Here is a 54,692-nt window from a genome sequence, read left to right as displayed (position 1 = left end):
AGGACGTCGCCGGCGCCGGTCGGGTGCGCGGTCGTGGTGAGCCCCACCCCGGCCAGCACGTCGGCGCGTGCCCGGAACCGCGAGCCGACCACGACGGCGTCGGCCTCGAGGACCCGGCCGTCACCGAGTTCGACGCCGGACACCCCGCCGTCCGGACCGGTGAGGACCCGGCCGGCTTCGGCGCGCTCGATGGTGACGCCGGAGGCGGCAAGGGCTTCGACAACTCCCTCGTCGAGCCCGGCCGGGTCGTGCAGTACGACGGTCAGCCGGTCGGTCAAGTGCCGGAACAGCGGGGTCGGGTGGAGGCCCAGGGGGTGGGTGACGATCTGCACCAGGCGCTGGTCGCGCACCTCGAAGCCGTGGCAGAACGGGCAGTGGATCACACCTCTCCCCCACCCCTCGGCGACACCGTCGATCGCGGGGAGCTCGTCCGACAGGCCGGTCGCGGCGAGGACGCGGCGGGCGACCAGCGTGTGCCCGCCCGTGAGGTCGAGCCGGAACCGGCCGTCGCCATGACGGTGCACTCCCAGGACCCGGCCGGACAGCACCTCCCCGCCGTACGCGCGTACCTCCTCGCGCCCGGCCTCCGTCAGCTCACCGGGCGCGACCCCTTCATGCCCCAGGTAGCCGTGCATGTGGGCGGCGGGGGCGTTGCGCGGGGTGCCGTCGTCGACCACGACGACGCCACGACGCTGGCGGGAGAGCTGCAGCGCGGCGGCGAGACCGGCGGCCGAACCACCGATCACGGCGACGTCGCAGTGCCGTTCCATCGTGGGGTGCTGGGGGTGACTCGCGTGCTCAGAGTGGGCTGACGGCCGGCTGTGTGTGGGATGGGTGCTCATGGACCCGACCGTACGACGTCCGGCGTTCTGCGCAAAGGTTCTTGCAGAATCAGCAAGGAATGCAAGGATGGGAGGGTGAACGGAGCAGCCGACATCGAAGCCCTGGCGCGGTCGCGCCTGCGCAGCCTGCGCACCACCCTGGGGTACTCCCTCGACGAGCTGGCCCAGCGGACCAACCTCAGTCCGTCGACCATCAGCCGGGTCGAGACGGGCAGACGCACGCTGAGCCTTGATGTGCTCGTACCGTTGGCCCATGCTCTCCAGGTGAGCCTCGACGTGCTCTTCGAGGTACCCACCGACGACGATGTCGTCATCCGCCCGGTCGCGCACAGCAGCGGCACCCGGACGACGTGGCCGCTGAGCCGTCCGGACGGCCGCATGGTCGCGGTGAAGATGCGCGTCGAGCCGTCCGAGGGGCGGCCCGGCCAACGGGTGCATCCGGGCCACGACTGGTTTCTCGTGCTCGAGGGACGCGTGCGGCTGTGGCTGGGCGAGCGGCAGATCGACGTCGACGCCGGAGAGGCGGCGGAGTTCGCGACGATGGTCCCGCACGCGATCACGGCGCTGGACGCTCCAGCCGAGCTGATCATGGTGTTCGACCGTGATGGGCAGCGGGCGCATGTGCACCAGTGAAGGAGGCGTGCGCCGCTTCGGGGGAGTTCGCGTCAGTCAGCGCACAGCCGGGGGCGCCTCGACGGAGACTGTTCCGTCGCGGTTCACCCCTGAAACGGCCACTTGGTTGTAGATGGTGCTGACCTTGCCAGCGAGGCACTCCAGGGGGAAGGAGACGTGGACGGGCCGCACGGCAACCTTCACGGTGCCCGCCCCTTGGCAGCGCACTGCGACGACCAGCGCGTCGCCCTTCTTGCCCCTGGCGAACCCGACCTCGGCGTTCCCCGTGGTCGCCTTCTGACGGCCGGCCAGCGTCTCGCCAGCGTCCAGCTCCGGCGGCTTCCGCACGGGAGGTTGCGTGGTGTTGGGCGCAGCGGCCGTCGCTGAGTGGGATGTCGTCGAAGCCCGGCCCGGATGTGGCCGCCAAGCCCAGCCGTTCAGCCGCACGAACTCGACGGTGTTCCGTCGATAGCCCGGAATCGGGCCGGCCGTTGGTGACGCTGCGCAGGTAACAGCCGGAGATGGGGCGCTGGGCGAAGTCGAACGTGGCACCCGGCTTCAGGTGCCAGATCTTGAAGTTCCTGTACGTCAGCGACTGGCCGGAGACCGCCCGCTCGGGCTGGTGGTCGGCGGGGACGACGTAGGCGTCGGCGCCGTAGAGCGTCGCCTTGCCCGCGCGTCGAGGTGGAGCGAGCCACTGCCTTCGTTCACGCCGACGCCCCACGCCTTGCCCCCTGCGGTCAGGCCCTCCTTGACCGCTCTCGCGGTGAAGGACATCAGGCGGCCCATCCGGTCGCGGGCGACGAAGTGGGAGTCGTCCGTGACCGCCGCCCGGTTCACCCGGATGGCAGTGCGTACATGCAGAGGCGGAGGGGCTGCACGAGTCTGAAGCCCTCCGGCTGCCACGAGGCGGCCTGCCGTCGAAGGAGCGTCATGCGAACATCTGGCAAGTCACGGCACCGCGCCCATGCGGTCCGCTGGGGTGCGGGCGCACTCGTCCTGGCGGGGACCGCCTCCGCCGTCGCGGTGATGGGGGCGTACGCGGGCGGACCGTCCGGCGGGGCCGGCGGAGAGAAGCCGACGATCGTGCTCGTGCACGGCGCCTTCGCTGACGCCTCGAGCTGGAACGGGGTGGTGGGCCCGCTCCAGAGAAGCGGCTACAAGGTGATCGCCGCGGCCAATCCGCTCCGCGGCATACCGCAGGACTCGACGTACGTCGCAAGCCTTCTGAAGAGCATCAAGGGGCCCATCGTCCTGGCCGGCCACTCCTACGGTGGCGAGGTCATCTCCCAGGCCGCCGCGGGGAACAGCAACGTCAAGGCGCTGGTGTACATCAACGCGATCATGCCTGACGTCGGCGAGTCCTCCAACAGTCTTTCGGCGAAGTTCCCGGCTCCGCCCCTCACGAAGGCCTTCAACCAGGTGCCCTTCCGCAACGGCGACGGGACCAGTGGCACGGACCTTTACGTGCAGACCGACAAGCTCCGCCAGGTCTTCGCCCAGGACCTGCCCGTCGCGCAGACGGATCTGCTGGGCGCCACCCAGCGGCCGATCGCGCTCTCCGCCTTCGCGGACAAGCTCACGGCAGCCGCCTGGCACGACAAGCCCGTCTACGTGCTGGTGGGCAAGCAGGACAGGTCCATCGACCCCGAGCTGGAGCGGTACGAGGCGAAGCGGGCGAAGGCCCGCAAGACGGTCGAGATCAACTCCTCACACGTCTCTCTGATTTCGCATCCGCAGGCGGTGAAGGACCTCATCGTCAACGCTGCCGAGGACTACGTCGGGAAGCGGTAGAGACCAGCCCCGCCTCGCCTTCGCACACCCGGGCCTGATCCCCGCGACGAGCCCGAGGAGTTGCCCGAGGCAGCGGCGCGTTCCGGGCCGCCCCCGAAGACCGGCGGCCCGGAGCACCTCGTCCGGCTGACAGGACTCGCATTGACGGTGTTGAGCACCCGTCGACGGTCGCTCCTCCCTCAAACCGGGTCAGCCACCGGGCATCAGCACGCTGTACGGAGCTTCGGTGTGTTCAACACCTTGCCCTGGCGGATTCGCTGCAGCCCTTTTCGGCGTCAACTCTTGACGACCCAGGTCTGGACCTTTAGGTTCCCGTTCGCCACAGCTTCATGAATGCACACGCAGTTCAGGTACTTGAACAACACTACCCCCCACCGACGGCCTCCCCTGAAAGGCTGTGAACCCCCATGCCCCCCATGCCCAGATCCGCCCTGCGCGGTGTGCTCGCTGCCGCGCTGCTCACCGCGTCGGCAGGCGCACTCACCGTGACCCCGGCCGCCGCGGCCACCGGCACCATCACCGGGCTCGGCGGCAAGTGCCTCGACGTGGCGGGAGCCAACTCCGCCAACGGCACGGCCGTCCAGCTCTACGACTGCAACGGCACCGCCGCCCAGCAGTGGACGGTCGGAAGCGACGGCACGGTCCGCGCGCTCGGCAAGTGCCTTGATGTGACCGGCAGTTCGACCGCCAACGGCGCAAGGCTCCAGCTGTGGGACTGCACCGGCGCCGCCAACCAGAAGTGGACCGTCTCCGCCGCCCGCGACCTCGTCGGTCAGCAGTCCGGCAAGTGCGCCGACGTCACCGGAAACACCTCGGCGAACGGCACGCCCGTTCAGATCTGGAGCTGCACCGGCGCCGCCAACCAGAAGTGGACCGCACCCACCGGCGGCGGCACGCCTCCCGCCGCGGCGCCGATGGCCGTCGCCCCGTACCTCTACAACGGCTGGGGCAGTCCGCCCAACCCGACCACCGTCATGAACGCCACCGGCGTCAAGTGGTTCACCCTCGCCTTCGTCCTCAGCAACGGCACCTGCAACCCGCAGTGGGACGGCGGCCGCCCGCTGACCGGTGGCGTCGACCAGCAGACGATCAACACCGTGCGGGGCGCGGGCGGCGACGTCATCCCCTCGTTCGGCGGTTACAGCGGCAACAAGCTGGAGAGCTCCTGCACCAGCGCCTCGGCACTGGCCGGCGCGTACCAGAAGGTCATCGACGCCTACCGGCTCAAGGCCATCGACATCGACATCGAGGCCGACGCGTACAGCAACGGCACCGTGCAGCAGCGCACCGTGGACGCGCTCAAGACGGTCAAGGCCAACAACCCGGGCATCAAGGTGTACGTCACCATTGGCACGGGTCAGTCCGGGCCCGACACGAGCCTGATCAACCGAGCCGCCAACTCCGGGCTCCAGGTGGACAGCTGGACCATCATGCCGTTCGACTTCGGCGGCGCGGGACAGAACATGGGGACGCTGACCACCAGGGCGGCCGAGGGCCTGAAGAACGCCCTCAAGAGCGCCTACGGCTACAACGACGACCAGGCATACCGGGGCATGGGCATCTCGTCCATGAACGGGATCACCGACGACAACGAGACCGTCACCCCAGCCGACTTCCAGACCATCCTCGGCTACGCGCAACAGCACCACCTCGCGCGCCTCACCTTCTGGTCGGCCAACCGCGACCGGCCCTGTTCCGGCGGTTACCCGAACGACGACACGTGCTCGGGCGTGGCCCAGAGCGCCTGGCAGTTCACCGGCATCTTCGCCAAGTACACCGGCTGACGACCCGCCTCAGGAGACTTCTGTGTTAAGAGCTCTCACCGTGGCCGTCCTCGTGGCCACGACCGCTGCCGGACTCCAGTCCGCCGCGCCGGCATCGGCGAGCGCGCGGACCGCGGCGGCCGCGGCGATCCCGACCGGTCCCACCACCGTGATCAACAAGGGCAGCGGCAAGTGCGCCGACGCCCGTGCGGCCGCGAGCGGCGACGGCACCGCCGTCCAGCAGTACGGCTGCAACGCCAGCCCCGCGCAGACCTGGCAGCTGGTTCCCACCAGCGGCGGCTACTACCGCGTCGACAGCGGCCTCGACGCCACCAAGGTCTGGGACGTCACCGACGTGTCCACCGCCGACTCGGCCGCGATCCAGCTGTGGACGTACTCCAGCGGCGCCAACCAGCAGTGGCTGCCGGTCGCCGAGGCGGACGGCTCGTACCACTTCGTCAACCGAAACAGCGGCAAATGCCTGGACGTGCCGGCCGCCTCCACCGCCGACAGCGTGCAGCTCGCCCAGTACACCTGCAACGGCACCGCCGCACAGTCCTTCACACTCGGCGGGGGCACGACCAACCCGCCCGGCACCCCGGACTTCGGCCCGAACGTGACGGTGTTCGACCCGTCGATGCCGGCCGCCGCCATCCAGGCGAAGCTGAACTCGGTCTTCGCCCAGCAGCAGACCAACCAGTTCGGCTCGGCCCGCCAGGCCCTGCTGTTCAAGCCGGGCACCTACAGCGCCGACGCCAACGTCGGCTTCTACACCCAGGTGGCCGGTCTCGGCCTCTCCCCGGACGACGTGACCATCAACGGCGCCGTGCACGCGGAGGCCGACTGGTTCCAGGGCAACGCCACGCAGAACTTCTGGCGCGCCGCCGAGAACCTGTCGGTCAACCCGGCCGGCGGCACGGACCGCTGGGCCGTCTCACAGGCCGCCCCGTACCGGCGCATGCACGTACGCGGCAACCTCGCGCTCGACGACGGCGGCTGGTCCAGCGGCGGTTTCATCTCCGACACCAAGGTGGACGGACAGATCCGTTCCGGCTCCCAGCAGCAGTTCCTCACCCGCAACTCCCAGATGGGCAGCTGGACGGGGTCCAACTGGAACATGGTCTTCGTCGGCGACCAGGGCGCGCCCGCCCAGTCCTTCCCGACGTACACCAATGTCGCGAGCAGCCCCACGATCCGCGAGAAGCCCTTCCTGTACGTGGACGCGGCCGGCGCCTACAAGGTGTTCGTGCCCGCGCTGCGCGCGAACGCGGTCGGCACGACCTGGAGCGGCAGGACGCCCGCGGGCACCTCACTGCCGCTCGATCAGTTCTTCATCGTCAAGCCCGGCGCCACCGCGGCCGACCTGAACGCGGCCCTGGCGGCCGGCAAGAACCTGCTGGTCACCCCCGGCGTCTACCATCTCGACCAGACGCTGAACATCACGCGCCCCGACACGGTCGTCCTCGGCATGGGCCTGGCCACCTTCGTCCCGGACGGCGGGATCACCGCGATCAGCACCGCCGACGTGGACGGCATCCAGCTGGCCGGCCTGCTGATCGACGCGGGCACCACCACCTCCCGGACGCTCGTGCGGATCGGCCCGGACGGCGCGGCCGCCGGCCACGCCGCCGACCCCGTCCAGCTGTCCGACTTCTTCATCCGGATCGGCGGCGCCACGGTCGGGAAGGCGACCGACTCCCTCGTCGTCAACAGCGCGAACACGATCATCGACCACACCTGGATCTGGCGTGCCGACCACGGCAACAGCGGCACGGTCGGCTGGACCACCAACACCGCGGACACCGGGCTCGTCGTCAACGGCGCCGATGTCACCGCGTACGGCCTGTTCGTCGAGCACTTCCAGAAGACCCAGGTCCTGTGGAACGGGAACGGCGGCAGAACGTACTTCTTCCAGAACGAGATGCCGTACGACCCGCCGAACCAGGCCTCCTGGATGAACGGCGGAGGCAAGGGCTATCCCGCGTACAAGGTCGCCACCTCCGTCACCCGTCATGAGGCGTGGGGGCTGGGCAGCTACTGCTACTTCAGCACCAACCCGGGCGTCGTCGCGGACCGGGCCTTCGAAGTGCCGAACACCTCCGGGGTCAGGTTCCACGACATGGTGACCGTCTCGCTGGGCGGCACCGGGACCATCAGCCACGTCATCAACAACGCCGGAGGGCCGTCCAACTCCGCGCACAACGTCGCCTACTTGACCAACTACCCGTAGACCGCAGGGAAGGACCGATCAGCGGATGCACACCATCAGCTCCCGATCCGGCAGCACCGGCCTGCGGGTTCTCCTCCTGCTCGCGGTCCTGCTCGGACTCGCCGCGCCACCTGCCGCGCACGCGCACACCGCGGCGGCGCCCTTCAAGGTGCTCGGTCTCTACAGCGGCACCTGGGACGCGGCACACATCGACTTCGAGAAGGAGGCGAACGACTGGCTGCCCAAGCAGGCCGCCGCGAACGGCTTCACCTACACCGCCAGCAACGACTGGAACCTGCTCGCCAACGGCGGCGTGCGCGCCTATCAGGTCGTCCTCTTCCTCGACGACCTCCCGCAGACCGCCGCCCAGCGCACCGGGTTCGAGCAGTACATGCGCGACGGCGGGGCCTGGATGGGATTCCACGTCTCCGCCTTCACCACGAACGCGGCCGGCTGGTCCTGGTACCACAACACCTTCCTGGGCAGCGGTGACTTCAAGTCCAACACCTGGGGTCCGACCTCCGCCGTCCTCAAGGTCGAAGACCGCTCCCACCCCTCCACCGTGAACCTGCCCGCCACCTTCACCTCGTCGGTCAGCGAGTGGTACAGCTGGTCCAACGATCTGCGGCAGAACCCGGACATCAAGGTCCTCGCCTCGGTCGACCCCAGCAGCTTCCCCCTGGGCACCGACCCCGGCCAGTCCTGGTACAGCGGCTATTACCCGATCCTGTGGACCAACACGAAGTACAGGATGCTGTACGCGAACTTCGGCCACAACGCGATGAACTACGCCACGAACACCCGTCTGTCGTCGACGTTCGCCAGCGCGACGCAGAACCGGTTCCTGCTGGACGGGCTGAAATGGCTCGGCGGCGCGGGCGGCACCACTCCGCCGGACGACACGCTCTCCGAGACATCCTGGTACTCGCTGCGCAACGTCGGCAACGGCACCTGCGTCGACGCCCGCGCGGCCGCCACGGCCAACGGGACCGCCATCCAGCAGTACGCCTGCAACGGCACCCAGGCGCAGCAGTTCCGGCTCGCCGGGACCGGCGACGGATACCGGCGCATCGGGGTGCGCCCCGCTCCGGACCAGGTCATCGACGTGACCGACGTCTCCACCGCCGACAACGCGCCGCTCCAGCTGTGGGCGTACGGGGGCGGGCTGAACCAGCAGTGGCTCCCTGTACGGGAGGCCGCCGGGCGGTACCACTTCACCGCCCGGCACAGCGGCAAGTGCCTCACAGCGGCGTCCGCCGCCACCAACAGCGCACAGCTCACCCAGCGCGCCTGCGACGGCTCCCCGGCTCAGAGCTTCGCGGCAGCCGCCGGCTGACCACACCGCATGCGGGACGGCCGACATGGGCGTCCCGCATGCGGTGCCTTCTTCTCACAGTCGGGGCGAAATAGTACGCGACTTCCGGTTCGCGCTTCATCCGGATGCTGTCGGCCGGGGCTCCGTTGTTGCCTCGCCGGACCATCCGGCCTGTTTGCGCCGCTCTCTTCGAGATGCACCCAACGCACCGAAATGCAACCGCTCCCCGGAGGCCATCTACCCAACGTTTACCGGGCAGTTGACCTCGGGTTTTCGTGGTAGCGTCCTTGTCCGAAGGGACAGAGCAAGCTGAAAGGGAAATCGTGAACACGGAGAAGATCGCCGCTCGCCGCCTCTCGCTGGAAGAGGTGACGCAGCTCGGCGTGAAGGACAAGCTCTTCGTTTCTGCCGACACGGCAGAACTCAAGCTTCCCGGCTGCTACGTCCCCGCTTTTCTGACCAAGTCCGGTGAGGATTTCGAGGGCGGTTCGATAAGGGCGAGAACCGTATTCCAGGAAGAGGTTTCCTGCCTTCCGGACGACGAGAACGAAGCCGGAATCTACGTGGCCGACGAGAACGGCTCGGAGACCATCGAGGTCCTCCAGTCCGCCGGCGTCGTGCTGGACCTGGCACTTTTCGTCCCCAGCGGGGACAAGGGGGCGCTTTCGGCCCTTTACGCCGCTGCCCGGCAGGCGTTCGGCGCCGACGTCGTGCAGATCTGGCGCCAGGGCCTCAAGGAGGTTCCCGACGTCAAGGTCGACATCTTCGAGGAGCAGATTCCCCGGGGACGCAAGGGGGGCGACAGCCCCAAGCGGGACCGTCGCGCCATCGACACCTACCCCACCCGTGCGGACTTCATCGAGTTCACTCCGGGGTGGAAGCCGGTCGTCGAGATTCACAAGCCGGTTGTCGACGACACCCCGACCATCTGAGGCGGCGTCACCTGGCGTTCCGGGCTTGAGAGAACGCCGATAACGCGTGCACCGAAAGCCCTCAGGGGCGGGGCGGGCCCCGGAGCATTTCCGGGGCCCGCGGGCCGTACTCGGTCAGACGACGGTGATGTTCTCCGCCTGGGGGCCCTTCTGGCCCTGGGTGACGTCGAACGTCACCTGCTGGCCCTCGAGGAGCTCGCGGAAGCCGGAAGAGTTGATGTTGGAGTAGTGCGCGAAGACGTCCGGGCCGCCGCCGTCCTGCGAGATGAAGCCGAAGCCCTTTTCGGCGTTGAACCACTTCACGGTACCGCTGGTCATGCTGAGCCTTCCGATCGAGACCGGGCCCGCACCGCGCGGACCCGAAGGTGATGCCCTGTTCCCGCAGCGCACAGCAGAACGCCCACGCCGGAGCGCGGGCGGGACACGGCATCTGTCGGCGACGCTACACGCCGGGACGGGCTCTCACCACTGGGCAACGACATACGCTCACCCGTCCGTCGGACTGTCGCTGGTGGCCGCGCGGATCGTCCTTGAGGGCCCGCCCGGTGGGCGGCCCCGGTCCGGCAGTCCTGCCGGCCGCAACCGCCCTTTCGGGCGGAGCACGTGTGCCCCGGGGCAGGTTCCTGAATCGCCCCTCGAATGAGGCCCCTTGGGGCCCGTCTCGTGGTGTCCCCCGGAGGACGGCACGGCGCGGGGGGCCCTGGGTCCGACACTCAGACGACCAGGACCCGGCGCCCACGTGTATGCCCCGCCCGGCTGTCGATGTGCGCCGCCGCGGCCTCCTCCAGCGGGTACGACTTCTCGACCGGGATGCGCAGTCTTCCCCGCGAAATCAGGTCGACGGCCTCCGCGAGCGCGTCCGGCATGCTCCCGGCCACCCCCGAGAACCGGACCCCGAGTTCCGGCGCGCCGAGGTCGGCAATGGAGAGCACCCTGCCCGGATCACCCGTCAGCTCGGTCAGTTCGCGGATCACGCCCGAACCGGCGAGGTCCAGCGCCGCGTCGACATGGCCGAGACTCCGCACCCGCTCCGTCCAGCCCTCGCCGTACGTGGTGGCGAGTGCGCCCAGGCTACGCAGGTAGTCCTGGTTCGCGGCCCCGGCCGTGCCGATCACCCTGATGCCTCGGTCGCGGGCGATCTGCAGCACCGCCGACCCCACTCCCCCGGACGCCCCGCTCACGAGCAGCATCTCCCCGGGCCGTACGCCGACCTCGCGCAGGACGCGCAGCGCGGTCTCCACCACGGAGGGGTACCCGGCCGCCTCCTCGAAGGTCAGCCCCTCGGGCATCCGGGCCCAGGCCGACAGCACGGCGAACTCGGCGTAGGTGTCGGCCCCTTCACCGAACACGCGGTCGCCGGCCTGGACCCCTTCGACGCCGTCGCCCACCTCGTCCACCACCCCGGCGGCGTCCAGCCCCACGCCGGAGGGCAGCTCGACCGGATGGGCCCCGAGGACCTGGCCCTCCCGGATCCTCCAGTCGACGGGGTTCACCCCGGCCGCCCGTACGGCTACGCGTACCTGTCCTGGGCCCGCGTGGGGCTCCTCGGCGTCCACGAGCCGCAGGACGTCCGGACCGCCGAACTCGGCAAAGCTCACTTTCCTCATGCCGCCGAACGTAACACTAACGGTTAGCTTTTTGGAACGGGTGTTATTTCGTAGCTGATAGCATTCAAGCCATGACCGTGCCGACCGGACGCCGCGAGCGCAAGAAGGCCGCGACTCGCCAGAAGATCGCCGACACCGCCCTGCGGCTCTTCCTGGCGCGCGGGTATGACGCGGTGGGCATCCGTGAGGTTGCCGCCGAGGCCGATGTGGCCGTGACCACGGTCTTCTCCCACTTCGCCGCCAAAGAGGCCCTGGTCTTCGAACTGGACGAGGACTTCGAGCAGCGCCTCGTACGGGCGGTCACCGACCGCGCCCCGCACGAGCCGCTCATCCCCGCGCTGCGCCAGGAGATCCACGCCCTGGTACGGCACTGCACGGGGGACGACGCCGCCCCGGTCTGGCGGATGATCGTCGCCTCGCCCGCCTTGCGGGAGTACGAGGAATCGATGCGGCTGCGCCACGCCGAGTCATTGGCGACCGCCATCGCCGCCGACCTCGGACTGCCTCCGGCGACGACGAGTTGCCGGACGATCGCGCGCTTCGTGATCGACGCCTACACGCTGGCCCGCGAAGCGGCCGAGCCGGAGGCCGCGGTGGACGAGATCTTCCAGATGATCGAGGCGGCATGGGCCGTAGCCCGCCCGGCCCAGGGCACCACGGGGCGCGGGACGGACCGCCGGTGAACCCGGACCTGTTCATCGCCGTCGGCGTCACCGTCGCCTGCCTCTCTCACCGATCGCTATGTTGAGGCCATGACCGGTGACTGGCGGATGGATCGGATCGGGGCCGCTCTCCGCGGTCGGAACCCGACCGTGCTGCGGCGGCTCGAGGCGGGGTTCGCGGTGATCGGCGACGTTCAGTTCTTGCCGGGTTACTCGGTTCTCCTCGTGGACGAGCCAGGTGTTCAGCGGCTGTCTGATCTGCCGAGGGCGAAGCGGCTGTCGTTTCTGTCCGACATGGACCGACTCGGCGAAGCCGTTGAGCGCGTCTGCCGACGCCTGGACCCCGACTTCCGCCGGGTCAACCTGGAGATTCTGGGAAACACGGACCCGTTCCTGCATGCCCACGTGTGGCCGAGGTTCGAGTGGGAGCCGGCCGAGTTGGTGGGGAAGCCCGTATGGCTGTATCCGCACGACCGGTGGAGTGATGCGGAGTTCAGGCTGGGGCCGCGGCATGACGTGTTGCGGGACACGCTCGGGAGCGAACTGGACTCGTTGCGTTCGACGGGCTGACGGCGGGGACGGCGGAGGCAGCTCAGGCCCCGACGGCAGACGGCACCGTCCTCCTCGTCGCGGGCGCCCTCACGAACGTCTGCGCGGCCAGGACCTCCCCCACCTGCGTCCAGCCGCCGCGGGCTGCTTGTCACGCACGACGGCGTCTCACCAGCCCTGCGGTACGTCCTCGCCGAGGTCGCGGCGGGGCCGGTGCTCGGAGGCGTCGGCGGGGGAGAAGCCGTGTTCGTCCGAAAAGCCGGCCTTCCCGGTGAACCGGCCCTCGCCGCCGTTGGGATTCCGCGCCTCGACGGTCGCGTACGGATCGTCCGTGCTCGCGCACGCGATGAGCTCGGCGGTCCCGTCCTTCAAGGCGTGGGCCTCACCGTCGGCGGACGGCGTCGTGGCGGTGGAACGGCTGCGTGGCCGCGCACGGTAGGCGCCCTCGTCGCCTGCACCGGTGCTCGCCCCCAGCTCGTACGGGTCGCCCATGCCCGGCACCGGCGAACTGTCGTGAGGCTGACCTGAAGCGCGGGCCATCGCCGACAGATAGTGGCCGAAGCCGCCGTGGGCGCGGGGGCGCAGGCGGGGGGAGGTCTGGACCGGGCAGGCGGCGGTGCGCAGGACACGGTGGCCGCATCGCTCCAGCGCGTGCACCAGGGCCCTGTCCTCTCCGGCGGTGAGCGGCGGGAAACCGCCGGCATCGAGGTAGGCGTCGGCGGCGAAGCCCAGGTTGGCGCCGTGCACATGGGGGTGGAGCCAGGGGATGCCCTTCGGCGGTCGCGTCTTCTCGTACAGCGCGAGGTGCGGCGCAGCCAGCGGCGAGGAGAGGGGGAGGGTCACGGTGCCCACGACGGCCTGCCAGCCTTCCCGCGCGTGGGCGAGCTGGTGGGCGAGCCAGCCGGACGGGACGACGCTGTCGGCGTCGGTCGTGGCGATCCACAGGGTGGAAGGTCTCGCGAAGCTCCGCTCGAGCGCGTGCCGGACCCCGGCCGCGCGGGCCCGGCCGGGGTTGCGGCAGTCGGTACGGACGACCAGGGCCCCGGCGTCCCGGGCCACTGCCTCCGTACGGTCGCGGCACGCGTCGGCCACCACCACCGTCAGCACCCTGACGGCGGCCAGACCGGGATGGCGTGCGGCGCGGGCGAGCGCCGCGAGGGCGGCCGGGAGCAGTCGCTCCTCGTCATGGGCGGGAATGACGACGGCGATGCTGTCCGCGCTCATGCGAGCCCTTCGCGAGCGGCGACACCGGGGGGCGTACGGCCGTCCGGGCCGGTGCGCTGGTGGACCTGGAGGACGAAGTCCTCCTCGCGGTGGTCGGCGAGCAGAGCGAGGCCCGGCTGCGCGTCGAGGCGGCGCGCGACACCGGTGCCGGTTCTCAGGTGCTCCGCCACCGGGTGGTTCCAGTGGACGGTGACCAGCGTGCCGGCCGGTTCCAGGGACTCCACCGCACGCTCCAGCAGCTGGTCCAGGGCGCTGTCGTCCAGGTAGTAGAGAAGCTCGGACAGCACGACGAGGTCGAACGAGCCGTCCGGCCACTCCTCGGGCACGAGCATCCGGCGCACCGAGACGTTGGGCAGGCCGGCGGTGCGCCGGCGGGCGGTCTCGACCGCCGACTCGACCCGGTCGCAGGCGAGTACGGCGTCGCAGCGTTCCGCCAGGCGGACGGTCAGCTCACCGACGGAGCAGCCCGGCTCGAACGCGCGCCGGTAGCGGGCCATCGGCAGGACGGCCACGGTGAGGTCGTACTTGCGCCGTTCGTACCACCGCTCGGCCAGCCGCCACGGGTCCCGGGCGGCTCGGTACATGCCGTCGAAGTACGCCTCGGGGGTACGGGGCCGGGTCATCCGAACACCACCTCCCAGCCGCGCAGATGGTGGGCCACCTCTTCCGGAGGCAGTACCGCGGCGTCCTGGGGGGCGTCACCGAGCGGCTGGATCTGGGTGACGAAGCGGTCGACCGCGGCCCGCTTGCGGGCCTGGACCTCGGGCGACAGGACGACTCGGGCGGCCCGCCGCCAGGGCACCCGGGCGTCTCCCGGCCGGGCCCAGTGCCACAGCCACACCGGGTACAGCCGGCACGGCACCGACGCCGCACGGGAGGCTGCCAGCGCGGCGCGCCCCGCCGCCTCGTGATCACCGTGCACGTCCCGCGTCCACGGCGCGAGGCAGAGCGCGGCGTCCGGCAGCAGGGCGGCCAGTTCGTCCGCCAGCCGGTGCTCGTGCCGGGCCACCTCGGTGTCGGGCAGCCGCAGCCGCACGACCTCCGCCTGTTCTGCCCCCAACTCCACCAGCGCATCGCGCAGTTCACGGGCTCGCAGCTCGGCGAGCCGGTCGGGGGTCACACGGGTGGAGCCGGGGTGCGATCCCTCTCCGTCGGTGACGGACACCACGGTCAACGCGACCCCGGCCGCCGCCAGCCGGGCGAGGGTTCCGCCCACGCCCAGCACCTCGTCGTCCGGGTGAGCCGCCACCACGACGACCCGCCCCTCGGTCGGCAGCGGGCATTCCGGCATCCGGTCCCAGCCGTCCCACGCGCGCCACTCCCGCTCGTCGGTGCCGGGGGCCTGGATCGGGTCGGCGTAGCCCTCGGCCGCGACGCTCATCGGTCGACTCCGTCACCGCGGCACACCAAGGCGCCCAGAGCGGCCAGATCCCGTTCGGCGTGGTGCTGGCGTACGTAGACGGCCAGGTCGGCCGCGGCCCGCGCGTGCCGCTCGTCATAGCACAGCGGCCCCGCGCCGGTCGCCCGGCCCACCCGGTCCAGCACCTCGGCGCACACCTCCGCCAGGAGTGCCCGTACCCGCAGGGCGCGCAGCCCGGCCGTACCGGCCTTGTCCTGTGGGTCGGCGTCGATCTCCTCGGCCGCCCGCGCCAGCGCCGCCCCGGCCGTGTGCAGCCGCAGGTCGACCGCGCCGGCGTGCGCGTCGGTGAACGGGTCGGCGCGCCGCCCGGCCCGCTCGAACAGGACGCGGGCCACGGCCTGGGCCCCGCCGTACCAGCAGGCCGCCACGCCCACGCCGCCGTGGTGGAAGCCGGGGCGGCGCAGGTACGCCTCCACACCGCCCACCGGGACGGCGGGAACCGCGGTGAAGCGCACGTCCGGGCTGTCGCTGCCGGCCATGCCGACCGCCTGCCACGTCCCGGGTACCGGCCGGCAACCGGGACCGTCCGCGGGCGCGGACCGCGCGTCACCGGGGATGCCGGTACGCACCGCGAAGAGCCGGCGCCCGTCGTCGGCGAGCGCGGTGACCAGGGCGTGCGTGCAGGTGTGCGCCCCGGAGCAGTACTGCTTGACCCCGTCGAGCACCCAGCCTTCCGCCGTACGGGTGGCGGTCAGTCCGGAACCGGGCGGTTCGGCCGCCCACACGCCCCAGTACTCGCCGGGGCGCACCGGCTCCCCCTCCAGGTCGGCGAGGATCGCCACGGCGTCCAGATGCCCTTCCGCCAGCCGGGCCGTGCACAGGTCCTCGCGCGCGAGCCCTGCCAGCGTGTCGAAGCGGGCGGCGGTACTGCCGCTGCCGGGCAGGGGACAGTCGGCCTTCCCGGCCGCCAGCGCGTCGGCGTAACAGACGAACGCCTCGGCGGGCGGGGGAAGCACATCGTGCATGAAGGGCACTCCTTGCTCGTTCGTCCTGTGCCGGAACCTTCGGGGACGACGATTTGATACTGCGTGGCGGCCGGTGAGGTCGCCAGTCGCGTCTCGGCGGGGCGAGGGGCGGGCCCGGCTGATGCGCGGACCCGCCCCTCGTCGCCGTCGATGCGGGCTCAGACCCGGCCGCGCCACTGGCCGGTCGCGGCGCCGCCCCGCTTCTCGATGAACTCCTTGAAGCGCTTCAGGTCACCGCTGGCCTGACGCTTGACGAAGCCCAGCTTGTCCCCGACCTTCTCGGTCAGGCTTTCCGGGGCGTAGTCGAGCTGGAGCATGACCTTGGTGGTGCCGTCGTCGATGCGGTGGAACGTGACGACTCCGGCCTGCCGGGCTTCCCCGCCGACGGTGGTCCAGGCGACCCGCTCATCGGGGATCTGCTCGGTGATCTCCGCGTCGAACTCCCGCTCCACTCCGTCGATGCGCGTCTTCCAGTGGGTGAGGGTGTCGGTGCGCTGCTCGATGCGCTCGACACCGTCCATGAACTGGGGAAAGTCCTCGAACTGGGTCCACTGGTTGTAGGCGTCCGTCACGGGGACGCGGACCTCGATGGACTCCTCCACCTTCGACATGCGCTCCTCCTTGGCGTGAGCTGGCCCTGGGGGCCGGTCGGGCTGACGTTGATCTCTTTCCTCTTGCCCGGATCGCGGCATGTAGTACTCGTAACATCGGTCCCGCCTCGCAGCGGCCGACCGGAATACCCCCAGGGGGTATGTTGTTCGTGTCGGTGACCTGACACGGCGAGAGGAGCCGGCGATGGACCACACCGCACACCAGCATCAGCAGGCGCACCCTGACTCGGGTGCCTCCTGGCGCACCGCCGCCCGCGCGACGCTGCACTGCCTGACGGGCTGCGCCATCGGCGAGGTCCTCGGCATGGTGATCGGCACCGCCGCGGGTCTGCACAACGCCGCCACGGTCGTCCTCTCCATCGCGCTGGCCTTCGTCTTCGGCTACGCGCTGACGATGCGGGGCGTGCTGCGCGCCGGCCTTCCGCTCCGCCAGGCCCTCAAGGTCGCCCTGGCCGCGGACACGGTGTCCATCGCCCTGATGGAACTGATCGACAACACCGTCATGGTGGGCGTCCCGGGGGCGATGGACGCAGGTCTGGCGCAGGCACTGTTCTGGGTCTCGCTGACGGCCTCACTGGCCGTCGCCTTCGTACTGACCACTCCCGTCAACCGCTGGATGATCACCCGCGGCAAAGGCCACGCCGTCGTACACCACCACCACTGACGAACGACCCTGGAGCCGAGCCGCAGAACTCGCTCCGACAGGGCCAACTCGACGGCGCCGGTGCGGTGGCGGACTAGGGTCGGCCGCGTGACTGAGCCCTCCTATCTGACCGCTGTCCGCGAGTCGTACGACACGGTCGCCGCCGATTACGTCGCACGCGTTCCGCCGCCCGCCGCGATGGACCCGCTGTCCCGAGCGATGCTGGCGGGGTTCGCCGAACTGGTGCGGGCGGCCGGTCCGGGGCCGGTCGCGGACCTGGGGTGCGGCCCCGGCCGGGTGACGGCGTATCTGGCCGGGCTGGGAGTGTCCGCCTTCGGCGTCGATCTGTCGCCGAGGATGGTCGAGTTGGCCCGGCACGCCTATCCGGACCTGCGGTTCAGCGAGGGCTCGATGACCGCGCTGGACACGGGGGACGACGAGCTGGGCGGCGTCCTGGCCTGGTACTCCACCCACCACACCCCTCCGCGGTGGCTGCCGGCGGTGTTCGCCGAGTTCCACCGCACGCTCGCGCCCGGCGGGTACCTGCTCTGGGGTGACTACGTCGGCGACGAGCGGCTGGCGCCGACCCGGGGTTACGGCCGTCCGGTGTCCTACGAGTCGTACCTCCTGCCCCTGGACCGCGTGGTCGGCCTGCTGGAGCAGGCCGGACTCGTCGTCACCGCGAGGGTGGAGCAGGAGCCCGGCGGACGAGTGAACCGACCGCACGCCTGCCTGCTGGCCCGCAAGCCGCCGAGGGCGGATGCCGCCACCTCAGTCGCCCGCCGTCAGGGAGCCGGGCCGCGATGACCGGCGGCCAACCGACCGCGAGTACGGCCGACTTCACGGTCGTCGCGTCGGCCAAGGGCACGTCATCCTCATCCGTTGCCGTCACTTGAGCGGGTCGTGTCCCCAGTTCATCAACGAGTAACGCCACTTGGTGTCGGAGACATCCCCGCTGGGACGCTGCTTGATGTGCCGGTGCACATAGCCGACGACCTTGCGCATGTGGGCGAGGTCGTCGTCGGAGAGGTCGCTCTTCCTGGTACGCAGCAGATCGACGATGCGGCGACCGGAGGCGTGCCCCACGCTCTCCCCGGCGTCGCCGCTGTGCTGCCCCGCCCCGTTCGACTCGTCGGTCCCCAGCCACTTCTCCAACTCGGCCGGCGTCATGTTCACCACCTCGTTGAACTCGGCGATGATGCTCTTCCTGTCGTCCTGCTCGTGGGCGGCCATGCCGGCATCCTTACGCGCGCCGAAAGGGGGCGCACGGCGGCGCCGCCGTACGTGCGACGCCACAAGCGCCCGGCGGCGGGCTCGACTGAGCCGGTCTTCGCCGCTTGGGCGCGGGCGGGTCTGATGGGGGCCACCGTGGAAGACATGGTGGCCGCCACCCTCGCGTGGGCCGCTTGCGCTCCGGCACTCAGAGCCACCCCGCTGCTGACTGATGCCGGTGCCAGGGTGTTCTTCAACGGGGGCACCCGAACGCGATACGCGCGGGGCCGGGACAGCCAGCCGGTCAGAGTCCGGATTCCGACGCTCCACAGGGGTCCGGGCGCGGCAGAGGCCGACGATCACGAGGTTCCCTCCCGTCCGTCCGGGGTGATCTTTCCCGGCACACGCGGTCACCTGGTGGAAATCGGGTACCCGGTGTGGATGCCGGGCCGGTGGCCGTCGCGAGCGGGTGCGGGCCGGGCAAAGTGGACAACAGGTGTGACGAGAGGATGTGCGTTCCATGCCCCCCACCGAAGCCCAAGACACGGCTCGTGCCGCCGTGTTCGATGTGGACGGCACTCTCGTGGACACCAACTACCTGCATGTGGCGGCGTGGTGGGAGGCGCTGCGGCAGGCGGGGCACGATGTGACGTCGCAGGCGATTCACCGGGCCATCGGTCTCGGTTCGAGTGATCTCGTGGCTCATCTGCTGGGCGCGGACCGGGCGCGTGAGGAGGCGGAGGCGCTCAGTGCCGCGCACCAGACGCTGTACGGGCAGTACTTCGGGCGGCTGACGGCGCTGCCGGAGGCCGGGCGGCTGCTGCGGCGGCTGGCGGACGACGGGTGGAAGGTCGTACTGGCCACGTCGGCGAGCGGTCAGGAGTTGTCCGCGCTGCGGACCGCGCTCGACGCCGACGAGGCGATCACCGGCATGGCGAGTGCCGACGACGTCTCCAAGGGCAAACCCGCCCCCGAGCCGGTCCAGCAGGCACTGGAGCTGGCCGGGGCGACACCGGAGCGATCGGTGTTCGTCGGGGACACCGTGTGGGACATGCAGGCGGGCACTCGGGCCGGGGTCACCTGCGTGGGGCTGCTGTGCGGCGGGATCCCCCGCGAGGACCTGGAGAAAGCCGGCGCGGACGTGCTGTACGACGCCCCGGACGCGCTGCTCGCCTCCCTCGCCCAGAGCCCGCTGGGGCGCTCCTGAAGCGCGTCACTCGTCGACCGCGCTCTCCGTACGTGCCACGGCCTGGCGGGCGGCGAGGTGGCCCGCGATCTTGAACGCCAGTTCGTGCGAGCCGAACGTATCGGCGCGGGCGCGGCGCAGAACCACCCGAGCGGCGACGACGACTCCGTGCTCGGGCAGGCGCAACTGCTCCTCGATCCCCAGGGCGGCAGCCGCGAAGAAGCGCGGCAGGGCATCGGCGGGCTCGTAGTCCACCGTGAGATCCCGGGCCACCTCGAAGACGAAACCCTCCTCCGCGGGTTCGAAGTCCACCTCGATCCCGGCGAACTGCGGCGCGCAGTTCTGCTTCTTGTGCAGTACCCGTACGCCACGGATCGGATACGGCGGGAAGCGGCGCGGCGCTGACGTCATGCCGGAACGCTACGCGCCCCCGGTGTGACGGCCGCCATCCGCATAACCGCCGTGCAGGGGGTATCCGGCCCACCTGGACGGATGTAGTGAGCAAGGGTTCGAGGCGAAGCGCATGGAGTGGTTGCGGAGCTGTACCGCGTGGGTGAAGCGGGCGTGGAGCACGCCGGGGCACGAGCGCAACACGGCGCTCCTGGTCGGCAAGAGCGCGCTGGCGGCGACGCTGGCGTGGTGGATCGCGTACGACCTGCTGAACGCGGCGTCGCCCGCCTTCGCACCCTTCTCCGCCGTGCTGATCATGAACGCCACGGTCTACAAGTCCGTCTGGCAGGCGCTTCGCTACACGGCCGCGGTCACCGTCGGCGTGGCCGTCCAGGCGGCCATCGGATTCCTCGCCGGGCCGGATCTGTTCGCCTTCGTCCTGGTCGCCGTGATCGCCCTGTGCATCGGCCGGTGGCCGGCCCTGGGCGAGCAACGCTCCCAGGTCGCCACCGCGGCCTTCTTCGCCTTCTCCACGTACGCCACCGCGACCACCACCGCCGACAAGGTGAACCAGCTCGGGCAGATCATCCTGCTCGTCCTCATCGGATGCGGGCTGGGCGTGCTCGTGAACCTGTGCGTCGCGCCCCCGCTGCGGTACCGCAGCGCCGAGCACGGCCTCCAGGTGCTGGCCGGGCGGATCGAGACCCTGCTGGACGACATGGCCGACGGCCTGGGCACCGGAGAGGTGGACTCGGACCGGGCCGCCAAGTGGCGCCGGGCCGGCGAGAGGGCGCAGCATGCGGTCGGGCAGGCCCGCGCGGGTCTGGACACGGCGGAGAGCAGCCTCCCCCTCAACCCCCGCCGCTTCCTGCCCGCCCACCGCGGCTACCTGGGCTTCGACCGCTACCGGCAGAGCGTCGACGCTCTGGAGCGGGCGGTCTACCAGCTCGGCTCACTGACCCGCAGCCTCGGCCGCTGGCGCGAGGCCGAGGACACGTACACCTACTCCCCCGCTCTCAAGGCGTACGCGGACTTCGCTGCCAGTCTGCGCGACATCGCGCACGTCATCGCCGAGCTCGACAGCGACGCCCTGGCCGAGCAGGCCCAGGAGATGTGCCGGCTCGCGACGATCGCCCACGAAGCCCTGCAGAAGGTGCTCGGCGCCGCCCGCGACAACGAGCTGCCGCTCTCGGACGCCTCGCGCCCCTACGGCGTCCTCGTCGTGGAGGCCACCCGGCTGATGGAGGAGTTCCAGAACACCTGCGACGCCCTCAAGGACACCGCTGCTGAGTCGTAGTTCTCACTCGGCCACGGCAGGCTCCCCGAAGGGGGCGGGGGTGTCGCGGACGCCCAGGCGCAGGTGCTCGACGTGGTAGAGGGCCTGGTCGAGGAGTTCGGCCACGTGGCTGTCGTAGAGCGAGTAGACGATGGAGCGGCCCTGGCGCTCGCCGGTGACCAGGCCGAGGTTGCGCAGCAGGCGGAGTTGGTGGGAGCAGGCCGAGGTCTCCATGCCGACGGCCTTGGCGAGGTCGCCGACCGCGCAGGGGCCCTCCTGGAGCCGGGCCAGGATGTGGAGCCGGGACGGGGTGGCGAGGGCCTGGAGGGTGGCGGCGACGTCGGCGGTGCCGACCGCGTCGAGGCGTTCGCGGGTGCTGGCACTGCTGCTGGTGACGCGTCCGTGGCCCATGCGTCCATCATAACGACGACACTTGAAGACATGTTCAATCGTTCCTGTACGGTGGGAGGGTAGTCCGTTCCGCCCGTGAAGGGTTGTTCTGTCGTGTCTTCTGTACTGGACCGTGCGTCCTCCGCTCCTGTCGCACCGGCAGCCGGCCGGCCCCGGCGCCGTACTCGTGTCCTGGCGTTGCCGGAGGCGCGCTGGGCTCTCGCGGCGCTGGTGCTGTTCCTCGTGGCGCTGCCGGTCCACCTGCTGCACGGCCCGGCGTGGCTGTGGGGGACGCTGTTCGCCGCGACCTATGTGACCGGGGGCTGGGAGCCGGGCTGGGCGGGGCTGAAGGCCCTCAAGGACCGGACGCTGGACGTGGACCTGCTGATGGTGGTGGCCGCTCTCGGGGCCGCCGCGATCGGGCAGGTCCTCGACGGTGCGCTGCTGATCGTCATCTTCGCCACCTCCGGAGCTCTGGAGGCGGTGGCCACGGCCCGCACCGCCGACTCGGTGCGTGGACTGCTCGATCTCGCCCCCGCCACCGCCACCCGGCTCCTGCCGGACGGCACGGAGGAGGCAGTCGACGCCGGGCACCTGACGGTCGGGGACACCGTCCTGGTCCGGCCCGGTGAGCGGGTCGGCGCGGACGGCCGGGTGATCGACGGTACGAGCGACGTGGACCAGGCGACCATCACCGGGGAACCGCTGCCGGTGGCGAAGCGGGTCGGGGACGAGGTGTTCGCCGGTACCGTCAACGGCACCGGCTCCCTGCGGGTCCGTGTCGAGCGGGACCCGTCGGACTCGGTGATCGCCCGGATCGTGAAGATGGTCGAGGAAGCCTCCGGGACCAAGGCGCCCACCCAGCTGTTCATCGAGAAGATCGAGCAGCGGTACTCGATCGGCATGGTGGCCGCGACCCTCGCCGTGTTCGCCGTGCCCCTCGCCTTCGGTGAGACCCTCCAGCCCGCGCTGCTGCGGGCGATGACCTTCATGATCGTCGCCTCACCGTGTGCGGTGGTCCTCTCCACCATGCCGCCGCTGCTGTCCGCGATCGCCAACGCCGGGCGCCACGGCGTGCTGGTCAAGTCGGCCGTGGTCATGGAACGCCTGGGCCAGATCGACGCCGTGGCGCTGGACAAGACCGGCACGCTGACCGAGGGCACCCCGCGCGTCACCGACATCCGCCCCCTGGCCGCCTCCGGGCTGACCGAGAAGGAACTGCTGCGGCTCGCGGCCGCCGCCGAACACCCCAGCGAGCATCCGCTGGCCCGCGCGATCGTGGACGCCGCCCGCGACCGACGGCTGCCGCTGCCGCCGGTGACGGACTTCGCCTCCACGCCCGGTACCGGGGTGCGCGCGAAGGTGGAGGGGCGCACGGTGGCGGTCGGCAGCCCGGCGCGCCTGCTCGACCGCACGAGCGCGACCGTGGCCGCACGCCTGGAGGAGCAGGGCCGTACGGCCGTACTGGTCACCGTCGACGGCACCCCCGTCGGCGTACTCGGTATCGCGGACCGGCTGCGGGATGAAGCCGGTGCCGCCGTCCACGCGCTGGTCCGACTGACCGCGTGTGCCCCCGTGTTGCTGACCGGCGACAACGAACCGGCCGCACGGGCCCTGGCCGCCGAGGTCGGCATCCCCGAGGTCCGCGCCGGGCTTCTCCCCCAGGAGAAGGCGGGCGCGGTGCAGGAGATGGCGCGGGCCGGCCGCAAGGTGCTGGTGGTCGGCGACGGCGTCAACGACGCTCCCGCGCTCGCCGCCGCCCATGCCGGCGTCGCCATGGGACGGGCCGGGTCCGACCTGGCGCTGGAGACCGCGGACGCCGTCGTCGTCCGCGACGAACTCGCCGCCATCCCCGCTGTCGTACGGCTCTCCCGCGCCGCCCGGCGCCTGGTGATCCAGAACTTGGTCATCGCCGCCGTGTTCATCACCGCCCTGGTGCTCTGGGACCTGGCCGGCACCCTTCCGCTCCCCCTCGGCGTGGCCGGACACGAAGGCTCCACCGTCATCGTCGGCCTCAACGGCCTGCGCCTGCTCCGCGAGGGGGCGTGGCCCCGGGACCACCCTGTGGATTCGGTCACTCGGGATCTTCGGTGAGGTCTATGCGCACGACATGGCGGGCACCGGTGATCCACCACCCGTGATCCTTGTGCGACTTGAGAAGAAGAGGGGTCGTCATGACCGGACAGCAGCAGCGTGACCACGCCGGGCAGGGCCAGGAGCACGAGTGGCCGGGCGTCACGGTCCACGAGGCGGACCCGGCGGCCGTGGAGGCCGACTTCTACCACGTACGCGAGACGGTCGGCCCCGAGGACCAGGAGCTGCTGGCGACGGTGCGGGACTGGGCGCGCAAGAACCTCGCTCCCATCGCGGACGACTACTGGGAGCGCGGCGAGTTCCCGCACGAGCTGATTCCGCAGTTGCCCGGACTCGGCATCGCGGGGCTCCAGTTCAAGGGTTACGGATCGCCCGGCCGGGGCGCCCTGGTGGCCGGGCTCGTGAGCATGGAGCTCTCCCGCGTCGACCCCTCGTTCGCCACGTTCCACGGCGTGCACAGCGGCCTCGGCATCGCCTCGGTCATGGAGTGCGGCTCCGAGGAGCAGAAGCAGCGGTGGATACCGGAGATGCTGCGCTGGGAGCGGCTGGCCGCGTTCGCCCTGACCGAGCCCGGCGTGGGCTCCGGCACCTCCCGCGGACTGACCACCACCGCCCGGCGCGAGGGCGACACCTGGGTGCTGAACGGGCGCAAGAAGTGGATCGGCAACGCCACCTTCGCCGACCTGGTGATCGTCTGGGCGAAGGACGAGGCCGACGGCGAGGTCAAGGGCTTCGTGGTGCAGCAGGGCGCGGAGGGCTTCACCCCGCACCGCATCGACGGCAAGGTCTCGCTGCGCACCGTGCAGAACGCCGAGATCGAGCTGCGCGACGTACGGGTGCCGGAGGCGGACCGGCTCCAGGAGGCGAACTCCTTCAGGGACACCGCGAAGGTGCTGCGCGCCACCCGGCTCGGGGTCTCCTGGAACGCGGTGGGCTGCGCCATGGGCGCGTACGAGGCCGCGCGCGCCTACACCCTGGAGCGCGAGCAGTTCGGCAAGCCGATCGCCGCCTTCCAACTGGTCCAGGACCAGCTCGCCCGCATGCTGGCCGACATCACCGCCTGCCAGACCATGAACGTACGGGCGGCGCAGCTCCAGGACGCCGGGCAGCTCACCGACCAGCAGGCGTCCATGGCGAAGATGTTCAGCACCACCCGCACCCGCGAGGTCGTCGCCCACGCCCGCGAACTCCTCGGCGGCAACGGCATCCTCCTGGACCACGAGGTCGCCCGCTTCTGGGCCGACGCCGAGGCCCTCTACTCCTACGAGGGCACCCGCGACATGAACTCCCTGATCGTGGGCCGGGCGGCGACGGGAATCAGCGCGTTCGTCTGACGCACCCCGCGGGCCGCAGCCTCCGCGGCCCGCGGAACAGACGGCGGCACATCCCGGGCCGATTCCCGCCAGCACATGGCCGTTGGCACTCCTACGCTGCGCCCATGTCACACCGCTTCGCCGACGTCATCGACCTCTACCTGCTGTCCGGCTCCGAGTTCACTCGCAGGCTACGCGCGGTACGGCCCGAGCAGTGGGCGGCACCGACGCCCTGCCCGGAATGGGACGTGCACAGCCTTGTCAACCCCATGACTCGGGGAAACCTCAGCTATGTCGCTCTGCTGAACGGCGGCTCGGCTGCCGAATTCCTCCGGCTCCGGGACAGGAATGCCCTGCACGGCGACCCGGTGTGTGCGTACGTCCGGTCGATGCGGGAGTGCGCTGCGGCGTTCGGGGCGCCGGGTGCCCTCGACCGGATACTTGACCATCCCCTCGGCCCGGTGACCGGAGAACAGGCCCTCGCCATTCGTACCACGGACGCGACCATTCACTCGTGGGACCTGGCAAGGGCGATCAATGCCCCGGAGCAACTCGATCCCGGCCTCGTCGCCTGGGTGGAGGACAACCTTGTCGATATCTATGCCGGCCTGGCGGAGTCGCCCGTGACCGTCGAAACCTCCCACCGTTTCTTCGCCGCTCCGACGGCACCGCCCCTCGCTGAGGAGTCGCGGCAGGCCAGGTTGTTGCGGCTGATGGGCCGCTGAGCGAAGAGGAACTCCGGCTCGCCCTCGATCGAACGACACAGGTGAGCAGCACGGCAGGAGGACAGGCGGGGGTGGAGAGCCTGCTGCAACGGGCTGGGCCGCTCGTCAGCAGCCGGTGCCCAGTGAGCTGAACTCCAGGCGGGTGTGGTCGTGCGCGGCGGAGGCGTCGCCGTAGGTCGTGCGGGTGACCCGGTACCAGAGGTCGTCGCGGGAGCGGTTGCCGCCGACGTCGTCCAGGCGTACGCACCAGCGCTCGGGCCTGGTCACGCGCCGGTACGTCTCGGTGCCCTGACGGACCTTTCGGCAGCGCTGGTAGTGCTCGGTGGTGTACCAGGTGCGTACGGAGCGCCGTTTGCCCGAGCCGGTGCGGCGGGTGTGGGTGACGCGGCGGGTCGCGTCGGTGCAGCGTCGTACCAGGTGCGGGCGGGTGGCCCTGGTGGTCACGGCGGAGACGTGCCGTACCTCGTCGCGCAGTCCGGACACGGTGTCCGGGGAGGGGGCGGGGGCGTCGTCCACGGTGCGGACGTGGTTCCCGGCGCTCGTGTGCGTTCCCCCGGCGCCGCCCGAGCAGCCGCCCACTCCCGCCATCACCAACGCGGTCACTCCGGCCACCGCAAGTCGCCTGCTGAACATCGTTCCCCCTTCGTGCACGGACGCGCAGCGTAGCCGACCGCCGTCCGCCCCCAGCGAGCGTCCCAGCCTGTCGGCGTACAACCAAAAGGACAGGTCAGCGGTCTCATGGGCGTCCGGCTGCCTGACCCCCCTTCTCCCCAGGAGCACCACGCGCCTCAAGCAGGTCTCGCTCGCGGCGGCGATATCCGTCGTCGCGGGGCTGACCACCGCCACCGTCGGTCTCACCGGTCCCCTCGCCCGGGCCGACGGCGCGAACGCGTTGCCCCTGTCGCACTACGCCCACATGGTGGTCGACGGTCCGGACCTGAGAGGGGCGGCGCTACTCCACCGCTCCGGTGCGGAACGGGTGGTCGCCGTCGTCGATCCGTAGCACGGTGGTCCCCGGCCAGCGACCGGGTGCGCCGTCTGGGCCGGGCGCTCCGTCCGGGGATACGTTCCGGGTGGGGCGCTCGGTCATGGGCCGGCCCTGTCCTACGCAGAGGGAGAAGGCAGCGTGGCGATTCAGCGGATGGACAATGTCGGCATCGTGGTGGCGGACATGGATGCCGCCGTCGCGTTCTTCATGGAACTCGGCATGGAACTGGAGGGCCGGGGGGAGGTGCGGGGCGGCTTCGCCGACCAGTGCACCGGACTCGACGGCGTCCACTGCGACATCGCGATGCTGCGGACCCCGGACGGCCACAGCCGGCTGGAGCTGGCGAAGTACCGCAGCCCCGAGGTGATCGAGGACGGCCCGCGCGACCGGCCGCACAACATCCTGGGCACGCACCGCGTCATGTTCGCCGTCGACGACATCGAGGACACCGTGGCCCGCCTGCGCCCGCACGGCGGCGAACTCGTGGGCGAGATCGCCCGGTTCGAGGACAGCTATCTGCTCTGCTACCTCCGGGGCCCGGAGGGGGTCATCGTCGGCCTGGCCGAGCAACTGGGCTGAGACCTCAGAACCTCGATGTCGCGGCAGAACCGGCGGTCCCGCTCGGCCAACGCCGTGCGTGGGCCGGCGGAGCGCAGGACGACGTCCAGGGCGCGGTCGGGGTCGGCGGCGTAGCAGTTGCTGAACCAGGCCATGTTGGCCTCGACCACAGCCCACTCGGCGCCGGACTCGGGGGCGGCCAGAAGGCCGACGTCCACCACCACCGCACTGGGCAGGCCGGCGCCGCACACCGAAAGGAGTTCGGCCGCGAACGCGCGGACGGCGGCTTCGTGCCGGTGGCCCTCCAGGGGCTCGGGGTCGAGGCGGCCGAAGGTGGTGTACTGCGAGCCCGTGCGGACCTCTCCGTCCAGGACGTACAGGCGGAACTCCGCCGCCCAGGTCACCACGTCGCTGATCAGCACGGGGGCGTCCGGGCCGGGCGGGAGGTCGGCGCCGGCGGGGTAGACGGCGGCCGGGAAGCTCTTCTCTCTCGGTGGCTTCACGAAGGCCGGCCGGGACAGGCGGCGCGCCTCGCTCAGAGTCGACATGGCGATGTGTCGTCCCGTGTACTCGTACGGCAAGGTCGCCAGCCAGGCGTCGGACGGTTCCAGGAGCGCGACCTCGAGGTCGTCCACGACGCGTGCCGCGAAGCCGGGGCCCCCGTAGTAGTGGGCGCCTCGCCTCCCCGTGGCGGCGCCCCCGAGTACCTCCACCTCCATCCCCCGCCGCCGCGCCGACGCCGAGAGCAGCTCCGACGTGGTGGTGTACTGCGGCGCCAACGCCAGAAACCCCTGCTTCTTCACGGTCGATGACGATGCCACCGACCCGGCCCGGCAGTCCACCGGCATATGGACGAGCGGGCGGGCGAGGGAGCACGCCCTCGCCCGCCCGGTGTCCGGTCAGCCGGTGTACGCCTCCACTTCGGAGAGCTGGGCCGCAGGCCAGCCCGTGTTGCCCGTGACGGTCACCCGGAGGTAGCGGGTCGCGGCGCCGCCGAGCGGGATGGTCGCCGTGTTCCCGCTGGACGGGTTGAAGGTGTAGCCCGCCGACGGCTTCAGCGTGGTGAAGGTGGAGTTGTCCGTGCTGCCGAGCACGCTCAGCGTCTGGGTGCGGGTGGCCCACGCCGTTGCCGGGGGCAGCTTGAGCACGACGCGCTTGACCGCTTGTGCCGCGCCGAGGTCGACGGTGAGGGACTGCGGGAAGGCGTTGTTGGCGCTCTCCCAGTAGGTGTTGGTGTCGCCGTCCACGGCCTTGGTCGCGGGGTAGACGTCGGTGTGGCTCGTCTCGGTGACCGGGCGGCCCTTGGCGAGGTTGAGGGTCGGGTCGGTCGGAGGATCGGTGGGCGGGGTGGTGGGGCCGCCGCCGGGCACTCCCCCGTTGGTCCACTTCGGGTCGGGCCAGGTGCCGGTGCAGGCGGGCGGGTCGGCGTACCAGCCGCTGTTGCCGGTGCCGCGGGTGATGACGAATCCGGAGCCCACGCAGTTGTGGATGGGATTGGACTGGGCGATGTGCGTGGCCGTGACGTTGGTGAACGAGGCGTTGCCGGGCGCCTGGATCTGGAGGGCGTAGGTGCCGGCGCCGTCGATCCGGACGTTCTCGAAGTGCAGCCCCTTCGTCGCGCCCTCGATGTTCATGATCGCGGCGTAGGAGCTGTCGAGGATCTCCGTGTCGGTGATGTTCACCGTGGCGTCCAGGGCTTCATTGAGCCCGCTGAACCAGACCGCGCCCACCCCGAACTGCCAGTTGTAGTCGTTGTTCCCGGCCCGGATCAGGGTGTTGCGGGCCGCTGTCGTGGTACCGGAGACGGCCGTACCCTGACCGGAGTTGACACCGGGATACCGGTTGGCCACGTGCAGACCGCCGCCGTTGGTGACGGTGTCGGCCATCACGTTGTCGGAGATGGTGATGTCCTTGCCGCCGTACGTGACGATGTTGTTGGCGAGGACGGGCAGGATCACCGTGTTGTAGGTGAACTTGTTCTTGACGTTCGGAATGTTCTCCGCCCACATGGCGAGTCCGTCGTCACCCGTGTTGCGGACGAACGTGTTGGTCACCGTGGAGTTGGTGACACCCATGTGGAAGTTCACGCCGTCCGCGGTCTGGTCCAGGATGCGGCTGTTCTTGATGGTGAGGTTGTCCATGGGGCCGTCCATCCAGGCCCCGCACTTGGTGTGCTGCAGCCACACGTTGTCGACGGTGGAGTTGGACAGCGCGCCCCCGATGGCGTTGACCTGGTCGTCGTCGACGCGCTCGCGGATGTCCCCGAGGATGGCGAAGTCCTTGAGCGTGACGTTCTTGCTGCCCCCCTGATTGGCGTACTTGCCGTACACGCCCACGGCCTTCGCCCGGTTCACCGGGTCGCGGCCGGTGAGGACGCTGTACCAGGGGCCGGCGCCCGCCAGGGTCACCTGGTCGACCACTATGTGGTCCCGCACCTGGAAAGTGCCCTGAGGTATGTAGACCGCCCTGCCCTGCGCCTTGCCCGCGTCGACCGCCGCCTGGATCTTGGCGGTGGAGTCGGCCGCGCCGGTCGGGTCGGCGCCGAAGTCGCTCACCACGTCCAGCGCGCCGGACGGCTTGCCGGTGGGCGCGGCCACCTGCTCGAAGTCGGCGAGGTCGATGGTGAACGTCGGCGAGGCGCTGGTGGACGACACCTGGAGGCGCACCTTGGTCCCGGCCGGCAGGGTCGAGCCGAGCAGGGTACGGGTCTCGTCGTAGAAGTGGTGGGGGTTGGAGTCGCCGGGGTTGTTGTTGAAGGGATAGCCCCCGTAGTACCAGCCGTACTTGGACGTCACCGGGACGGACTTGAGCTGAGTGCCGTCGATCTTCAGGTCGAGGCTCGCGTCGCGCCCGGTGCCGGCCGCGTTGTCGGGCAGCGAGTAGCGGAAGGACATCGCGTTGGCCGGCGCGGTCAGGGTGAACTCGACGTACTCGCCCGGCGCGTCCAGGGTCACCGCCTGCCGGCCGGACGCCTCGGAGGGGAGGTGGCCGTAGAGGCGGTCCGGTCCGATGAGGGTGCCGTTGGTCGCCGCGTACTCGGCCTCCTGTTCCTTGAACGGGACGGTCGCGCCCCGGCCGGATATGCCGACGGGGGACGGCGCGGGCACTCCGGCCGCGTGGGCTTCGGGCGCGAGCGCCACGGCGACGAGCGTGCCGGCCGCGGCCAGCGCCATGGACACGGTCGCCGCCAGGGCCCGGCGCAGGGATCTGCCGTTGGGGGGTGCAGTCATGGGTGTGCGTCCTCACGGCTCGTGGGGGTGAGCAGACGCAAGAAAGCTAGGAGCGCACGGAAATGAAGTCCATGAAGCTGCGCAAGATTGTTACAGGGCGATGCAGATTCTCGACTATCCACAGGCCGCCCAGGCCGTTGATCCACATGGCAGGATTGCCGAGCCGCGCGGGGCACGTCGTCCTGGCGCTGCTCAAGAGCGTCCTTGGAAGAAATCGGCTGGGTCCCAGGCATGACTGCTGAGTGGTACGTCCTCATCGAAGAGGACACGCGGGTGACGGAGTACGTCGATGGCAACCAACTGAAGCTGCACCGCTGGATGCTGACGGGCACCCATCACATCGAGGGCGACGAGGCGCAGGCCGTCGCCGCCGCCGAGGACGCGGCTCTGCACTACATACCTGACACCATCGCCCGGCACGCCAAGCCGGGGGACGAGCCGGCCCGGCACGCGCTGCTCGCCCAGGACGGGGCATGGGTGGTGATCGTGCGGCAGCGCCACCGCGAGGCCCGCATACGCGTGACGACGGCCCGTCTCATGCACTCACGGGAGGAGAAGGAGGCGCCGCCGAAAACCTTGAAGGAGTCCCTCCGAGGCGCTCTCCAGGCCCCGCCGCCCCTTCCGAAGCCGTGGGCGCCGCCCGGTCAGGCGTGAGGAGGCTCCTCACCTGAGCTGATCACCCGGTGATGCGCCGCGTGATCAGCTCAAGCAGCCGCAGGACCGCCGACCAGGTCCGGATGTCCGGCACCCCCGGCGCCTACCGCCAGCTCCTCGTCCCCCGCGGCTCCCAGCGGCCGGAGTGGCTCCCGGTCGCGTGACGGACCGCGCCGGGGCGGTATCCCCCGCCCCGGCGCGGTCGTCGGTGTGTCCCGGTCCTCGATGCTCAGCCGACGCCCACCGAGAAGTTGGTGACCGCCAGCCCCGCTCCGTTCTCCCAGGGTTCGAAGCCCGCCTGGACACTGGTGAGGTACCAGTCCCGGGTGGCCAGGCCCTGGGAGACGGTGTGGTCGATGAAGTGCTTGATGTCGAAGTCGAGGCGGGTCAGGGACGAGTGGGCGACGTACGAGATCACGTCGTTCTGGCCGTTGCTGCCCCGCCACACGTCCCAGGTCTGCCCGGCCAGGGACACGGTGCCGGTCGTGGAGCCGATCGGCTGGACAGGGCCGGTCCGGTTGAGCCAGATCATGATCTCGGTCTTGTTGACGCCGTCCCTCTTCGGCGTCGGGTCGAGCCAGATGTCGTAAGCGGCGTCGTACACCGCGTCGCCGACGTACTGGTAGGCGATGCGGGTCGGCACGCCGCCGATGTTCCCGATCCGCTTGGGGAGGTTCGTGCCTGGGGAACAGTTGGTGTAGTGGCAGCCCGCGAAGATCGAGGGGTACGACTTCGGGGCGCCGTTGGTGGGCACGGAGCCGTCGGCGCGGATGAGCCGGAAGCCGTCTCCGACCTGGGTCACGCACTGCGGGGCGGAGGTGCCCCAGGCGTTGTTCTGCACGACGTAGCCGCCGGGCGTGGTGACCGAGCCGAACTGGTCGCAGACCTGGGTGTCCGCGTAGGCGGAGCCGGTGGCGGTCGTGAGGGCGGTGACCGAACCGGCGGCCAGGAGGAGGGCGGCCGCGAGGGGGCGCGACTTGCGCGATTTGACGTGCACGGGAGATGTCCTTCCCTGCGTGCGTGCGGGTGGGGGGCGGCGGTCTACGGCTCGACGCCCCAGGCGAGCGTGCCGTTGACGTAGACGGTCACCTTGGGGGCGTCGGCGTAGGAAGTGCCGGTGCCCCGGCTGTAGTCGTCGGTCTCGTCGAAGTTCGACCAGTCCGCCTTGGCGAGCCTCAGTTGGAGATCACCGGTACTCGCGCCCGCGGCCAGCGAGCCGGAGGTGAAGGTGACGTCGAGGGTGTGGTCGGCCCCCGTGCGGGCCACCGGGAGCGTCGTGACAGCCGTCCTCACGGTGGAGCAGCCGGGCTGGGCGTAGTCGCACCACGTCTGGTAGCCGGCCGAGGCCGACTCGCCGGTGAACCAGTAGCGGACCGTCACCTTGTACAGATCGACGGCGCCGGAGCCAGAGTTGACGAGCTGGATGCCGGGCCTCATCTGGTTGTCGTTGGCCGAGGAGTCGTTGTTCTTGTACTGCGCCTTGAGCCCGGTCGACCCGCCTCCCCCGCCGGACGCCTTCGTGGTCGCGGAGACGGCCGCCGATGCCGCCGAGACGTTCCCGGCCGCGTCCCTGGCCTTGACGGTGTACGTGTAGGCGGTGGCGGCGGCCAGGCCCGTGTCGGTGTACGAGGTCCCGGTGACGCTGCCGGCCTTGGTGCCGGCACGGTAGACGTCGTACCCGGTCACCCCGGTGTTGTCGGTCGCCGCTCGCCAGGTGAGGGAGACGCTGTCGGCCGTGGTGGCGGAGACGGCGAGGCCGGTGGGCGCGGACGGCGCCTGCGTGTCGCTTCCGCCGCCCGAACCACCCACCGGGGGGTAGGCGTTGGCGAGCAACTGCCGGAACTCCGCCGAGAACCAGTGCCCGGCCAGCGGCGAGTCCGGCAGCGCCCCGGTCGGGTTGTTGCCGTTGCGTCCGTTCCCGGCGTAGGTCGGGTCGCACATCCGGTCGAAGCCCTTGCCCTCGTCGTTGTCGAGGGGCTGGCTGGCGCCGTCGGACTCGCCCGGCGGCTTGGCCCAGACATACGCGTCGATGCCCGTGTCGGGCGCGGTCGCCGGTCGTTCGCCCAGGCCCGCACCGCTCTGGTTGCACCAGTTCCCGGCATGGATGCGCCGGTCGATCCGGCCGCCGTCGACATAGGCGTCCACGCTGGTCGAGGGGCCGGGACCGGTCGGACGCGCGGAGCCGCCCCAGCCGTTGCGGGAGGTGTCGATCAGCATGCCGATGCCGTTGTCGAAGCCCTGGGCGACGAGCGCGGAACGCAGCCCCTGGGCGAACGTCGTCTCGTCGTCGTACTGGTTCCAGTCGATCCACTTCGACTGGCGCACGGTGGTGCCGTTGACCGTGTCGGTGATCTTGACGTAGGGCTCGCGGGTGGGCGAGTAATTGGCCGTGTTGACGATGAAGCCCGTCACGTCGCTCACCGTGGCGCCGCTGGTGGTGGCGGCCTTCTTGAACTCCTGCGCGGACGGGACCAGGTTGGAGTCCCAGCCGAGCCAGCCGTGGTGTCCGGCGTCGAGATAGTTGTAGGCGTTGGGCAGCGCCCCGAGCTTGTGCAGGGCGTAGCCGACGCCCTTCTCGTAGTTGCCGTTGGCCTTCATGGTGGCGCACTGGGGCGTGGAGCCCGCCGTACCGCCGGCGTTGGTGACCAGGTTGGGCAGCGAATCGGGTTCGATGAGGTTGACGATGCGCAGGCTCGCGTACGCCGGGTCGGCCAGGACGGCCGCGATCGGGTCGATGTAGTCGCTCTGGTAGCGGCCCAGGTCGTCGGGGCCCAGCTCACCGTTGGAGGCCAGGGCGGCGCAGTCCCGGCCCGGCAGGTCGTAGATCACGAGCTGAACGAGGTTGGCGCCCTGCGCCTTCGCCGCGTCGAGATGGGCCCTGAGGCCGCGGGCTTGCGAGGTGCCGCTGATCGCGGCGATGCGGTCCAGCCACACGAAGGTCGGCTGGTCCGACACCGCCGAACCACCGGGCTCCGCGGCGGCCTTGGCCGACCAGTCGGGGTTCACGTAGGGCTTGGCGCCCACGTAGGGATTGTCCAGCTTGGCGGCGGCGGAGGCGGGCTGGGGCACGGCGCTCAGGGAGAGCGCGCCGAGAAGTGCGGCGGCGGCCAGCACGGCCGCGCGTCTCGGCGCGTAAGGGTGTGCGGCTCTACGGGAGGACATGCGGGTCTCCTGAAGGTCACGGTGAGCGGGTGGGGGTACGGCATCGCGCTGACGGTGCACGGCCCTGGACCGTGCACCTACCTTGGGAGCGCTCCCACCGTGCGACCGTCACACACAGCTGTCAACACCTGGTGCTCGAACTCACCTCCAGAGAGGCTTACTTGGCGCTTTCTGCACACCCCCTTGAGAGGTGCGGATCAGGCGTCCAGATGGCCGAGCACCCGGCCCATCGCCTCCCGTACGGCGGCACGCGCCTCGGCGGTGTGGTCCAGCGTCTCGAAGCCGTGTCGGCAGTGCGGAGCGGCGATGACCTCCACCTCGGCGCCGCACTCACCGGCGGCGTCCAGGAAGCGCTCCACGGTCGCGTCGAGCATCGGGTCTTCCAGCCCGACGCGCGTGAGCACGACCGGCAGGTCCCCCGCACCGCGCACCGCTGCGACCGGACGGAACCGGTCGCCGTCCGTGCCGTGACCCGGAATCGGTTCCAGCAGTGGGTAGTTGGCCGCGAGGCACCGCAGCCACGGCGGCGGCGCGGACAGCCAGGGCGCCGCCAACGGGCCGCCGCCGGAGAAGAACCAGAGGGCCACCCGGTCACCGTCGACCCTGGGATGTGCGCGGACGAGATCGACCGCTGCGGCCACGTCCTCGGCGGCGCGTGCGAGGTCGTCCGGCGCGTGCAGCCGGTGGTCCAACGTGACGCCGACCGCTCCCAGCTGCGCGGCGAGTGCGGCGTACCCGGTGAAGGTCGGCCAGTCTCGCGGCGCCGGCCGGACACCGGGGGGCAGCGGGCCGCCGTGGACGAACACCACTGCGGGGCCGGCCTCGTGACCATCGGGCAGATACAGGTCGACGCACTCCCGGCGCTCCCGTGGCCGTTCCGGCACGTCCAGGACGAACGGCCGGAGATGGTGGGGTACATGGCCGGCAGGGAGTGCGAGGCTCTCCCCCTCACCCGCCGCCGCCTGCCGCAGGGCCTTGGCCAGCAGCTCCGGCTCGGACAGCATCGGCCAGTGGCCGGTGGGCACTTCGAGGAAGGTGTTGCCCGGCGCGGTGAGCAGGCTCAGACGCGGGACGCCCAGAGACGCCATCCAGCGCAGCCGGTCGATGGTCGAGCCGTCGGCCGCGCACAGGACGCCGGTCCTCGGGATGCGGGCGGCGCCCTCGGAGAGCCGTAGCGGCTGGGTGAGAGTGGCGGCGGCCTGCGGCAGGGCCCGCGCGGCGAGCTGGTCGAGCACGGCGGGGGTGAGCCCGTCGGTACTGCCCAGGCGGTGCCATTCCTCGCGTGCCGGCGGCGGCACCTCGGCAGCGCCGCTCGCGGGTCGGGGCAGGGCGGGGAGTACGTCGAGGGCGCTGTCGCCGTCCTCGGGCAGCCCGGCCGCGTCCAGGTGCACGACCCGGACCACCCGGTCCCGGCGCCGGTCGGCGGCGCCCAGAGCCGGGAGCAGTCCGTAGCCGTGCCCGACCAGCACCACGGGCTCACCCGCCGCGTCCACCTGGCGGATCACCTCCGCGATGTGCGCCTCCAGGTCGGCCGGGGCAACAGAACCGCCCCCGGAGAGCGTCGCGCAGAACACCCGCGCCCCCGCGCGCCGCAGCACCGCCGCCACCCGCGCCCACACCCAGTCCCCCGTGTGCGCCTCCGGCACCAGGACGAACGCGGCCTCGGCCCCTGTGTCCACTGTCATCCCCGACTCCTCCCACTGGAACGGCGCGACCCTGTCCCCGGCCGCGCGCCGCTACCGTAGGAACTCCCCCTGGAGGAGGTTCAAGGCGTGACCGGCAGTACTTCGTGGAGCATCGGGGAACTCGCCGCGCGGGCGGGCGTCACCGTGAAGACCGTCCGCTTCTACTCCGACCAGGGACTACTGCCCGAGACCGGCCGCAGCTCCGGAGGCCACCGCCGCTACGGTCCGGAAGCACTGGGCCGGCTGCGGATGATCCGCTCCCTGCGCACCCTCGACCTCCCCGTACCGGACGTGGGCCGGGCGCTGGAGCGGGACGACGCACTGGAGTCACTGGTCGCGGACCGCCTGCGCGAACTGCGGCCCCAGCTGACCTCGCTGCGCTGGCGGGAAGCCGCGCTCCACCTCCTCACGGACTGCTCGCCGGACGAGCGTGCCCGGCGGCTGGACCTCATCGGCGCCATGGGCCTCCCACCCGACACCGACGTCCTCGCCCGCTTCTGGCGCGGGTGGCTCTTCCCGGCCCGGCTGCCGGCCTCCCTGCTGGCCGGGATCGTCGACACCGCGGTACCCGCACCGTCCCACGACCCCACCCCGGCGCACGTACTGGCCTTCGGACGGTTGCGGGCGATCGTCACGGCGCCCTGCCCGCCGGGCCTCCTGGACCGGCCGCCCGCGCCGAAGCGGTTCGACGACGGCTTCCGTCCCGCCGTCCTCTACTCCGGGCTCAAGGAGGCGTACGACCTCGCCGCCCCCGAGCTGCGGGCCGGCCGGGCCCCGGCCGGGGGTGAGGCCCTGGACCGGTTCGTCGGGGCATGGGCGGAAGCCGGGGGCGCCCGTGACAGCGCGGCGTTCCGGCGACGCCTGACCGGCGTCCTGGCCGGCGAGCCCCGTCTCGACCACTACTGGGACGTCGTTTCCGAACTGGCGACCCCGCCCGGCGCCCCGCCGGAACCCACACCGGGCGCGGCCGAGGCGTGGCTGCGCGAGGCACTCGCCGGCACGGCCGGAGCCCCTGAAGAAGGCACCTGGATGCGATCGTGCTCGTATGAATGACCTCGGCGACGCCCACCTGCGCACCTGGGCGCTGCGCTTCATGACCCTCCTCGCGGCCGACCCCGAGGATCAGCTTGCGTGGCTGGGTGAGCAGGCGGTGGAGACGGGTTCCGTGGTCGAAGAGGCACTGCTGCTCTGCCGGACCTGGGAGGGGCTGGTGGAGCGCGGGGTGGGCGAGCCGGCAACCCTCCGCGACGCAGGGGCCATTGGGCGGCGGCTCGGTGACTTCGCGGACGCGCCCCACGCCGGGCTCTGGGCCGGTGAGCTGGCCGCGGAGCCGGTGTGGGGCGACGTACGTTCCCTTGCCCGCCAGTTCCTCGTCACGGAGCTGGGCGACTGGCGTCAGCCACTGCCACCCGCGGGTTCCTAGGGGCGCGGCTGGGGGGACGACGGGGCCTTGCGGTGCACGTCGCACTCCTTCTCCGTCAGGGGGCGCCGGTCCCCCGCGCGGCGGGAGCAGAGGACGGTGCGGTCGTAGTGGGCGCCGCCGGTGTTGGCGACGCGGACCAGGGAGATGGCGTAGTTGTCGCGGGTGCCGGGTTCGAGGCCCTGGTCGCGGGCGTTGTCCTGGGTGACGGCGGTGAAGTCGATGCGGCCGGTGGCGAGGTTGTCGATGTTGGTGCGCAGCAGGCCGGACCACGCCTCGGCCCGCCCGCGCGGCTGCCCGTCGCCGGTCGCGGCCCGGTAGAGCACCTCGGTGGCGTCGTGCATGAGCATCGTCTGTCCGTCGCTGAGCGCGCTGTCGGTCTGCGGGGTCGCCGCGCTCAGGCCGATGATCTTCTCCTGTTCGGGGCCGAGTTTGCGCAGGTTGTTGACGAAGATGGTGCCCTGGTTCTTGGTGCCGGGGGCGGTGAGGACCAGGTGGTAGAGGGTGACGTTGGCGGCGACGCTGCTGCGCTCGGAGTCGAAGCCCGCCTGGGAGAGGTCGTCCCCGGCGAGGACCGCGATCTGCTTGCCGTTGCAGCCGGGCTCGGAGGTGATGCCGTCCATCAGGGCGTTGACGTCCTCGGTGCGGCCCGCGAAGTAGACGACACGGGGTACCTCGCCTTCTTGGCAGATCTGGTCGACCTGGCGGCCGAGGACCGGGCGGCCGTTGCTCAGCTCGTACCGTTCGAGCCGGTCGACCCGGTAGCCGACGTCGGTCAGCATCCGGGCGCCGTGGTCCATCTGCTCACGGGTGTAGCGGTCATGGGTGACGGGACTGCGGCCGAGGACGACGGCGCGGCCGGCGGTGCCGTACCCGTGGGTGCCGGGGGCGCGCAACTGCTTGGCCAGCAGCCTGAGTTGCCGTACCTGCCACTGGTCCGTGGCGGCCAGGTTGAAGAAGTTGGGCTTGTCCAGCAGCCAGGTGCCGGAGTTGGTGCCGGAGACGACAGGGAGTTCGGCCTGGCGCAGGGTCTCCAGCACCTTGTCGGTGTCGGTCATGTCGCGGCCGATGCCGACCACGCCGACGATCGTACGGTCACGGCGTGCCACGTCCACGATCCGCTCGGCCATCGCGGCCTGACTGGCCATGTCCGTACCGCCGTTGGCGACCAGCAGGCGCAGTTTTACCGGCTGGGAGGCGTTGTTGGCGTGCTGGGCGATGTAGGCGCCGCGCAACTCCTCGAAGCCCTTGACCAGCTGGTCGTCGTTCTTGCCCTCCGGGTCGGGCCCGCTGAGTGGACCCGCGTAGACCAGCGTGACGTAACCGCTGTTGCCGATCGACTCGTTCTCCTCGCGGATCAGTTCCTGGAGCTGCCGCGCGACCGGGAAGGTGACCCCTCCCGTCGCCACGCCGACGCACTCGGGGCCCTTGCCACCCGGCGTCTCGACCCGGCGGGTGTCCTGGTTGGCGCCGCGCAGGTCGCTGGAGCAGTACTGGCTGGTCAGCCGGTGGTCGCGGACGCCGAGCCCGAGCCCGGTGGCCACGAGGACGAGGGCCAGCGCGGGCAGTGACCACAGCCAGGTCCAGCGGGGGCGCCCGGTGGACAGCCGGGAGCGGCGCGGGGAGCCGACGCCGAGGTCGGGGTGGAGCAGCAGCCCCTCCGGCAGCGGCACCCGCAGCACCCACGGCAGGGTCCTGCCCTCCAGACTGGGCGACTGGCTGACCCGGCGGGCGCGGTTCCAGCTCGCGTACCAGGCGGGCAGGTCGGCGCCCGAGCCGTTGAAATGGCTCGCGGCGGGCTCGGCCGCGTAGCTGCGCTGCAGCAGGGCGATGTCCTCGTGCCGGACGGCGGCGATGACGAGCAGTGGGTCGAGTTCGCTGCGGATGCTGCGGATGTCGCTGATGGCGCGCACGAGTTCGATCAGGCCGTTGTCGGGGGTGGCGTCGGGGAGGACGAGCACCGGCGGGGTGGGGCGCTTGCGTCCGCGCAGGTCCAGCGACCAGGCGCGGTGCGCGTCGCGCAGGTCCTCGCGCAGGGCGTGCACCCGCAACTGGAGGTGGCGGCGCTGGGCGTCCTCGTCGCCGCTGCCGGTGCGGTGCTCGTCGAGGAGGCCGCCGTCCTGGATGTCCCGTGCCACGGCGGCGACCCGCTGGCGTACCGCGCCGGGCGGCCAGAGCCGCAGCAGGCGCCAGGTGAGGCCCTCGCCGCGGTCGGCGCGCGGGCCCTGGTTGAGGTAGGTGGTGCTGAGGAACCAGCGGACCTCGCGGCGCAGCCCGAGGAACACCGGCGCGCGCCCCGGCAGGATGCTCAGGGCGAGCAGCGCGGCCATCACCACGGCGAGGAACAGCAGCGTCACGTACCAGGGCTTGTCGGTGATCAGTACCGCGACGACCGCGATGAGCAGGGCGGGGACGGTGCGGGAGGCGTCGGTGGCGGCGTCGCGCAGTCTGGCCGTCCACTGGATGCCGCCGGGCCGCCAGCCGGTGCGGTTCAGCCCGTGCAGCAGTTCGTCCGGTTCGGCGTCGGGGCCGGCCTCCCGCACGACGTTCTCTATGGCGAGGAGCAGTTCGCTGCGCGGGAAGGTGTACTGGCCGTACTGGCGTCTGCCGCCGCGCCAGGCGTGCGGCTCCACGTACGGCTCGCTCCCGGACCGGGCGGGCTTGCCGCCGAGCGCCTGGACGACCCGCAGGGCGCGCACCATGGGGCTGCCGCCGTCGGTGGGGCCGACGAGCGCGGACTGCCGGACGGCGGCGAACGGCACGCCCCTGGACCGGAGTTCCTGCCGCAGCTCGGCGAGGCTGCCGCGTACCGCCTCGTCGCCCTCCGGTGATCCGCCGTCCGCGTACAGCACGAATTCCGGCAGCGCCATGGGGCTGCGGCGCCGGAACGCCTGGAAGATCGCGTCCAGCATCTCGATGAGACGCGGGGTGGTCGCGTAGTGCCGTCGGCTGTCTGCGCTGCCCAGGCGGGTCACCAACTCATGCTCCTCACGGTCGACTTGGCACTCCTTTCGGACAAGGAGTGGTGTGAAGTCTGCCCAGCCGGTGCGCCGGGCGAGGGAGAGTGGCACAAATGTGACCAGCCCGCAGCGGGAGGGGCATCCGGGGCCAGGGTGCGCAGGTCGGCCATGCCGTCGTTCTCGCCGCTGTACAGGAAGGTCAGGGTGGAATTCCACCGGAGGTAGATCCCGCGAGCGCGGAAAGGGCGGGTGTCACGATTTCATACAGCCCTCGATGACGAATGGGCAACGATTCAGGAAAGGCCGGGCACGAAAGAACGGCGTGCGGCGGAACCTCGCACCTCATCGGTGCGGGTTCCGCCGCACGCCGTTCCTCCGGAACGCGCCGCGGATTCAGTCCTTGGCGGCGTCCTTCAGCTTCTCCTTGGCCTGGCGGGTGTCGCCCGTGGCCTGCTCGGCGCGGCCTTCGGCGGTCAGCTTCTCGTTGCCCGCCCCGCGGCCCGCGGCCTCCTTGACCTTGCCGCTCGCCTGCTCGGTCGTGGCCTTGGCCTTCTCGCTGGCGCTCATGCCGCCCACCTTTCGCTGTGCCGCTGTTGCCTGACGAGAGGGCGGATGACCGCGTCCGCCGCCCGTAAACCCGGTGAACCGGATGGAATTCATGTGTGTGTGCGGCGAGGATGCGGGCATTCGGCGGTCAGGAGGTTGATAAACATGGTTCCCCTGCTTCTGGTTCTTCTTCTGGCCCTGATTCTTTTCGGTGCGGGCTTCGCGCTCAAGGCACTGTGGTGGATCGCGGTGATCGTGCTCATCGTCTGGGTGCTCGGCTTCATCGTGCGCCCCGCCGGCAGTGGCGGCCGCAAGGGCCGTTGGTACCGCTGGTAAAAGCACGCCCTGTGCGATGAAGTGGCCCGGCCGGATTCGGCCGGGCCACTTCGCCGTGTCCGGGAACGGGCGTATCGCCGCGCTTGGTGGGGTACGGGGAGAACGTCGGCCCCACGGGGGACCGCAGTGGAACCCTGCACCTCCTGCTCCCGCGGGGCCGACCCGCGTCCACCGCACCTCCTCCCCCGGCGACGTCACCCCATTGGCCTGCATCGCGTGCGCCCGTCCCGGCCGCCCGCGAGTGTGGTGCGGGTGTCGTCGAGCCCGTGAGGGAGAGTCATGATCGTCAAGTTCCTGTACGACAAGGGTTTGCGCAGCGAGCACGCCAACAACGTCGCCTGCGCGGCCATCGGCCTGTCCATCGCGTCCTGGTTCGCCTCGCGCACGGTGGAGGGCAAGGGTCTGGACCGGGCCGACCGGTGGGGCATATTCGTCGCCACCTGGCCCGCCACCTGGTTCGGCCTCGGCCAGGCACTGAGCCAGTACGAGCGCACCGTCATCTCCTTCGGCCGCTAGCGGGACTTCCCCCGGTTCATGGACGGCGTCGGAGGGGCCGGCCGAGAAGGCGGGGGACAAGCTGGGCTTCGTCAAGCGCCCGGCCACCGGTGACGTGAAGCGGTTCAAGTCCTCCGAGTGAGGGGCGGACTCACGTGAGCCCGCCCCTCACTCTGAAAAGAGGTGGACCCGGTCCTGACCGGCCGGGTAGCTTGCAGTCGACCGTGACACCGCCCGAGGAGGTGAGACCCATGAACGCTGTATCGACGTGGGTGCTCCCCCTTTCGCGTCACGGCCGGCGACTGACGTAGGTGTCGCCGGGAGCGCCTCCACACCCTGGGCACTCCCGAAAGGCACCACCATGAACTCTCTGCGATTCACCGCCGAGTCGTCCTCGGACGGCATCCGCGAACGCGACTTCACCGTGGGCGACGTCCCCGGCGTCCTCTGGTCGCCCACCTCCGCCGGTCCGGCACCCCTGGTCCTGATGGGTCACGGCGGCGGCACGGCAAAGCGGCACCGCGCGATGGTGGGCCGTGCCCGCCTCCTCGTGACCCGGTGCGGCTTCCACGCAGCCGTCCTCGACGCGCCCGGCCATGGCGACCGGCCGCGTTCCGCGCGGGACGAGCAGGACGTCGCCGAGCTGCGCCGGGCCCAGGCGGCGGGCGCACCGGAGGCACCGGTCGTCGTCCCGTACAACGTCCGGCTGGCCGAGCAGGCCGTGCCCGAGTACCGGGCGACGCTCGACGCCCTCCAGGAGCTCCCGGAGGTCGGCACCGGCGGCCCGGTCGGCTACGCCGGCTTCGGTCTGGGCATGGCGATCGGGATGCCGCTGGTGGCGGCCGAGCCCAGGATCACCGCCGCGGTCTTCGGCATGACCTGGCCGGACGCCCTGTTCGAGGCGGCGAAGCGAATCACCGTGCCGGTCGAGTTCGCCATGCACTGGGACAGCGGGCGCATCCCGCGCGAGGCGAGCCTCGCCCTGTTCGACGCCTTCGCCTCGGCGGAGAAGTCGCTGCACGCCAACGCGGGTGAGCATGTCGCCTGGCAACTGGCCGAGGCCGACAGCGCGACCCGCTTCTTCGCCCGGCACCTCTCACCGGCCCGGCCGTGAAACGGCGGCGCCCGGCGTGCACACCGGGCGCCGCCGCACGGCACGTGCCTACCGGCTCGAACTCGACAGGTTCTCCTTGACCTTGGCGATGGCGAACCCCCAGCCCTGCTGGACGGTCGTCTTGCCGGGAACGGCGATCTCGTCCGGGTTGGTGAGGACGTCCAGCAGGACGGGACCCGGCTCGGCGAACGCGCGCTTCACCGCGTCGGTCAGGTCCTCGGGCCGGGTGACCCGGATGCCGGTGATGCCCAGGGCCTGGGCGACGGCCGCGAAGTCCGGGTTGTCGAGGACCGTGCCGAACTCCGGCAGCCCGGCCTGCTCCTGCTCCAGCTTGACCATGCCGAGGCGCTGGTTGTCGAAGACGACGAGCTTGACCGGCAGTTGTTCGGTACGGATGGTCATCAGGTCGCCCAGCAGCATGGACAGCCCGCCGTCGCCGCAGAAGGCGACGACCTGCCGGTCCTTGTCGAGCATCTGCGCGCCGATCGCCTGCGGCATGGCGTTGGCCATCGAGCCCAGGTTGTAGGAGCCGAGCAGACGGCGGTCGCCGCGCATCTCCACGAACCGGGACAGCCACACCGTGGCCATGCCGGTGTCGGAGGTGAAGATGGCGTCCTCGTCCGCGACGGCGTCCACGGCCGCGGCCAGCGCCTCGGGCCGCACGAGGTGCGAGCGGTTGTCGAACTTGGAGCGGACCTTGCCGATCAGCCCCCGGTCGTGGCCGGGCGAGGCGAGGTCCCGCTGGCCGTCCTGCCACTTGGTGAACTTCTCGCGCGCCGAGTCGAGATGGCCCCGGTCCGTGCGCTGCTGGACGCGCTCCAGCAGCCCGCGCACGGTCGGGCCGACGTCCGCCGCGAGTCCGACGTCCACCGGCACCCGGCGCCCGATGTGCTCGGCGACCCGGTCGATCTGGATCACCTTCTTCCCCTCCGGATACCAGTCGCGGTACGGGAAGTCGGTGCCGAGCAGTACCAGGGTGTCGGCGTCGTCCATCGCCTGGGCGGCGGCCGGGTTGCCGATGAGACCGGTCTGGCCGACCTGGTAGCAGTTGTCGCCCTCGAAGCCCTCCTTGGCCTTGAGGGTGATCACCGTCGGCGCGGCCAGCCGCTCGGCCAGGGCGAGCACCTCCTCCCGGCAGCCGCGCGCTCCCCGGCCGACGAGCAGGGTGACCTTGCCGCCGTCGTCGATCACGGAGGCGGCCTCGTCCAGCGCGGGGTCGTCCGGCCGGTTGGCGGAGCCGGTCAGCGAGAGCCGGACCGGCCGGTCGTCCGGCAGCTCCAGGTCGCCGACGTCACCCGGCACCGTGAGTACGGCGACCCCGCGCCGGCCGACGGCGGTGCGCACGGCGACCTCCAGCAGCGCGGGAAGCTGCGCGGGCGAGGTCACGGTGGCGCGGAAGACGGCGACGTCCTTGAAGAGCAGGTCGTTGTCGACCTCCTGGAAGTAGTCGGTGCCGATCTCCGCCTGCGGGACCTGGCCCGTGATGGCCAGGACCGGCGTGCCGCTCTTCGCGGCGTCGTACAGGCCGTTCAGCAGGTGGACCGAGCCGGGACCGACCGTGCCCATGCAGACCCCGAGCGTGTCGGTGAGCTGGGACTGGGCACCGGCCGCGAAGGCCGCCGCCTCCTCGTGGCGGCAGCCCACCCAGGACACGGCCTCGGAGGCGCGGATGGCGTCGGTGAACGGGTTGAGCGCGTCGCCGACGACGCCGAACACCTGGCGTACGCCGAGTTCCTCCAGCGTGTCGACGACGAGACGGGCGACGGTGCGGGCCATGGGGAGTGTCCTCTCCGCGGGCCCTTCGAGGCCCGCTGCTGCAATACGGCGGACGGTGTGCCGCCGTACCGGTACGGGTGCCTGCGGTTCAGCCGGTGAAACGGTCCGGGTCGGCCGCTTTCCAGTCGGCCGCCCAGTCGGCCGGGGGCCCGGAGGTCAGCTCGCCGGGGGCCAGCCAGTCGTAGAGCGCGGCGTAGGAGCGGAAGTCACCGGTCGGGGTGTCGCGGCGGCGCAGCATCTCCGGGCGCAGGTCCCTGGGGTCGGTGACGCCCATCGCGGCCATGATCTGCTGGGCGCTGCGGACGGTCGCCTCCTGGTAGCGGCGGACCCGGTCGGACTTGTCGGGGACGTCGAGGGCCCGGGCCCGGCGCGGGTCCTGGGTGGTGACGCCGGTCGGACAGCGGTTGGTGTGGCAGCGCTGGGCCTGGATGCAGCCGACGGCGAACATCATGCTGCGCGCCGCGTTGGTGTAGTCGGCACCCATGAGCAGCCGCTTGACCAGGTCCGAGCCGGTGGCGACCTTGCCGCTGGCGCCGACCCGGATGCGGTCGCGCAGCCCGGCGCCGGTCAGGGCGTTGTGGACGGTGATCAGCCCCTCGGTGAGCGGCATGCCGAGGTGGTCGGCGAACTCCAGCGGCGCGGCGCCCGTACCGCCCTCGGCGCCGTCGACCACGATGAAGTCGGGGGTGATGCCCTCGGCGAGCATCGCCTTGCAGACGGCGAGGAACTGGGTGCGCGAGCCGGGACAGAGCTTGAACCCGACCGGCTTGCCGCCCGCCAGCTCCCGCATCCTGGCCAGAAACCGGACCAGCTCGCGGGGGGTGTGGAACTCCCGGTGGTACGGGGGTGAGATCACCGTCTCTCCCTGCGGGACCCCGCGCACCTCGGCTATCTCGGCGTTGACCTTGTCGCCGGGCAGGACACCGCCGATACCGGGCTTGGCTCCCTGGGACAGCTTGAGCGAGACGCACTTGACGGCGGGGTGGGCCGCCTTCTCGGCGAACTGCTCGGCGTCGAAGCCGCCGTCCTTGGTCCGGCAGCCGAAATAACCGGTACCGATCTCCCACACCAGGTCGCCGCCGGGGCGCAGATGGTACTCGGAGAGGCCGCCCTCGCCGGTGTCGTGGGCGAAACCGCCGCGCGCCGCACCGGTGTTGAGGGCGAGGACCGCGTTGGCGGAGAGGGAACCGAAGCTCATGGCGGAGACGTTGAGCAGCGCCATGTCGTACGGCTGGGCGCAGTCGGGCCCGCCGATCCGGACCCGGGGCGGTGTGTCGGGGGTGTCGACGGGGGCCATCGACGGCACCAGGAACTCGTAGCCCCGCTGGTACATGTCGCGTTCGCTGCCGAAGGGCTCCTCGGCGTCGATGCCCTTGGCCCGCTCGTACACGATGCTGCGGGTGTCGCGGTCATAGGGGCGGCCGTCGTAGTTTCGCTCGACGAAGTACTGCTGGAGCTCCGGGCGGATCGCTTCGAGCAGGTAGCGGGCGTGGCCGATGACGGGGTAGTTGCGCGGCACCGTGTGGCCGCGCTGGAGCAGGTCGTAGCTGCCCAGCAGGCCCGGGGCCGCGAGGACGCATGCGGCGAACCACCACCAGGGGGACACGAGGACGGCGGCGGACACCGCGGCCGCCGCGCCGATCAGAAGGAGACCCACGGCTCCGAAACGCACCATGTGCTTCCCGATTACCGCTGCCGCGACGCTCATGCAGGGGCCGGGTAAGGAACGCACATGAGTTCGGCCCGGCCGTGCCGAGCAGCCGCTCGCTTCCTCGGCTGCTCGGCGCTGTGGCTTCAGCGTCTGCGGCCGCGGGTGCTCCAGCCGGCGCCGATGCCCGCGACATGCAGGGCCAGCAGGGCGAGGCCGATCAGCATGACGTTGGTCGAGCTGAAGGTGTCGTTGGTGGAGATGTCCGCCGCGTTGATCAGGAAGGCGATGAAGAACAGGACCGCCGAGATGATGGCCAGCACGATGTGCTCCCCTTCGGATGAGTGAGGTCTTGCGGAACACTGACCGGATGCCCGTGAAGGGGTGCGCCAGTCACCCTTTCACCGCCCGGCCTTCGTGCACGCTCCATTGCCCTGGTATTTCTGAGGGACCGTCAATCTTCGTCACCCGACGCCGTGTTCACCCTCGGAGGCGGGCTGGTGGGCTTCACGCCGTCCGATCACGCCGTCCACGGCCTGCACCGTAGGAACCAACCTTGTCGAAACTCTGTGGAGGTCCCCGGTCCTGCGGGCAGGAGTCGGTGTACCTGTTTCCGAATGGAGGGTGTGACGAGATGAGCGACCAGAACGAGAGCCCGGCGGACGTCGTGCGAGCGCTGTACGCCGCGCTCCGCGAGGGCGATGTCAAGGGCATCCTCGCCCGGCTGGCCCCCGACGTGATCGTCGACGAACCCAACCGGCTCCCCTACGGGGGTGTGCACCGGGGCCGCGAGGCGTTCGCGGAGGCCGTCCTGGGCGGGATGACGGCCCACGCGGACATGACGATCACCGGCGTGGACGTCTTCGAGGGCCCGGCCGGGATCATCGGCAGGCTCACCGGCACGCTGAGGGCCCGCTCGTCCGGCGAGGAGTACCCGCTGACCCTGGTCGAGATCCTCCGCGTCGAGGACGGCCTGGTGCAGGAGATCGACGTCTACACGAAGAACCCCGAGGGCGTGGCGGAGTTCTTCGTCCACGCGGAGTCCCATCACTCCGGATGATCGGCATCAAGCCGCGCCAGTCCCTCTTCCCACCGCCGTCGCCTCTCCTCCCCCGACTCCTCCCACCACGGCCTCCCCCAGCGCCACCTTGGCCTCCTGCACCCGCCCCCGCGCCACCCGTTCGGCCTCACCGTCCTCGGCGTCCCGCACCCCCCGCCGCCCCGCCATGAGATGCCGCCGCAGCCGAGCGGCGACGTCCTCCGGGATGCCGGGGTCCGTCGCCCGCCGGCGTCGGCCGTTGACGACGACGAAGTGCCCGTCAGGCGCTTCTCGCGCGGTTCCTCGGCCATGCGGCCGATTCTCACCGGCCGAGGGGGCGGGGGCGAGCACGCAGAGGGCGGGAGACGCGCGTCGCGTCTCCCGCCCTCTGCGTTCCCGTACCGCCCTGCAGGGCCGTCAGCGTTCCGGGGTGTCCTGCGGGCCCCTCGGGACCTCGCTGCCGCCGTAGGAGCGGCGGACCGCGTCGGCGGCCTTGTCGGTCTGGGCGTCGTACTTGTTGCCCGTACGCTCGTCGATCAGCCGTTCGGCACTCTCCACGCCCTTGTCGGCCTGGTCAGGGTGGCCCTTGGCCAGGTCCTTGGCCTTGTTCGCCAGATCCCCGAACTTGCTCATGGGAAGCCTCCCGTGGTTGGCGCGTACGTCGTTCCCGGCTACGCCTACCCGTCGACCACCCCCTGAATCAGGGCGCTTTGAACAGCGTGGGGAAGCGGGGCGCGAGCCAGGGCTTGCGGCCCCACGCGAGTACGCCGGCGCGCGCCATGGCCTGCCAGGGGCCCACGCGGCCCAGCGCGATGAGCAGGAAGGTGACCGGTTCGGTGAGGATGGTGCACTCGGAGCGCTCCGGCGGACCGGGGAGGACCTCGACGGCGCCCTCGGCGAAGGTGACCCCGAAGGTCTCGCCGCCCCGCACCCGCAGGGTGTAACGCGCCGTCAGCCCAGCCGGTGCGACCGCCACCCGCGGCATCGCCGTCTTCAGGAACGGCATGCACAGCCCCACCCGCGTCCGGTCGATCATGTGCGGCCGGCCCACCGCGCGCGCGAGGTCCCAGCCGTGCCCCAGCATGTGGGTCAGGAGGTACGAGGCGAGCACGTCCTTGGTCATGGGGCCCAGCGGGGTCACGAGCGTCCGGTCCGGGCCGGTCCCCTCCACCGCCGCCAGGAACGCCTCCGCCTGCTCCACGATCATCGCGGCCAGGGGTTCCGCCTCACGTTCCGGGAACTCGGTGAGGCTGCGCGCGTTGGCCGCGGCGAGGCTCTGCGGGGTGCCGTCGCCGTAGGGACGGTCCTGACCGGCGGCGAGATCGGCCATCAGGCCGCCTGCCAGGGCCAGATGGGCGGCGGTCTCCCCCACGGTCCACTCCAGCCCCGGTACGGGCGCGGCCGGGTCCGTCGCGCCGTCCAGCAGCGCGGCGATGGCCCGGGCCGTCTCCCGTATCGCCCGGCCGAGTCCCTCCGGCAGGGCGTCTCCGCTGTTCGTCTCCACGCCGCCCGCTCTCCTCAGGTCTGGATGATCACGCGGTACGAAACCAGACCTCCCTGTTCAGGACAAGGGGCGGGGCGCTCCGATCGCGCTGAGCCAGTCCTCGATGGTGACCACGTCCGCCCACTGCGGGAACAGCCGCTCGACGAGCATCCGGTGGACCTCCGGATCGGTGTCGAGACAGCCGTCCGCCAGGACGGTCACACCGAGGTCCAGATCGACCGCGTGCCACAGGGTGGACAGCACCACGGCGCTGGTGGCGATGCCGGTGAGTACGAGACTGTCGACGCCCCGAGCCCTGAGGACCAGATCGAGGTCACTCCCCGAGAACGCGCTCCCCCGCCGCTTGGTGACCACTACGTCCCCTTGCCGGGGCGCGATGTCGGGGTGGATCTCGGAGCCAGGAGCCCCCTCGGTGAACAGCCCGGCGCGCAGGACGCCGGCCATCACCTTGTTGCGCGGGCCGACCTCGGGGTCGCCGGGCCGCAGCCCCATCACGACGTAGATCACGGGAATGCCGGAGGCCCGCGCACCGTCGATCGCCCCGCGCAGGCGTGGCAGATAGCCGGAGCCGTCGTCGGCGAGGGCCACCACGTCCCGCTGGACGTCCATCACCAAAAGCGCACTGCTCGTCATGCCCGCCGTCCTCCGCAGTAAGGAGCCAAGATCGCTCATTGTCGCACCCGTCGATTACCGGCCGCGATGGGTCCCCACGCTGCGCCAATGGAGCTAATCGGGGCCCTTTCACCGATCTCTTCGGGGTGGCGGCACCGGATCACCCGCGAACGAGTCGAGCATCCATGGATTCGGGCGGTGCCGTGTCGGAGCGCGGGCGGCGGAACCGTCCCCACACGTGAGGTGAGGTAGTGCGTTTGTTCGGCCGGCAGTTCGTGGTGGCACGGTTTCCGGTGTTCGTCGTGGCCGCGTGGCTGGTGGTGGCGGTGTGCACGGCCGCCTTCCCCGGCCGGCTGGCATCGGAGGCGGCGCGGCGGCCGGCGATGACGCTGCCCGCGTCGGCGGAGTCGAGCCGGGTGGCCAAGGAGGCCGGTGGGCCGGCCGGTGGCCCACCGGTCGTGATCGTCTGGGAGGCCACCTCGGCCAAGCGGCTCAGCACAGAGGCAGCACAGCGGATCCTCGCCGGGCTGCCCCGCCCGGTCGGTTTCCCCGGCGCCGTGACCTCCTCGGCCAACGGCCGTTCCCTCGTCTGTGTCGTCACCCTCACCGCCGCGGACGACGCCGGGCTCGGCCTCTCCCTGCAGCGCGTGCGGAAAACCGCCGAGTCACTGCCGGACAGCAGGGTCCGGCTGGCGGGACCGGCAGCAGGGCAAGCCGACCTGGAGACCTCTTTCGCGGGCATCGACGGAAAGCTGCTGGTCATCGCGCTGGCCGCCGTCGCCGCCATCCTGTTCCTCGTCCACCGGAGCGTCCTGCTGCCCCTCGTGGTGGCCGCGTCCGGGGTCGTCGCGCTGACCCTGTGCAGTGCGGTGCTGTACGCGCTGCGGAGCTGGGGCGTGCTGACGGTCGACGGGCAGGTGCAGGGCATCCTCTCAGTACTGGTCATCGGAGCGACCACGGACTACGGCCTGCTCCTGCTGGCGCGGTACCACGAGCACGCCCCGGAGATGTCGGCTCCGGCGGCCATGCGGAGGGCGTGGCGGGCGAGTTGGGCGCCCATCGCGGCGAGCGCGGCGACGGTGGCCTGCGCCATGGTCGCCCTGCTCCTCAGCGCCCTCCCCGCCAACCACTCCCTGGCGCTCGCCGGTGCCGTGGCGATGTCCTGCTGCGTGCTGGCCGCGCTGACCTTCGTCCCGGCCGCCGTACTCCTCGGCCCGCGCGCGATGTTCTGGCCCCGGCGACCGCAGGACGGCCAGACCGGCGGGCGGGGCTGGTCCTTGGTCACGGCGGTGGTCGAGCGGCACGCGCGTCCGGTGTGGACGGTGGGCTGCGCGCTGCTCGCGGGCTGCGCCGCCCTGGCCGTACTGCTGGCTCCCGGCGGCCTTCCGCTGGGCGAGGCGCTCACAGCACGGGCACCCTCGGTAGGCGCCCAGTCGGCCTTGGCGGCGCACTTCCCGGCGGGCACGGGCAGCCCGGCCATCGTGGTGGCGGACTCCGAGGGCGCCGCAGGGATGCGACAGCGGGTGGAGGAGACACCGGGGGTCGCCCGCGCCGAGGTCATCGCCACCCGACCGCGTACGACGATCGCGGCCACCCTCGACAGCGCCCCGGACAGCGAGCGCGCCCAGGAGACGATCGGCCGTCTCCGCGCGGCCACGGGCGGCCGGGCCCGGGTGGGGGGTTATCCGGCGCAGGTCTACGACATGCAGCAGGCGGCCGAGCGGGACCGTACCCGCGTACTGCCCGCCGTCCTGGTGATCGTGCTGCTGCTCCTGCTGGGGCTGTTGCGGAGTCTGGCGCTGCCGGTCGTGCTCGTCGTCGTGGCCGTGGGCAACTTCCTCGCGGCGCTGGGTGTTTCAGCGGTGATCTTCGACGTCGCCTTCGGTTCGACCGCGACGGAGCCGTCCCTGGTGCTGTTCTCGTTCGTGTTCCTGATCGCGCTCGGGGTGGACTACAACATCTTCCTCATGCACCGCGTCCGCCGGGAGTCCCTGCTCGCGGGACAGCGCGTCGGCACGCTCCGGGGGCTGCGGGCCACGGGGAACGCCATCAGCTCGGCGGGGATCGTGCTCGCCGTCACCTTCGCCACCCTGACCGTGATGCCGCTGCGCTACCTCGCCCAGATCGGCGTCATCGTCGCGGTGGGCGTGCTGCTCGACACCCTGTTCGTCCGCCCGTTCCTCGTCCCGGCCTTCACCCTGGACATGGGCCCCTGGCTGTGGTGGCCGACGAAGCCACCGGCGGGCCCGCGCCTGGGCAGCGTGGGCGAGCAGCGGTCCCAGCCGGACATGGCGTCCGTCTGACAGCGGAACAGTGAGGCCGGCCCCCGCTCACGGGCCGGCCTCACCGCGTTCCGGATCAGTATCGGTAGCCCGAGTGCCACCAGTCGTTGCCCCACCAGCCGTCGTGCCAGTGGTTGTGCCAACGGTGGTACGAGTTGCCCCAGCCGTCGTGGCCATAGCGGTCGTGGTGACGGTGGTCGTAGCCGTAGCCGTAGCCATAGCGGTCATGGTGGCGGTGGTCGTAGCCGTAGCCGTAGCGGTCGTGGTGGCGGTTGTCGTAGCCGTGGTGGTCCGACCCCCGGTCGCCGTGGTGCTGGCTGTAGGAGGCCGGCGCCGACCCGGGCACGGACGCCGACGCGGTGCCCGCCGTCCCGATGGCGGCACCACCCGCCAGCATCGCTCCGGCCGCCGCGAGGACAGCGGCCCGCTTCACGTTGAGAGCGCGCATTGAGTACACCTCCCCTCAGGTCTCGAAGCGTTCATGTCCTTGATTCGGAGCGGGGGCTGCCACGGTTTGCCCCGTTTCGCACTTTCTGCCGAGGGCCGTCCGTTCCGCCGGACACCCATCCGAGGCGCACTCCGTGACGAATTACCTGAAAGGCCCCTGAAGGTGTTCGTCATGAAGCGCGATTCCTGCCGTCTCAGTTACGACTCCGCCGCCCCCGCGGACGCGGTGCGCGACGATCTGCGCGACCACCTGGCCCGCTGGCAGGCGGCGGAGTTCGCGGACGACGCCTCGGTGGTGGTCAGCGAACTGGTCTCCAACGCGTTGCGGCACGGCAGGCCGCCCGTCCGGGTGGCGTGCGCACTGCGACGGCGGTCCCCCGACGGGCCGGCGCTGCGCATCGAGGTGGCCGACGCGGGGCCGAGCTTCGACACCACCCTGGTCCGGGCCCGGTGGCGGCATCCGTCCTTCACGCTGGAGGAGTCCGGCCGGGGACTGTTCCTGGTCGACGCCCTGGCCAGCCGCTGGGGCGACGAGCCGACCCTTGACGGGCACACCGTCTGGGCCGTCCTGGACCCCCCGGACGGATAGCACTCGAACGGCGGCAGGCGGGCGCCCACCGGGCGCGGGGACGGCACCCGGCACCCAGGCTGGACAGGAAGGAGTGCCAGGACGAGGGGAGGAACGACAGCGATGCCCAGGGACAGGACCGCCGACGACCGCCGTCTCGACGGCTGGCTGACGGCGACCGCGCACGGCAGCGAGGAGGCGTTCACCCTGCTGTACGACAGCCTGTCCGGCTCCGTGCGAGGTCTGGCCCTGCGCGTGGTGCGCGACGCCTCGCAGGCGGAGGAGGTCGCGCAGGAGGTCATGCTGGAGGTCTGGCGTACGGCGCCCCGTTTCCGTCCCGAGCACGCTTCGGCCAAGGCCTGGGTGTTCGCCCTGGCACATCACCGCGCGGTCGACCGGGTCCGCTCGGCGCAGGCCGCGTCCGACCGGGACCGCCGGGTGGCCGAGGGCAACAGCGAGCGCCCGTTCGACATGGTGGCCGAGCTGGTGCAGGACCGCGACGAGCAGCGCAGGCTCTACCGCTGCCTGGCCGCGCTGTGCCGGAACCTGCGGGTGCCGCTGGTGCTGGCCTACTACGAGGGCCTGACGTACGACGAGGTCGCCCGCGCGCTGAGCAAGCCGCCCGGCACGGTGAAGACGCGGATGCGCACCGGGCTGCACCGGCTGCGGCAGTGTCTGGAGGCCGGCGAATGAGCGCGGCTCCCGGCGATCACGACGCGGTCGGCGCCTATGTGCTCGACGCCCTGCCCCCGGACGAACGGGCCGCCTTCGAGAACCACCTCGCGGCCTGCGCGGCCTGCCGGGAGGAGGCCGCGCAGCTCATGGAGGCGGTGGTCGGACTCGCCGAGGCCGTCTCACTGCCCCCGGACGACGCGGCCCGCACCCGCGTGCTGGCAGAGATCCGGAACATCCGGCAGGAGACCCCGCCGGCCCGGCCGAGCCGTGCCCAACGGCTGCTCCCCTGGGCGCTCGCCGCCTGCCTCGCGGCGGCCGTCGCCGGCGGATCGACCGCCTGGTGGCAGCACGAGGAGGCGCGGGAGGCCCGGCGCACGGCGCAGGAACAGGAGCGGCGTACCTCCTCGCTCGCCGAGGTGGTGACCGCCCCGGATGCCACCGTGCGCACCGGTGACCTGAGCAACGGCGGACGGGCGAGCGTGGTCATGTCCCGGCAGAAGCAGAAGGCGGCCTTCGTCGCCACCGGGCTGCCCGTCCTCGGCGAGGGGAAGGTGTACCAGCTCTGGTACGCCGACAACGGCACCACCTTCCGCTCCGGCGGCCTGCTCTCCGGCACGGGAGGCCGTCAGGGCCGGGTCCTGCTGGGCCCCCTCGGCCGGGCGACGGCCGTGGGGATCACGGTGGAGCCGGCGGGAGGGTCGAATCAGCCGACAACCACGCCGCTGGGGGTGGTTCAGCTCTGAGGCACGGCGTCGTGCCGGGCCGTACGACACCGAGCGAGTTTGACGAACAGGCCCCGCCGCGTGCCGACTTGGCAGGTGACGGCGATCCGGCGCCGTACCTCGTCGCGCGCGCTCCCCGGGCAGTCCTCATCGGTCGTGGTGAGGCAGCAACGGGCTGCCGGACGGTGGGAGTTGGTCAGGGGGTGGGGAGCCGCTTCGGGGCTCACTGCGCGGTCACGACGACGGAGTGCCAGCCGCTCGCGCCGTCGGGGATGGTCCGGGCGCGCTTCTCCGTCTGCACGCTTCCGGTGCGGTCGGTGGCGCGCACGGTGAGGGTGTGGGATCCCTTGGTCGCCTGCCAGGGGAAGGACCACTGGCGCCAGGTGTCGCGGGTGTCCTCGGCGGCGAGGTGGGCCTCCTGCCAGGGACCGTCGTCCACCCGGACCTCGACCTTGTCGATGCCCCGGTGCTGGGCCCAGGCGACCCCGGCCACCATCACGGTCCCGGACTTCGGCCGGGCGAACGGCTTGGGGGTGT

At 71.3% G+C, this 54,692-nt stretch carries 55 protein-coding genes and 1 pseudogene (2 of these 56 only partly in view); 28 read left to right on the top strand and 28 right to left on the bottom strand.

The window, feature by feature from the left end; genetic code table 11:
* On the bottom strand, positions 1-770 hold the start of the coding sequence (locus tag E5082_RS23260) for a bifunctional NAD(P)/FAD-dependent oxidoreductase/class I SAM-dependent methyltransferase (RefSeq protein WP_229918714.1). Its footprint begins 799 nt before the window's first position; only the first 770 of its 1,569 coding nucleotides appear in the window; its start codon is at positions 768-770; the stop codon falls past the left edge of the window.
* 147 nt (positions 771-917) lie between these two features.
* Between E5082_RS23260 and E5082_RS23255 the strand changes: the two genes are divergently transcribed.
* The gene (locus E5082_RS23255; protein ID WP_135793182.1) at positions 918-1,475 is read left to right on the top strand and encodes a helix-turn-helix domain-containing protein; all 558 of its coding nucleotides are present in this window, start codon (positions 918-920) and stop codon (positions 1,473-1,475) included.
* Positions 1,476-1,511: 36 nt separating this feature from the next.
* On the opposite strand, the gene E5082_RS33020 is transcribed toward E5082_RS23255, so the two are convergent.
* The gene (locus E5082_RS33020) at positions 1,512-1,802 is read right to left on the bottom strand and encodes a hypothetical protein (protein WP_229918713.1); all 291 of its coding nucleotides are present in this window, start codon (positions 1,800-1,802) and stop codon (positions 1,512-1,514) included.
* A gap of 585 nt (positions 1,803-2,387) precedes the next feature.
* Between E5082_RS33020 and E5082_RS23240 the strand changes: the two genes are divergently transcribed.
* The 5 genes from E5082_RS23240 to E5082_RS23220 all read left to right on the top strand — a co-directional run bounded on the left by E5082_RS23240 (position 2,388) and on the right by E5082_RS23220 (position 9,467).
* Complete coding sequence (locus E5082_RS23240) at positions 2,388-3,248, top strand: alpha/beta hydrolase (protein ID WP_135793181.1); 861 nt, start codon at positions 2,388-2,390, stop codon at positions 3,246-3,248.
* Positions 3,249-3,664: 416 nt separating this feature from the next.
* Positions 3,665-5,032, top strand: coding sequence for a lectin (locus E5082_RS23235; RefSeq protein ID WP_135793180.1), 1,368 nt, complete (start codon positions 3,665-3,667; stop codon positions 5,030-5,032).
* Between the two features lie 52 nt (positions 5,033-5,084).
* Positions 5,085-7,241, top strand: a complete 2,157-nt coding sequence (locus E5082_RS23230) for an RICIN domain-containing protein (protein WP_135793179.1) — start codon at positions 5,085-5,087, stop codon at positions 7,239-7,241.
* Between the two features lie 25 nt (positions 7,242-7,266).
* A complete protein-coding gene (locus E5082_RS23225) occupies positions 7,267-8,556 on the top strand; it encodes a ThuA domain-containing protein (protein ID WP_135793178.1) in 1,290 nt (429 codons plus the stop codon).
* 302 nt (positions 8,557-8,858) lie between these two features.
* Positions 8,859-9,467: a hypothetical protein gene (locus E5082_RS23220; protein WP_135793177.1), complete on the top strand. Its 609-nt coding sequence runs from the start codon at positions 8,859-8,861 to the stop codon at positions 9,465-9,467.
* 114 nt (positions 9,468-9,581) lie between these two features.
* On the opposite strand, the gene E5082_RS23215 is transcribed toward E5082_RS23220, so the two are convergent.
* Together E5082_RS23215 and E5082_RS23210 are read right to left on the bottom strand one after the other, a co-directional pair.
* Positions 9,582-9,785, bottom strand: coding sequence for a cold-shock protein (locus tag E5082_RS23215; RefSeq protein ID WP_031179266.1), 204 nt, complete (start codon positions 9,783-9,785; stop codon positions 9,582-9,584).
* 395 nt (positions 9,786-10,180) lie between these two features.
* Positions 10,181-11,074 (bottom strand): NADP-dependent oxidoreductase, encoded by an 894-nt coding sequence (locus E5082_RS23210; protein ID WP_135793176.1) that lies wholly within the window; start codon positions 11,072-11,074, stop codon positions 10,181-10,183.
* Positions 11,075-11,145: 71 nt separating this feature from the next.
* On the opposite strand from E5082_RS23210, the gene E5082_RS23205 reads away from it, so the two are divergent.
* Together E5082_RS23205 and E5082_RS23200 are read left to right on the top strand one after the other, a co-directional pair.
* A complete protein-coding gene (locus E5082_RS23205) occupies positions 11,146-11,757 on the top strand; it encodes a TetR/AcrR family transcriptional regulator (RefSeq protein WP_135793175.1) in 612 nt (203 codons plus the stop codon).
* 69 nt (positions 11,758-11,826) lie between these two features.
* A complete protein-coding gene (locus E5082_RS23200; RefSeq protein ID WP_135793174.1) occupies positions 11,827-12,306 on the top strand; it encodes an HIT family protein in 480 nt (159 codons plus the stop codon).
* A gap of 147 nt (positions 12,307-12,453) precedes the next feature.
* On the opposite strand, the gene E5082_RS23195 is transcribed toward E5082_RS23200, so the two are convergent.
* The 5 genes from E5082_RS23195 to E5082_RS23175 all read right to left on the bottom strand — a co-directional run bounded on the left by E5082_RS23195 (position 12,454) and on the right by E5082_RS23175 (position 16,505).
* The gene (locus tag E5082_RS23195; RefSeq protein ID WP_135793173.1) at positions 12,454-13,509 is read right to left on the bottom strand and encodes a glycosyltransferase family 2 protein; all 1,056 of its coding nucleotides are present in this window, start codon (positions 13,507-13,509) and stop codon (positions 12,454-12,456) included.
* Positions 13,506-14,132 (bottom strand): class I SAM-dependent methyltransferase, encoded by a 627-nt coding sequence (locus E5082_RS23190; protein ID WP_135793172.1) that lies wholly within the window; start codon positions 14,130-14,132, stop codon positions 13,506-13,508. Before E5082_RS23190 ends, E5082_RS23195 begins: the two co-directional genes overlap by 4 nt.
* Positions 14,129-14,890: a PIG-L deacetylase family protein gene (locus E5082_RS23185; protein ID WP_135793171.1), complete on the bottom strand. Its 762-nt coding sequence runs from the start codon at positions 14,888-14,890 to the stop codon at positions 14,129-14,131. The genes E5082_RS23190 and E5082_RS23185 overlap by 4 nt, the downstream gene beginning before the upstream one ends.
* Complete coding sequence (locus E5082_RS23180; RefSeq protein WP_229918712.1) at positions 14,887-15,894, bottom strand: acyl-CoA dehydrogenase family protein; 1,008 nt, start codon at positions 15,892-15,894, stop codon at positions 14,887-14,889. Before E5082_RS23180 ends, E5082_RS23185 begins: the two co-directional genes overlap by 4 nt.
* Positions 15,895-16,052: 158 nt before the next feature.
* Positions 16,053-16,505, bottom strand: a complete 453-nt coding sequence (locus E5082_RS23175; RefSeq protein WP_135793170.1) for an SRPBCC family protein — start codon at positions 16,503-16,505, stop codon at positions 16,053-16,055.
* A gap of 184 nt (positions 16,506-16,689) precedes the next feature.
* Here E5082_RS23175 and E5082_RS23170 point away from each other — a divergent pair, with 184 nt between their 5' ends.
* Positions 16,690-17,169: a DUF4396 domain-containing protein gene (locus E5082_RS23170; protein WP_135793169.1), complete on the top strand. Its 480-nt coding sequence runs from the start codon at positions 16,690-16,692 to the stop codon at positions 17,167-17,169.
* Positions 17,170-17,256: 87 nt separating this feature from the next.
* Positions 17,257-17,955, top strand: coding sequence for a class I SAM-dependent methyltransferase (locus E5082_RS23165; protein ID WP_135793168.1), 699 nt, complete (start codon positions 17,257-17,259; stop codon positions 17,953-17,955).
* An 81-nt stretch (positions 17,956-18,036) separates the two neighbouring features.
* Here E5082_RS23165 and E5082_RS23160 read toward each other — a convergent pair whose 3' ends face one another.
* Positions 18,037-18,381 (bottom strand): DUF3140 domain-containing protein, encoded by a 345-nt coding sequence (locus tag E5082_RS23160; RefSeq protein ID WP_135793167.1) that lies wholly within the window; start codon positions 18,379-18,381, stop codon positions 18,037-18,039.
* A gap of 499 nt (positions 18,382-18,880) precedes the next feature.
* Between E5082_RS23160 and E5082_RS23155 the strand changes: the two genes are divergently transcribed.
* A complete protein-coding gene (locus E5082_RS23155; protein WP_135793166.1) occupies positions 18,881-19,567 on the top strand; it encodes an HAD family hydrolase in 687 nt (228 codons plus the stop codon).
* 6 nt (positions 19,568-19,573) lie between these two features.
* Here E5082_RS23155 and E5082_RS23150 read toward each other — a convergent pair whose 3' ends face one another.
* A complete protein-coding gene (locus tag E5082_RS23150) occupies positions 19,574-19,957 on the bottom strand; it encodes a hypothetical protein (protein ID WP_135793165.1) in 384 nt (127 codons plus the stop codon).
* Positions 19,958-20,069: 112 nt separating this feature from the next.
* Between E5082_RS23150 and E5082_RS23145 the strand changes: the two genes are divergently transcribed.
* On the top strand, positions 20,070-21,233 hold the full coding sequence (locus E5082_RS23145) for an FUSC family protein (protein WP_135793164.1): 1,164 nt from the start codon (positions 20,070-20,072) through the stop codon (positions 21,231-21,233).
* 3 nt (positions 21,234-21,236) lie between these two features.
* Here E5082_RS23145 and E5082_RS23140 read toward each other — a convergent pair whose 3' ends face one another.
* On the bottom strand, positions 21,237-21,623 hold the full coding sequence (locus tag E5082_RS23140; RefSeq protein WP_135793163.1) for an ArsR/SmtB family transcription factor: 387 nt from the start codon (positions 21,621-21,623) through the stop codon (positions 21,237-21,239).
* A 93-nt stretch (positions 21,624-21,716) separates the two neighbouring features.
* Here E5082_RS23140 and E5082_RS23135 point away from each other — a divergent pair, with 93 nt between their 5' ends.
* The 3 genes from E5082_RS23135 to E5082_RS23125 all read left to right on the top strand — a co-directional run bounded on the left by E5082_RS23135 (position 21,717) and on the right by E5082_RS23125 (position 25,734).
* The gene (locus tag E5082_RS23135) at positions 21,717-23,696 is read left to right on the top strand and encodes a heavy metal translocating P-type ATPase (protein ID WP_135793162.1); all 1,980 of its coding nucleotides are present in this window, start codon (positions 21,717-21,719) and stop codon (positions 23,694-23,696) included.
* 80 nt (positions 23,697-23,776) lie between these two features.
* A complete protein-coding gene (locus E5082_RS23130) occupies positions 23,777-25,030 on the top strand; it encodes an acyl-CoA dehydrogenase family protein (RefSeq protein WP_135793161.1) in 1,254 nt (417 codons plus the stop codon).
* Between the two features lie 104 nt (positions 25,031-25,134).
* The gene (locus E5082_RS23125) at positions 25,135-25,734 is read left to right on the top strand and encodes a TIGR03086 family metal-binding protein (protein WP_135793160.1); all 600 of its coding nucleotides are present in this window, start codon (positions 25,135-25,137) and stop codon (positions 25,732-25,734) included.
* A gap of 105 nt (positions 25,735-25,839) precedes the next feature.
* Here the strand turns inward: E5082_RS23125 and E5082_RS23120 are convergent, their stop codons facing one another.
* Positions 25,840-26,367 (bottom strand): hypothetical protein, encoded by a 528-nt coding sequence (locus E5082_RS23120; RefSeq protein WP_135793159.1) that lies wholly within the window; start codon positions 26,365-26,367, stop codon positions 25,840-25,842.
* A 493-nt stretch (positions 26,368-26,860) separates the two neighbouring features.
* On the opposite strand from E5082_RS23120, the gene E5082_RS23110 reads away from it, so the two are divergent.
* On the top strand, positions 26,861-27,301 hold the full coding sequence (locus E5082_RS23110) for a VOC family protein (protein ID WP_135793157.1): 441 nt from the start codon (positions 26,861-26,863) through the stop codon (positions 27,299-27,301).
* On the opposite strand, the gene E5082_RS23105 is transcribed toward E5082_RS23110, so the two are convergent.
* A complete protein-coding gene (locus E5082_RS23105) occupies positions 27,247-27,999 on the bottom strand; it encodes an ATP-grasp domain-containing protein (protein ID WP_229918755.1) in 753 nt (250 codons plus the stop codon). The genes E5082_RS23110 and E5082_RS23105 overlap by 55 nt on opposite strands.
* A 180-nt stretch (positions 28,000-28,179) precedes the next feature.
* Complete coding sequence (locus E5082_RS23100) at positions 28,180-30,510, bottom strand: galactose-binding domain-containing protein (protein ID WP_135793155.1); 2,331 nt, start codon at positions 30,508-30,510, stop codon at positions 28,180-28,182.
* A 231-nt stretch (positions 30,511-30,741) separates the two neighbouring features.
* Here E5082_RS23100 and E5082_RS23095 point away from each other — a divergent pair, with 231 nt between their 5' ends.
* Together E5082_RS23095 and E5082_RS33470 are read left to right on the top strand one after the other, a co-directional pair.
* Positions 30,742-31,164, top strand: coding sequence for a hypothetical protein (locus E5082_RS23095; RefSeq protein WP_135793154.1), 423 nt, complete (start codon positions 30,742-30,744; stop codon positions 31,162-31,164).
* Between the two features lie 41 nt (positions 31,165-31,205).
* A complete protein-coding gene (locus tag E5082_RS33470) occupies positions 31,206-31,328 on the top strand; it encodes a hypothetical protein (protein WP_268255606.1) in 123 nt (40 codons plus the stop codon).
* A gap of 80 nt (positions 31,329-31,408) precedes the next feature.
* Here E5082_RS33470 and E5082_RS23090 read toward each other — a convergent pair.
* From E5082_RS23090 to E5082_RS23080, 3 genes and pseudogenes are all read right to left on the bottom strand, one after another.
* Positions 31,409-32,161, bottom strand: a pseudogene (locus E5082_RS23090) (GH12 family glycosyl hydrolase domain-containing protein); the annotation flags it as partial.
* 44 nt (positions 32,162-32,205) lie between these two features.
* Positions 32,206-34,326 (bottom strand): glycoside hydrolase family 6 protein, encoded by a 2,121-nt coding sequence (locus E5082_RS23085; protein WP_135793152.1) that lies wholly within the window; start codon positions 34,324-34,326, stop codon positions 32,206-32,208.
* Between the two features lie 197 nt (positions 34,327-34,523).
* Positions 34,524-36,011 carry an alpha/beta hydrolase gene (locus E5082_RS23080; protein ID WP_135793151.1) on the bottom strand — a complete coding sequence of 496 codons (1,488 nt, stop codon included), beginning with the start codon at positions 36,009-36,011 and terminating at the stop codon, positions 34,524-34,526.
* Positions 36,012-36,098: 87 nt separating this feature from the next.
* On the opposite strand from E5082_RS23080, the gene E5082_RS23075 reads away from it, so the two are divergent.
* Both E5082_RS23075 and E5082_RS23070 read left to right on the top strand, forming a co-directional pair.
* Positions 36,099-37,064 carry a MerR family transcriptional regulator gene (locus E5082_RS23075; protein WP_135793150.1) on the top strand — a complete coding sequence of 322 codons (966 nt, stop codon included), beginning with the start codon at positions 36,099-36,101 and terminating at the stop codon, positions 37,062-37,064.
* A complete protein-coding gene (locus E5082_RS23070) occupies positions 37,057-37,434 on the top strand; it encodes a hypothetical protein (protein ID WP_135793149.1) in 378 nt (125 codons plus the stop codon). The genes E5082_RS23075 and E5082_RS23070 overlap by 8 nt, the downstream gene beginning before the upstream one ends.
* Here the strand turns inward: E5082_RS23070 and E5082_RS23065 are convergent.
* Both E5082_RS23065 and E5082_RS23060 read right to left on the bottom strand, forming a co-directional pair.
* Positions 37,431-40,409, bottom strand: a complete 2,979-nt coding sequence (locus tag E5082_RS23065; protein ID WP_135793148.1) for a type 1 periplasmic-binding domain-containing protein — start codon at positions 40,407-40,409, stop codon at positions 37,431-37,433. The genes E5082_RS23070 and E5082_RS23065 overlap by 4 nt on opposite strands.
* Before the next feature lie 375 nt (positions 40,410-40,784).
* Positions 40,785-40,958 (bottom strand): CsbD family protein, encoded by a 174-nt coding sequence (locus E5082_RS23060; RefSeq protein WP_135793147.1) that lies wholly within the window; start codon positions 40,956-40,958, stop codon positions 40,785-40,787.
* A gap of 144 nt (positions 40,959-41,102) precedes the next feature.
* Here E5082_RS23060 and E5082_RS23055 point away from each other — a divergent pair, with 144 nt between their 5' ends.
* From E5082_RS23055 to E5082_RS23040, 3 genes are all read left to right on the top strand, one after another.
* Positions 41,103-41,273 carry a hypothetical protein gene (locus E5082_RS23055; RefSeq protein ID WP_030805403.1) on the top strand — a complete coding sequence of 57 codons (171 nt, stop codon included), beginning with the start codon at positions 41,103-41,105 and terminating at the stop codon, positions 41,271-41,273.
* Between the two features lie 279 nt (positions 41,274-41,552).
* Positions 41,553-41,789 carry a hypothetical protein gene (locus E5082_RS23050; protein ID WP_135793146.1) on the top strand — a complete coding sequence of 79 codons (237 nt, stop codon included), beginning with the start codon at positions 41,553-41,555 and terminating at the stop codon, positions 41,787-41,789.
* A 340-nt stretch (positions 41,790-42,129) separates the two neighbouring features.
* A complete protein-coding gene (locus E5082_RS23040) occupies positions 42,130-42,882 on the top strand; it encodes a dienelactone hydrolase family protein (RefSeq protein ID WP_135793145.1) in 753 nt (250 codons plus the stop codon).
* Positions 42,883-42,930: 48 nt separating this feature from the next.
* Here E5082_RS23040 and E5082_RS23035 read toward each other — a convergent pair whose 3' ends face one another.
* The 3 genes from E5082_RS23035 to E5082_RS23025 form a co-directional block, all read right to left on the bottom strand.
* Complete coding sequence (locus tag E5082_RS23035) at positions 42,931-44,658, bottom strand: thiamine pyrophosphate-dependent enzyme (protein ID WP_135793144.1); 1,728 nt, start codon at positions 44,656-44,658, stop codon at positions 42,931-42,933.
* An 88-nt stretch (positions 44,659-44,746) separates the two neighbouring features.
* Complete coding sequence (locus E5082_RS23030) at positions 44,747-46,333, bottom strand: FMN-binding glutamate synthase family protein (protein ID WP_135793143.1); 1,587 nt, start codon at positions 46,331-46,333, stop codon at positions 44,747-44,749.
* A gap of 119 nt (positions 46,334-46,452) precedes the next feature.
* Positions 46,453-46,629 carry a hypothetical protein gene (locus tag E5082_RS23025; RefSeq protein WP_086691612.1) on the bottom strand — a complete coding sequence of 59 codons (177 nt, stop codon included), beginning with the start codon at positions 46,627-46,629 and terminating at the stop codon, positions 46,453-46,455.
* 311 nt (positions 46,630-46,940) lie between these two features.
* Between E5082_RS23025 and E5082_RS23020 the strand changes: the two genes are divergently transcribed.
* The gene (locus E5082_RS23020) at positions 46,941-47,366 is read left to right on the top strand and encodes a nuclear transport factor 2 family protein (RefSeq protein WP_135793142.1); all 426 of its coding nucleotides are present in this window, start codon (positions 46,941-46,943) and stop codon (positions 47,364-47,366) included.
* 396 nt (positions 47,367-47,762) lie between these two features.
* Here the strand turns inward: E5082_RS23020 and E5082_RS23010 are convergent, their stop codons facing one another.
* From E5082_RS23010 to E5082_RS23000, 3 genes are all read right to left on the bottom strand, one after another.
* Positions 47,763-47,978 carry an antitoxin gene (locus E5082_RS23010; protein ID WP_135793141.1) on the bottom strand — a complete coding sequence of 72 codons (216 nt, stop codon included), beginning with the start codon at positions 47,976-47,978 and terminating at the stop codon, positions 47,763-47,765.
* Between the two features lie 67 nt (positions 47,979-48,045).
* Positions 48,046-48,849: a maleylpyruvate isomerase family mycothiol-dependent enzyme gene (locus tag E5082_RS23005; protein ID WP_135793140.1), complete on the bottom strand. Its 804-nt coding sequence runs from the start codon at positions 48,847-48,849 to the stop codon at positions 48,046-48,048.
* 57 nt (positions 48,850-48,906) lie between these two features.
* Positions 48,907-49,482 (bottom strand): cysteine hydrolase family protein, encoded by a 576-nt coding sequence (locus E5082_RS23000; protein WP_135793139.1) that lies wholly within the window; start codon positions 49,480-49,482, stop codon positions 48,907-48,909.
* Positions 49,483-49,712: 230 nt separating this feature from the next.
* Here E5082_RS23000 and E5082_RS22995 point away from each other — a divergent pair, with 230 nt between their 5' ends.
* Positions 49,713-51,764 carry an MMPL family transporter gene (locus E5082_RS22995; protein WP_135793138.1) on the top strand — a complete coding sequence of 684 codons (2,052 nt, stop codon included), beginning with the start codon at positions 49,713-49,715 and terminating at the stop codon, positions 51,762-51,764.
* 55 nt (positions 51,765-51,819) lie between these two features.
* On the opposite strand, the gene E5082_RS22990 is transcribed toward E5082_RS22995, so the two are convergent.
* Positions 51,820-52,191 (bottom strand): hypothetical protein, encoded by a 372-nt coding sequence (locus tag E5082_RS22990; protein WP_167514124.1) that lies wholly within the window; start codon positions 52,189-52,191, stop codon positions 51,820-51,822.
* Positions 52,192-52,362: 171 nt separating this feature from the next.
* Between E5082_RS22990 and E5082_RS22985 the strand changes: the two genes are divergently transcribed.
* The 3 genes from E5082_RS22985 (at position 52,363) to E5082_RS22975 (ending at position 54,176) form a co-directional block, all read left to right on the top strand.
* Positions 52,363-52,779: an ATP-binding protein gene (locus tag E5082_RS22985; RefSeq protein ID WP_135793136.1), complete on the top strand. Its 417-nt coding sequence runs from the start codon at positions 52,363-52,365 to the stop codon at positions 52,777-52,779.
* A gap of 102 nt (positions 52,780-52,881) precedes the next feature.
* Entirely contained in the window at positions 52,882-53,451 is a 570-nt protein-coding gene (locus tag E5082_RS22980; protein ID WP_135793135.1) for a sigma-70 family RNA polymerase sigma factor, read from the top strand.
* Positions 53,448-54,176 (top strand): anti-sigma factor, encoded by a 729-nt coding sequence (locus tag E5082_RS22975; RefSeq protein ID WP_135793134.1) that lies wholly within the window; start codon positions 53,448-53,450, stop codon positions 54,174-54,176. Before E5082_RS22980 ends, E5082_RS22975 begins: the two co-directional genes overlap by 4 nt.
* Positions 54,177-54,378: 202 nt before the next feature.
* On the opposite strand, the gene E5082_RS22970 is transcribed toward E5082_RS22975, so the two are convergent.
* A protein-coding gene (locus E5082_RS22970; RefSeq protein WP_135793226.1) for a molybdopterin-dependent oxidoreductase crosses the window boundary here: on the bottom strand, positions 54,379-54,692 show its final stretch. The gene runs 1,204 nt beyond the window's last position; 314 of the gene's 1,518 nt are visible here — the last part of the coding sequence; the start codon falls outside the window, past its right edge; it ends in the stop codon at positions 54,379-54,381.

This window comes from Streptomyces griseoluteus (assembly GCF_004784465.1).
GTDB lineage: Bacteria > Actinomycetota > Actinomycetes > Streptomycetales > Streptomycetaceae > Streptomyces > Streptomyces griseoluteus.
The sequence above is the reverse complement of the archived record's forward strand: the minus strand, read 5'-3'. Positions and strand labels throughout refer to the sequence as shown.

Bases quoted from the DNA above. Each gene is read 5' to 3' on its own strand.
- E5082_RS23120 (WP_135793159.1), bottom strand. From the start codon at position 26,367: ATGTTCAGCAGGCGACTTGCGGTGGCCGGAGTGACCGCGTTGGTGATG.
- E5082_RS23205 (WP_135793175.1), top strand. From the start codon at position 11,146: ATGACCGTGCCGACCGGACGCCGCGAGCGCAAGAAGGCCGCGACTCGC.
- E5082_RS23180 (WP_229918712.1), bottom strand. From the start codon at position 15,894: ATGCACGATGTGCTTCCCCCGCCCGCCGAGGCGTTCGTCTGTTACGCC.
- E5082_RS23185 (WP_135793171.1), bottom strand. From the start codon at position 14,890: ATGAGCGTCGCGGCCGAGGGCTACGCCGACCCGATCCAGGCCCCCGGC.
- E5082_RS23160 (WP_135793167.1), bottom strand. From the start codon at position 18,381: ATGGCCGCCCACGAGCAGGACGACAGGAAGAGCATCATCGCCGAGTTC.
- E5082_RS23030 (WP_135793143.1), bottom strand. From the start codon at position 46,333: ATGGTGCGTTTCGGAGCCGTGGGTCTCCTTCTGATCGGCGCGGCGGCC.
- E5082_RS23190 (WP_135793172.1), bottom strand. From the start codon at position 14,132: ATGACCCGGCCCCGTACCCCCGAGGCGTACTTCGACGGCATGTACCGA.
- E5082_RS22985 (WP_135793136.1), top strand. From the start codon at position 52,363: ATGAAGCGCGATTCCTGCCGTCTCAGTTACGACTCCGCCGCCCCCGCG.
- E5082_RS23105 (WP_229918755.1), bottom strand. From the start codon at position 27,999: ATGGAGGTGGAGGTACTCGGGGGCGCCGCCACGGGGAGGCGAGGCGCC.
- E5082_RS23060 (WP_135793147.1), bottom strand. From the start codon at position 40,958: ATGAGCGCCAGCGAGAAGGCCAAGGCCACGACCGAGCAGGCGAGCGGC.
- E5082_RS22990 (WP_167514124.1), bottom strand. From the start codon at position 52,191: ATGCGCGCTCTCAACGTGAAGCGGGCCGCTGTCCTCGCGGCGGCCGGA.
- E5082_RS23170 (WP_135793169.1), top strand. From the start codon at position 16,690: ATGGACCACACCGCACACCAGCATCAGCAGGCGCACCCTGACTCGGGT.
- E5082_RS23195 (WP_135793173.1), bottom strand. From the start codon at position 13,509: ATGAGCGCGGACAGCATCGCCGTCGTCATTCCCGCCCATGACGAGGAG.
- E5082_RS23000 (WP_135793139.1), bottom strand. From the start codon at position 49,482: ATGACGAGCAGTGCGCTTTTGGTGATGGACGTCCAGCGGGACGTGGTG.
- E5082_RS23070 (WP_135793149.1), top strand. From the start codon at position 37,057: ATGAATGACCTCGGCGACGCCCACCTGCGCACCTGGGCGCTGCGCTTC.
- E5082_RS22975 (WP_135793134.1), top strand. From the start codon at position 53,448: ATGAGCGCGGCTCCCGGCGATCACGACGCGGTCGGCGCCTATGTGCTC.
- E5082_RS23050 (WP_135793146.1), top strand. From the start codon at position 41,553: ATGATCGTCAAGTTCCTGTACGACAAGGGTTTGCGCAGCGAGCACGCC.
- E5082_RS23240 (WP_135793181.1), top strand. From the start codon at position 2,388: ATGCGAACATCTGGCAAGTCACGGCACCGCGCCCATGCGGTCCGCTGG.
- E5082_RS23040 (WP_135793145.1), top strand. From the start codon at position 42,130: ATGAACTCTCTGCGATTCACCGCCGAGTCGTCCTCGGACGGCATCCGC.
- E5082_RS23035 (WP_135793144.1), bottom strand. From the start codon at position 44,658: ATGGCCCGCACCGTCGCCCGTCTCGTCGTCGACACGCTGGAGGAACTC.
- E5082_RS23215 (WP_031179266.1), bottom strand. From the start codon at position 9,785: ATGACCAGCGGTACCGTGAAGTGGTTCAACGCCGAAAAGGGCTTCGGC.
- E5082_RS23100 (WP_135793155.1), bottom strand. From the start codon at position 30,510: ATGACTGCACCCCCCAACGGCAGATCCCTGCGCCGGGCCCTGGCGGCG.
- E5082_RS23085 (WP_135793152.1), bottom strand. From the start codon at position 34,326: ATGTCCTCCCGTAGAGCCGCACACCCTTACGCGCCGAGACGCGCGGCC.
- E5082_RS23095 (WP_135793154.1), top strand. From the start codon at position 30,742: ATGACTGCTGAGTGGTACGTCCTCATCGAAGAGGACACGCGGGTGACG.
- E5082_RS23155 (WP_135793166.1), top strand. From the start codon at position 18,881: ATGCCCCCCACCGAAGCCCAAGACACGGCTCGTGCCGCCGTGTTCGAT.
- E5082_RS23150 (WP_135793165.1), bottom strand. From the start codon at position 19,957: ATGACGTCAGCGCCGCGCCGCTTCCCGCCGTATCCGATCCGTGGCGTA.
- E5082_RS23125 (WP_135793160.1), top strand. From the start codon at position 25,135: ATGTCACACCGCTTCGCCGACGTCATCGACCTCTACCTGCTGTCCGGC.
- E5082_RS23145 (WP_135793164.1), top strand. From the start codon at position 20,070: ATGGAGTGGTTGCGGAGCTGTACCGCGTGGGTGAAGCGGGCGTGGAGC.
- E5082_RS23010 (WP_135793141.1), bottom strand. From the start codon at position 47,978: ATGAGCAAGTTCGGGGATCTGGCGAACAAGGCCAAGGACCTGGCCAAG.
- E5082_RS23140 (WP_135793163.1), bottom strand. From the start codon at position 21,623: ATGGGCCACGGACGCGTCACCAGCAGCAGTGCCAGCACCCGCGAACGC.
- E5082_RS23130 (WP_135793161.1), top strand. From the start codon at position 23,777: ATGACCGGACAGCAGCAGCGTGACCACGCCGGGCAGGGCCAGGAGCAC.
- E5082_RS23175 (WP_135793170.1), bottom strand. From the start codon at position 16,505: ATGTCGAAGGTGGAGGAGTCCATCGAGGTCCGCGTCCCCGTGACGGAC.
- E5082_RS23020 (WP_135793142.1), top strand. From the start codon at position 46,941: ATGAGCGACCAGAACGAGAGCCCGGCGGACGTCGTGCGAGCGCTGTAC.
- E5082_RS23235 (WP_135793180.1), top strand. From the start codon at position 3,665: ATGCCCAGATCCGCCCTGCGCGGTGTGCTCGCTGCCGCGCTGCTCACC.
- E5082_RS23080 (WP_135793151.1), bottom strand. From the start codon at position 36,011: ATGACAGTGGACACAGGGGCCGAGGCCGCGTTCGTCCTGGTGCCGGAG.
- E5082_RS23200 (WP_135793174.1), top strand. From the start codon at position 11,827: ATGACCGGTGACTGGCGGATGGATCGGATCGGGGCCGCTCTCCGCGGT.
- E5082_RS23210 (WP_135793176.1), bottom strand. From the start codon at position 11,074: ATGAGGAAAGTGAGCTTTGCCGAGTTCGGCGGTCCGGACGTCCTGCGG.
- E5082_RS22980 (WP_135793135.1), top strand. From the start codon at position 52,882: ATGCCCAGGGACAGGACCGCCGACGACCGCCGTCTCGACGGCTGGCTG.
- E5082_RS23055 (WP_030805403.1), top strand. From the start codon at position 41,103: ATGGTTCCCCTGCTTCTGGTTCTTCTTCTGGCCCTGATTCTTTTCGGT.
- E5082_RS23225 (WP_135793178.1), top strand. From the start codon at position 7,267: ATGCACACCATCAGCTCCCGATCCGGCAGCACCGGCCTGCGGGTTCTC.